The 54630-nt window shown below is 62.2% G+C and carries 64 protein-coding genes (1 of these 64 only partly in view); 25 read left to right on the top strand and 39 right to left on the bottom strand.

Translation table 11 applies throughout. The annotated features are described in order from the left end of the window. Positions 1-256 precede the first annotated feature (256 nt). The 11 genes from OVA12_RS14995 to OVA12_RS15045 all read right to left on the bottom strand — a co-directional run bounded on the left by OVA12_RS14995 (position 257) and on the right by OVA12_RS15045 (position 6990). Positions 257-547, bottom strand: a complete 291-nt coding sequence (locus tag OVA12_RS14995; RefSeq protein ID WP_268138744.1) for a hypothetical protein — start codon at positions 545-547, stop codon at positions 257-259. Positions 548-823: 276 nt separating this feature from the next. Then, positions 824-1342 (bottom strand): phage major tail tube protein, encoded by a 519-nt coding sequence (locus tag OVA12_RS15000; protein WP_268138746.1) that lies wholly within the window; start codon positions 1340-1342, stop codon positions 824-826. A gap of 97 nt (positions 1343-1439) precedes the next feature. After that, the gene (locus OVA12_RS15005) at positions 1440-2762 is read right to left on the bottom strand and encodes a phage tail protein (protein WP_268136913.1); all 1323 of its coding nucleotides are present in this window, start codon (positions 2760-2762) and stop codon (positions 1440-1442) included. A 1-nt stretch (position 2763) separates the two neighbouring features. Continuing rightward, entirely contained in the window at positions 2764-2991 is a 228-nt protein-coding gene (locus OVA12_RS15010; RefSeq protein ID WP_268136914.1) for a hypothetical protein, read from the bottom strand. Between the two features lie 3 nt (positions 2992-2994). Next, the gene (locus OVA12_RS15015; RefSeq protein ID WP_268138748.1) at positions 2995-3462 is read right to left on the bottom strand and encodes a Gp37 family protein; all 468 of its coding nucleotides are present in this window, start codon (positions 3460-3462) and stop codon (positions 2995-2997) included. Further along, a complete protein-coding gene (locus OVA12_RS15020) occupies positions 3459-3947 on the bottom strand; it encodes a DUF1320 domain-containing protein (protein WP_268133715.1) in 489 nt (162 codons plus the stop codon). The genes OVA12_RS15015 and OVA12_RS15020 overlap by 4 nt, the downstream gene beginning before the upstream one ends. A gap of 48 nt (positions 3948-3995) precedes the next feature. After that, entirely contained in the window at positions 3996-4349 is a 354-nt protein-coding gene (locus tag OVA12_RS15025) for a hypothetical protein (RefSeq protein ID WP_268133630.1), read from the bottom strand. 24 nt (positions 4350-4373) lie between these two features. Further along, positions 4374-5309 (bottom strand): capsid protein, encoded by a 936-nt coding sequence (locus tag OVA12_RS15030; RefSeq protein WP_268133629.1) that lies wholly within the window; start codon positions 5307-5309, stop codon positions 4374-4376. A gap of 82 nt (positions 5310-5391) precedes the next feature. Then, positions 5392-5763 (bottom strand): hypothetical protein, encoded by a 372-nt coding sequence (locus OVA12_RS15035; protein WP_268138750.1) that lies wholly within the window; start codon positions 5761-5763, stop codon positions 5392-5394. A 64-nt stretch (positions 5764-5827) separates the two neighbouring features. After that, complete coding sequence (locus OVA12_RS15040) at positions 5828-6598, bottom strand: hypothetical protein (protein WP_268138752.1); 771 nt, start codon at positions 6596-6598, stop codon at positions 5828-5830. A 17-nt stretch (positions 6599-6615) separates the two neighbouring features. After that, entirely contained in the window at positions 6616-6990 is a 375-nt protein-coding gene (locus OVA12_RS15045; RefSeq protein WP_268138754.1) for a hypothetical protein, read from the bottom strand. 387 nt (positions 6991-7377) lie between these two features. On the opposite strand from OVA12_RS15045, the gene OVA12_RS15050 reads away from it, so the two are divergent. Next, positions 7378-8268: a hypothetical protein gene (locus OVA12_RS15050; protein WP_268138756.1), complete on the top strand. Its 891-nt coding sequence runs from the start codon at positions 7378-7380 to the stop codon at positions 8266-8268. Positions 8269-8335: 67 nt separating this feature from the next. Here OVA12_RS15050 and OVA12_RS15055 read toward each other — a convergent pair whose 3' ends face one another. Beyond that, positions 8336-8833, bottom strand: coding sequence for a phage virion morphogenesis protein (locus OVA12_RS15055; RefSeq protein WP_268136925.1), 498 nt, complete (start codon positions 8831-8833; stop codon positions 8336-8338). Further along, the gene (locus OVA12_RS15060; RefSeq protein WP_268139428.1) at positions 8787-9977 is read right to left on the bottom strand and encodes a PBECR2 nuclease fold domain-containing protein; all 1191 of its coding nucleotides are present in this window, start codon (positions 9975-9977) and stop codon (positions 8787-8789) included. Before OVA12_RS15060 ends, OVA12_RS15055 begins: the two co-directional genes overlap by 47 nt. Positions 9978-10016: 39 nt before the next feature. Between OVA12_RS15060 and OVA12_RS15065 the strand changes: the two genes are divergently transcribed. Then, positions 10017-10337, top strand: coding sequence for a hypothetical protein (locus OVA12_RS15065; RefSeq protein WP_268139457.1), 321 nt, complete (start codon positions 10017-10019; stop codon positions 10335-10337). On the opposite strand, the gene OVA12_RS15070 is transcribed toward OVA12_RS15065, so the two are convergent. The 20 genes from OVA12_RS15070 to OVA12_RS15165 all read right to left on the bottom strand — a co-directional run bounded on the left by OVA12_RS15070 (position 10291) and on the right by OVA12_RS15165 (position 23421). Beyond that, positions 10291-11940 (bottom strand): DUF935 domain-containing protein, encoded by a 1650-nt coding sequence (locus tag OVA12_RS15070; protein WP_268138758.1) that lies wholly within the window; start codon positions 11938-11940, stop codon positions 10291-10293. The two genes, OVA12_RS15065 and OVA12_RS15070, sit on opposite strands and share 47 nt — an antisense overlap. Positions 11941-12011: 71 nt before the next feature. After that, positions 12012-12668, bottom strand: coding sequence for a phage terminase large subunit (gene terL, locus OVA12_RS15075; protein WP_268138760.1), 657 nt, complete (start codon positions 12666-12668; stop codon positions 12012-12014). Then, complete coding sequence (locus OVA12_RS15080; RefSeq protein ID WP_268138762.1) at positions 12638-13708, bottom strand: hypothetical protein; 1071 nt, start codon at positions 13706-13708, stop codon at positions 12638-12640. Before OVA12_RS15080 ends, terL begins: the two co-directional genes overlap by 31 nt. Further along, on the bottom strand, positions 13705-14007 hold the full coding sequence (locus OVA12_RS15085) for a DUF1804 family protein (RefSeq protein ID WP_268138764.1): 303 nt from the start codon (positions 14005-14007) through the stop codon (positions 13705-13707). Before OVA12_RS15085 ends, OVA12_RS15080 begins: the two co-directional genes overlap by 4 nt. 4 nt (positions 14008-14011) lie before the next feature. Next, positions 14012-14206 carry a DUF1804 family protein gene (locus OVA12_RS15090; protein ID WP_268138766.1) on the bottom strand — a complete coding sequence of 65 codons (195 nt, stop codon included), beginning with the start codon at positions 14204-14206 and terminating at the stop codon, positions 14012-14014. A 29-nt stretch (positions 14207-14235) separates the two neighbouring features. Continuing rightward, a complete protein-coding gene (locus tag OVA12_RS15095) occupies positions 14236-14442 on the bottom strand; it encodes a hypothetical protein (RefSeq protein ID WP_268133621.1) in 207 nt (68 codons plus the stop codon). Between the two features lie 76 nt (positions 14443-14518). Then, entirely contained in the window at positions 14519-14935 is a 417-nt protein-coding gene (locus OVA12_RS15100; protein WP_268133620.1) for a hypothetical protein, read from the bottom strand. Further along, complete coding sequence (locus tag OVA12_RS15105; RefSeq protein ID WP_268138768.1) at positions 14853-16148, bottom strand: N-acetylmuramidase domain-containing protein; 1296 nt, start codon at positions 16146-16148, stop codon at positions 14853-14855. Before OVA12_RS15105 ends, OVA12_RS15100 begins: the two co-directional genes overlap by 83 nt. A 136-nt stretch (positions 16149-16284) precedes the next feature. Further along, positions 16285-16722 (bottom strand): hypothetical protein, encoded by a 438-nt coding sequence (locus OVA12_RS15110; RefSeq protein WP_268133618.1) that lies wholly within the window; start codon positions 16720-16722, stop codon positions 16285-16287. Then, positions 16715-16978 carry a hypothetical protein gene (locus OVA12_RS15115; RefSeq protein WP_268133617.1) on the bottom strand — a complete coding sequence of 88 codons (264 nt, stop codon included), beginning with the start codon at positions 16976-16978 and terminating at the stop codon, positions 16715-16717. The genes OVA12_RS15110 and OVA12_RS15115 overlap by 8 nt, the downstream gene beginning before the upstream one ends. A 44-nt stretch (positions 16979-17022) precedes the next feature. Continuing rightward, a complete protein-coding gene (locus tag OVA12_RS15120; RefSeq protein ID WP_268133616.1) occupies positions 17023-17421 on the bottom strand; it encodes a gp16 family protein in 399 nt (132 codons plus the stop codon). Further along, on the bottom strand, positions 17418-17711 hold the full coding sequence (locus tag OVA12_RS15125) for a hypothetical protein (protein ID WP_268133615.1): 294 nt from the start codon (positions 17709-17711) through the stop codon (positions 17418-17420). Before OVA12_RS15125 ends, OVA12_RS15120 begins: the two co-directional genes overlap by 4 nt. Positions 17712-17914: 203 nt before the next feature. Continuing rightward, on the bottom strand, positions 17915-18148 hold the full coding sequence (locus OVA12_RS15130) for a hypothetical protein (RefSeq protein WP_268133614.1): 234 nt from the start codon (positions 18146-18148) through the stop codon (positions 17915-17917). 9 nt (positions 18149-18157) lie between these two features. Beyond that, entirely contained in the window at positions 18158-18778 is a 621-nt protein-coding gene (locus OVA12_RS15135) for a DUF3164 family protein (protein ID WP_268133613.1), read from the bottom strand. After that, positions 18768-19196, bottom strand: coding sequence for a hypothetical protein (locus OVA12_RS15140; RefSeq protein ID WP_268137110.1), 429 nt, complete (start codon positions 19194-19196; stop codon positions 18768-18770). The genes OVA12_RS15135 and OVA12_RS15140 overlap by 11 nt, the downstream gene beginning before the upstream one ends. Next, positions 19193-19465: a hypothetical protein gene (locus tag OVA12_RS15145; protein ID WP_268133611.1), complete on the bottom strand. Its 273-nt coding sequence runs from the start codon at positions 19463-19465 to the stop codon at positions 19193-19195. Before OVA12_RS15145 ends, OVA12_RS15140 begins: the two co-directional genes overlap by 4 nt. After that, positions 19459-19806, bottom strand: a complete 348-nt coding sequence (locus OVA12_RS15150; protein WP_268133610.1) for a hypothetical protein — start codon at positions 19804-19806, stop codon at positions 19459-19461. The genes OVA12_RS15145 and OVA12_RS15150 overlap by 7 nt, the downstream gene beginning before the upstream one ends. Next, entirely contained in the window at positions 19803-20393 is a 591-nt protein-coding gene (locus OVA12_RS15155) for a hypothetical protein (protein WP_268137112.1), read from the bottom strand. Before OVA12_RS15155 ends, OVA12_RS15150 begins: the two co-directional genes overlap by 4 nt. Beyond that, a complete protein-coding gene (locus tag OVA12_RS15160) occupies positions 20393-21160 on the bottom strand; it encodes an AAA family ATPase (protein WP_268133608.1) in 768 nt (255 codons plus the stop codon). The genes OVA12_RS15155 and OVA12_RS15160 overlap by 1 nt, the downstream gene beginning before the upstream one ends. Before the next feature lie 38 nt (positions 21161-21198). Further along, the gene (locus OVA12_RS15165) at positions 21199-23421 is read right to left on the bottom strand and encodes a Mu transposase C-terminal domain-containing protein (protein WP_268137116.1); all 2223 of its coding nucleotides are present in this window, start codon (positions 23419-23421) and stop codon (positions 21199-21201) included. A 103-nt stretch (positions 23422-23524) separates the two neighbouring features. Here OVA12_RS15165 and OVA12_RS15170 point away from each other — a divergent pair, with 103 nt between their 5' ends. Beyond that, a complete protein-coding gene (locus OVA12_RS15170; protein ID WP_268133604.1) occupies positions 23525-23965 on the top strand; it encodes a hypothetical protein in 441 nt (146 codons plus the stop codon). A gap of 3 nt (positions 23966-23968) precedes the next feature. Here the strand turns inward: OVA12_RS15170 and OVA12_RS15175 are convergent, their stop codons facing one another. Further along, the gene (locus tag OVA12_RS15175) at positions 23969-24427 is read right to left on the bottom strand and encodes a hypothetical protein (RefSeq protein ID WP_268133603.1); all 459 of its coding nucleotides are present in this window, start codon (positions 24425-24427) and stop codon (positions 23969-23971) included. Positions 24428-24587: 160 nt separating this feature from the next. On the opposite strand from OVA12_RS15175, the gene OVA12_RS15180 reads away from it, so the two are divergent. Beyond that, positions 24588-24905 (top strand): hypothetical protein, encoded by a 318-nt coding sequence (locus OVA12_RS15180; protein WP_268133602.1) that lies wholly within the window; start codon positions 24588-24590, stop codon positions 24903-24905. Between the two features lie 299 nt (positions 24906-25204). Here OVA12_RS15180 and OVA12_RS15185 read toward each other — a convergent pair whose 3' ends face one another. Both OVA12_RS15185 and OVA12_RS15190 read right to left on the bottom strand, forming a co-directional pair. Further along, positions 25205-25537: a hypothetical protein gene (locus tag OVA12_RS15185; protein WP_268133601.1), complete on the bottom strand. Its 333-nt coding sequence runs from the start codon at positions 25535-25537 to the stop codon at positions 25205-25207. Further along, on the bottom strand, positions 25534-25848 hold the full coding sequence (locus tag OVA12_RS15190) for a helix-turn-helix domain-containing protein (protein WP_268137118.1): 315 nt from the start codon (positions 25846-25848) through the stop codon (positions 25534-25536). Before OVA12_RS15190 ends, OVA12_RS15185 begins: the two co-directional genes overlap by 4 nt. A 147-nt stretch (positions 25849-25995) precedes the next feature. Here OVA12_RS15190 and OVA12_RS15195 point away from each other — a divergent pair, with 147 nt between their 5' ends. From OVA12_RS15195 to OVA12_RS15215, 5 genes are all read left to right on the top strand, one after another. Then, positions 25996-26520, top strand: coding sequence for a helix-turn-helix domain-containing protein (locus OVA12_RS15195; protein ID WP_268138770.1), 525 nt, complete (start codon positions 25996-25998; stop codon positions 26518-26520). Positions 26521-27290: 770 nt separating this feature from the next. Beyond that, positions 27291-32018 carry a S8 family serine peptidase gene (locus OVA12_RS15200; protein ID WP_268138772.1) on the top strand — a complete coding sequence of 1576 codons (4728 nt, stop codon included), beginning with the start codon at positions 27291-27293 and terminating at the stop codon, positions 32016-32018. 12 nt (positions 32019-32030) lie between these two features. Then, positions 32031-32417 carry an META domain-containing protein gene (locus tag OVA12_RS15205; RefSeq protein ID WP_268138774.1) on the top strand — a complete coding sequence of 129 codons (387 nt, stop codon included), beginning with the start codon at positions 32031-32033 and terminating at the stop codon, positions 32415-32417. 245 nt (positions 32418-32662) lie between these two features. After that, positions 32663-32962 carry a hypothetical protein gene (locus tag OVA12_RS15210; RefSeq protein ID WP_268138776.1) on the top strand — a complete coding sequence of 100 codons (300 nt, stop codon included), beginning with the start codon at positions 32663-32665 and terminating at the stop codon, positions 32960-32962. 135 nt (positions 32963-33097) lie between these two features. Next, positions 33098-33835: a cytochrome c biogenesis CcdA family protein gene (locus OVA12_RS15215; protein ID WP_268138778.1), complete on the top strand. Its 738-nt coding sequence runs from the start codon at positions 33098-33100 to the stop codon at positions 33833-33835. Between the two features lie 2 nt (positions 33836-33837). Here OVA12_RS15215 and OVA12_RS15220 read toward each other — a convergent pair whose 3' ends face one another. Next, positions 33838-34947 carry an SPOR domain-containing protein gene (locus OVA12_RS15220; protein WP_268138780.1) on the bottom strand — a complete coding sequence of 370 codons (1110 nt, stop codon included), beginning with the start codon at positions 34945-34947 and terminating at the stop codon, positions 33838-33840. Between the two features lie 271 nt (positions 34948-35218). Between OVA12_RS15220 and glmU the strand changes: the two genes are divergently transcribed. From glmU to OVA12_RS15235, 3 genes are all read left to right on the top strand, one after another. Continuing rightward, a complete protein-coding gene (gene glmU / locus OVA12_RS15225; RefSeq protein ID WP_268138782.1) occupies positions 35219-36574 on the top strand; it encodes a bifunctional UDP-N-acetylglucosamine diphosphorylase/glucosamine-1-phosphate N-acetyltransferase GlmU in 1356 nt (451 codons plus the stop codon). A gap of 104 nt (positions 36575-36678) precedes the next feature. After that, positions 36679-38505: a glutamine--fructose-6-phosphate transaminase (isomerizing) gene (glmS, locus tag OVA12_RS15230; RefSeq protein ID WP_268138784.1), complete on the top strand. Its 1827-nt coding sequence runs from the start codon at positions 36679-36681 to the stop codon at positions 38503-38505. Next, positions 38502-38939, top strand: coding sequence for a GNAT family acetyltransferase (locus tag OVA12_RS15235; RefSeq protein ID WP_268138786.1), 438 nt, complete (start codon positions 38502-38504; stop codon positions 38937-38939). Before glmS ends, OVA12_RS15235 begins: the two co-directional genes overlap by 4 nt. A 27-nt stretch (positions 38940-38966) precedes the next feature. On the opposite strand, the gene OVA12_RS15240 is transcribed toward OVA12_RS15235, so the two are convergent. Both OVA12_RS15240 and recG read right to left on the bottom strand, forming a co-directional pair. Continuing rightward, the gene (locus OVA12_RS15240) at positions 38967-39335 is read right to left on the bottom strand and encodes a YbaN family protein (protein WP_268138788.1); all 369 of its coding nucleotides are present in this window, start codon (positions 39333-39335) and stop codon (positions 38967-38969) included. Positions 39336-39566: 231 nt separating this feature from the next. Then, the gene (recG, locus tag OVA12_RS15245) at positions 39567-41669 is read right to left on the bottom strand and encodes an ATP-dependent DNA helicase RecG (protein WP_268138790.1); all 2103 of its coding nucleotides are present in this window, start codon (positions 41667-41669) and stop codon (positions 39567-39569) included. Positions 41670-41905: 236 nt separating this feature from the next. Here recG and OVA12_RS15250 point away from each other — a divergent pair, with 236 nt between their 5' ends. The 13 genes from OVA12_RS15250 to OVA12_RS15310 form a co-directional block, all read left to right on the top strand. Beyond that, on the top strand, positions 41906-42211 hold the full coding sequence (locus tag OVA12_RS15250) for an FAD assembly factor SdhE (protein ID WP_106754133.1): 306 nt from the start codon (positions 41906-41908) through the stop codon (positions 42209-42211). Positions 42212-42241: 30 nt separating this feature from the next. Further along, complete coding sequence (gene mfd / locus OVA12_RS15255; RefSeq protein WP_268138792.1) at positions 42242-45742, top strand: transcription-repair coupling factor; 3501 nt, start codon at positions 42242-42244, stop codon at positions 45740-45742. Positions 45743-45882: 140 nt separating this feature from the next. Then, entirely contained in the window at positions 45883-46218 is a 336-nt protein-coding gene (locus tag OVA12_RS15260; RefSeq protein WP_268138794.1) for an FtsB family cell division protein, read from the top strand. Positions 46219-46394: 176 nt separating this feature from the next. Next, positions 46395-47447 (top strand): pyruvate dehydrogenase (acetyl-transferring) E1 component subunit alpha, encoded by a 1053-nt coding sequence (pdhA, locus tag OVA12_RS15265; RefSeq protein ID WP_268138796.1) that lies wholly within the window; start codon positions 46395-46397, stop codon positions 47445-47447. 14 nt (positions 47448-47461) lie between these two features. Next, the gene (locus tag OVA12_RS15270) at positions 47462-48844 is read left to right on the top strand and encodes a pyruvate dehydrogenase complex E1 component subunit beta (protein ID WP_268138798.1); all 1383 of its coding nucleotides are present in this window, start codon (positions 47462-47464) and stop codon (positions 48842-48844) included. 16 nt (positions 48845-48860) lie between these two features. Next, on the top strand, positions 48861-50204 hold the full coding sequence (locus OVA12_RS15275) for a pyruvate dehydrogenase complex dihydrolipoamide acetyltransferase (RefSeq protein ID WP_268138800.1): 1344 nt from the start codon (positions 48861-48863) through the stop codon (positions 50202-50204). 5 nt (positions 50205-50209) lie between these two features. Continuing rightward, positions 50210-50842, top strand: coding sequence for a pYEATS domain-containing protein (locus OVA12_RS15280; protein ID WP_268138802.1), 633 nt, complete (start codon positions 50210-50212; stop codon positions 50840-50842). A gap of 41 nt (positions 50843-50883) precedes the next feature. Next, positions 50884-52332, top strand: coding sequence for a dihydrolipoyl dehydrogenase (gene lpdA, locus OVA12_RS15285; protein ID WP_268138804.1), 1449 nt, complete (start codon positions 50884-50886; stop codon positions 52330-52332). Positions 52333-52403: 71 nt separating this feature from the next. After that, entirely contained in the window at positions 52404-52652 is a 249-nt protein-coding gene (locus OVA12_RS15290) for a GlsB/YeaQ/YmgE family stress response membrane protein (RefSeq protein WP_268138806.1), read from the top strand. 48 nt (positions 52653-52700) lie between these two features. Next, the gene (locus OVA12_RS15295) at positions 52701-52943 is read left to right on the top strand and encodes a GlsB/YeaQ/YmgE family stress response membrane protein (protein WP_268138808.1); all 243 of its coding nucleotides are present in this window, start codon (positions 52701-52703) and stop codon (positions 52941-52943) included. A 30-nt stretch (positions 52944-52973) separates the two neighbouring features. Beyond that, positions 52974-53423 (top strand): acyl-CoA thioesterase, encoded by a 450-nt coding sequence (locus OVA12_RS15300; protein ID WP_268138810.1) that lies wholly within the window; start codon positions 52974-52976, stop codon positions 53421-53423. 55 nt (positions 53424-53478) lie between these two features. Then, positions 53479-54456 carry a lipoyl synthase gene (gene lipA, locus OVA12_RS15305; protein WP_106754141.1) on the top strand — a complete coding sequence of 326 codons (978 nt, stop codon included), beginning with the start codon at positions 53479-53481 and terminating at the stop codon, positions 54454-54456. 39 nt (positions 54457-54495) lie between these two features. Continuing rightward, positions 54496-54630, top strand: the beginning of a protein-coding gene (locus OVA12_RS15310; RefSeq protein ID WP_268138812.1) for a type II toxin-antitoxin system RatA family toxin. Its footprint extends 330 nt past the window's final position; the window shows 135 of its 465 coding nt (coding positions 1-135); the start codon lies at positions 54496-54498; the stop codon falls past the right edge of the window.

The following is a 54630-nucleotide window of genomic DNA, read 5'->3' on the forward strand; positions in this document are numbered from 1 at the left end:
AGCCGCTGCGACGCCCGGTCGGTGAATTCGGCAACAATGCCAAGGCGCATGTCCGCCATTCAACGCGCTCCCTTGAGCCCCCTGGATCCGGCTGCGGACCGCTTCTGCCGCGCGGCGCTCAGCCTCCGCGCGCGCCTCGTCAAGGCGATCTGGTCTTCGTAAATTGCGAGGAACTCGTCCTCGGACAGATCGTCGAGGTAGCCCGGCGGCCACCCCCGGTTGACGAGGTAGGTCTGGCATTCCAGCGAAGACAGCCTCAGGCCGTCTTCGCCGTCCGCTTTCCCTCGCCCTGGGGCTCACCCGCCTCATCGTCATCTTCGGCAGAGGCACCGCCAAAGACTTCCGCCAGCAGTTCGTTGGCATCCTGCATCGGGATGTAGGCACTGAAGTCAGCCTCGGTGATGGTCTCGCCATCGAAGCGCGACACACGGCAGATGTAGAGGATCTGCGCTTTGGCCAGATTGTTGCGGGCGAGCCGAAGGCAGCTGACCCAGGTGCCATGCTTGCGAAACTTCGGGAAAGACACCGTGACGCCGGTTTCGGGCAAAACGAAACGCTCATCGCCCTCATGAGCTGCCCGATAGGCTTTGAGGCGGTCAATGACGCCCGGGGCGGCCGGACCACCTTCGCCGGAGAAATGGTGCGGGCTGGCAGGAACGGCAGAATGGGTATGCGAGGGGAAAAATCGTGATCGGACATGCTGGCCTCCGTGGCGCGGATTGCGGGTCCGGAGGGTCAGCCAGTCCGGACAGGTCAGGCAGATCGGTTCTGCCGAGCCTGTCCGGGTAAAGAGAGGGCGGGGCCAGACCGCCCCAGAGTCACATCATGCGGTCCAGATATCGCAGGAGCTGTTCCGGGCGGTGTTCGCGAAAACATCGATCTCGAGCAACGTCCGGTCACTGTCGTGGACACGCTGCGCCAGGCGAGAGCACGTGAACTCATAATCGATCTCGTCAAGGTCGCCGAGCTTGGCACCGCTTGCATCGGTCTTGAAGAAGCGTGCACTGACGATTGTAATGAGGGTGCAGGAGCGTTCCCGGTCGTGACCATCCGGACCGTTGACATCAAGACGCTGGTGCAGTTGCAGCTTGTGCGAGATCGTCGGATTGTAGAATTCCTCGGCAAGTTCCGGCTCCAGGGCCTGGAACTTCATCGATCCGGTCAGGGCTTCCAGGACCCGGGTGGGTGTCTTGTAGACCGCGACCTGTCCAAGGGTTTCGATGTCGACCGTCTTCCATTCGATGGACGGGATCTTGAACTCGCGCGCGATGCCGAGAAGGGAATTGTCTTCCTTGTAGACCTCGGCGTTGACGATTGAGGCGAACCGGCGGTAATCGGCCATTTTCTGTGTTCCTCGTTCCTGGAACCGGCCTGACAGACCGGCATCAGTTGGGCATTTTCATCCCCTGCCTGCGGGCCGCAGACGCACATGCGCGCCGTCAGGCCACCTGCGGGTCTGTCGTCGTGGCAAGGCCAAGCGCGTTGCGGATCAGGTCGATGTTGATCGACCGCTCGACCGTCAGCCGCTCCATCAGGCCAACCGGCGCATAGTCCTGGCGCCAGTACAGCCAGCCATCTGCGATGCTGGCGGGCGTGGTCTTCTTGCGGTCAAAGGAAAACCGGAAATCATAAAGCGCAGGATCCTTGCCGACCGTCTTGGACAGGCCGTAGGCGTTGATCCGGTCCTCGACCTTTTCCAGCGAAGCCGGGTTTGCGTTGCGGTCCTTCCACTCGTCGAGGAAATGAAGGATCGCCTCGTCCATCACGTCCTCAATGAACTGCACATGGATGAAGTTGCGCATGTCCGTGACGGTCGGATAGGCAGCGGACCTGTTGCCGGAAACATGGGGCCCTTTGCCCCAGCGCTCCTCGACCGTGACGATGCCCGCACCGCGCAGTTCCTGGACGTCCGACGTCTTGTCTCCGGGAATGTACAGCACCTGCTGCGCGGCCTCCTCAATGCCGGCAATCGGCCTGTTCGAAGGGGAATGGTGGTAGCCATACTCCATGACACTCGACAGCATGACGCCGGCCAGATGTGCGGAATAGGCGTCAGCAATCGGCTTGCCGGCGGTTGACGAAGCCGGATCAAGGTTCACGACCTTCATATGCGGCCAGCACAGGATCGCGCGGCGATCGCTGGTCTGCCAGTCAAAGCTCCCCGACGGCCCGCGGGCTTCGATGACCTGCTGCACGGTGACGCCGAGCGGCGCGTCCAGAAGATAGCGCGCCCGGATCCGTCCGGCGATCACACCAAGTTCTGCCCGCACACCGCTCAATCCGTCGAAGCCTGTTGCCAGCAGGATTTTGGGGAACCAGCCATAGGCCTGATAGCACGAATAGGCGAGCTTCAGGCCGGACGGATTGCCGGCCGCGTCGAAGGTCCCGATGATGTCGAGGGCAGTTACTCGCGAGGGATCGGGCGTGTTGGCTCCGTCCTTGTGCACCGCAGGATCAAAGACGTTGACCACACAGATCGTGCCGATGCCGGCGGTTCTCGCCTTGGAGAACATGGCGTTCAGCTTCTGCGGGATCGTGTAGCCGTCCCGCACCGGGCCGAAATGCCGGGTGATGTCGGACTGGCGCCGGATCAGGATCGGCTTGTTGATATAGGCCGCGCGCGCCGCCGGGGTTGCGTGGACTTCATGGATCGGTGCTGTACCGATCAGAAACGCGGTCGCCGCTTTCAGTTCGCGGACGAGAAGGCCGCCTTCGTCGACATCGACGACTTCAGGTCCGAAGTAGCGTTCCGAGCTTGCCATGTTACGCGTCTCCGTTGCTTGCCTGGTGGGCCGGCATGATGAGGTTCAGGGCTTTCCAGCCGGCGACAGCCGCATGCCCCTCCGGCAGCAGGTAGTCCTGTCCGGGGCACAGCGTTTCTTCAAAGAATGTGACGGTGTTTCCGTCCGTATCCTTGCCCCGCAGGGAGACGGACTGGACCGGACCAAGATACGTGTAGGTGGCAAAGCTGTGGGTCGGTTTGGCAGGCATGGCCTAACCCTCCTCCTGAAAGCGGGTGAGCGGGATACGGGGGCGCGCCGGCGATTGCTCGGCGGCAACGGATGCGACAACGCAGGAGACGTCCACCTGCCATTCCCATTGGCCGGCGGCCTGGTCGGTAAGCCGTTCGCTCATCATCTTGAGCGGCGTTGCCCCTTCCAGGGCCGTGTTCTGCAACCACTGGCGCATCGTATCGAGAATGGGATAGGCGGCAGCGCCGCCATTCAGGTCGCCGAGGTAAAGGACGATGGTGAACCTGAGTTCGCGCGATTGACGGGCAAGGTCCATGCCATTGCCCTCGCCATAACGTGCGCCGGAATAATGGACCAACGCAGCCGCGCGCATCTTCGCCGGGTCGAAGGCTTCCGGGTTACCCGGAAAGCCGGCCACGTAGAACTCCGATGGCAGGCACCGTTTCAGCCGGGCGATCAGCTGCGTTTCGATGGACTGGATCACGCTCACCGCCAGCCCTCCAGCATGGACGGGGCGCGGGCAGCGGGGAAACTGCCGGCGATCCGGTCTGTCTGTCCCGCGCCGCCGCCAGGCAAGCCGCCAAGCCCGTCGCGCCCGGGCCCGAGGTCCGTCTTGCCGTCGCGGATGCCTTTCAGGAAGTCCATCACGTCCAGGTAGCGGGCACGCGTCACGTCATCCACTGCGCCTCGATCGGCAACACGGTCGCGCAGCCAGTAGACGACGAGATCCGCCGCCGCACCTTTCAGGCTCGCGGGCATATCCGCGCAAGGCACCGCGCCAAGCGCTGGGAAGCGGTTCAGCACATGTCCGTCTATCAGGCTCTGGGCACGCCGGATCTGCGCGGACAGGCGGTCCCGGTCGAGGGTCCGGCCACCTGCGGAGTTGAACCCGCCAATGCCGGCCAGGGCGATGAGATCTTCCTCGCTGTTGAGCGCGATCAGCTCGTCCACCGTTAGATAGCTGCCTGTCGTCATCGCTTTTAACGCTCCCAGGTCCCTGGACCGGACGCCTGATTGTCCGGATCAATCCGGCTTCTGTGCTTTTGCCGTACGCTTGCCGGATTTCGTCAGCGCGTCAGCTGCGCGCGCCGGTCCATCGTGATCCGGTCCGGCTTCATCATCGCCAGCTTCATCAGGGCCAGCTTCATCAGGGCCAGCATCAACAGGGCCAGTTGCATCGCCAGCCGGGACATCATCGGCAGGGACATCATTGACCTGGACAGGTGTGACGGGCTCCCCGATCACCTTGAGCATCAGCAGCGGTCTGGCCTCTCCAGGTGCCAGGTCGATGGTGTTGTGATCGGGATCATCCGGCGCATAGCGGACCCGGTTGTGCCGGACGGCAGCCAGGACGGGATAGGTCAGCGTATCGGTCATGGTCTCAGCTCCTGGTTTGAGGGATCAGGCCGCATTGCGGATCAGGAAACCGGCCCGGTTGGCCACGATCAGCTCGCGCACTTCCTCGCCGGAACGGACGAGCTTGCCGCCCCGCAAGCCCATGTTGGCCGGAAGCGTGCCGGCGATCTTGGTACCCAGCTGAGCGGTGTAGCCGAAGGTCAGTCCACCGGTGGTGTCAGCCGTCCGGTTGATGAACTGGCCTGCAACGATATTGTCCCAGACCCGGGCCAGAACCGGCGCCTCGCCCGGACGCTTGATGTTGACGCGGCTTTCGCCCACCAGAACACGCTGGACCTCCAGGAGTTCGGCAATCTGCTGCCGCGTTGCCCGGCCCTGGTCGCCGGAGTTTCCGTGCACGGCCTTGACGACCTTCGGGTGCTTGCGCAGGGCACGCCAGGCGCTGAAGCCCAGTGTCAGCTGGTTCGGCCGCTGCCAGCAGGTCGCCATCAGATCTTCGATCACCGTGATCGGATCGCTCGCAGGGTCCGTGAAGATGTCGGCACCGGCCAGGGTCTCGACGTGGTCGGGGTGATAGTTGGCCGGATCCTTGACCAGACTTGCCGTACGCACTTCGCGGTCGAGCAGGACAATGTCCGCCGCCCGTTCGGTCGCCCGCCTGTCCGGGTCCCACTTGTTGCGCTGAGCCTCGGCGATGGTCTTGTTGTCGAGCGGGATGTCGATGCCATACTCCTCGGTACTGGCCTCCCGCTCGCTGCCGGAAATCTCCACCTGGTTCGGCGCCGAGCGGCGTCCGACGCGGGTGTCGGGCAGCGTGAAGGCTTCCGCCTCGTCGTAGACCTGATACTTGAAGGTTGCGGCCGGCGCGGGCACCCGGGGCAAGACCTGGTCGGCGATCAGGTTGTAGTCCGGGTTGGAATAGGCGATGGCAATCGCGGTCAGGACCGCGCTTTCGGTAAACTGGTCAGTGGCGCTGGACATGGCTGCTTTCTTTCAAAGAAGGTTTGGGACTGCAGGGAGCGCTGCGGCCAGCGCGGTCAGGACCGCGCTTTCGGTAAACTGGTCAACCGCGCAGCGTTGCGGGCTGGATCAGGACATGACCGATGACGCCGAGACCACCGGCGCTCATCGCGCGGCCAATGATTGGCAATGAAGCGCCAGCCCCTGGGGCAGCCTTGATCGCGCGGCCGTTCGCATCACTGGTGAGCGGGTCGCCATAAGCCACCGTGCCTCCGAACTCGACTTCACGGATGTGATCGAGACAGACGTCAATCCGCTCGCCGGTGCCAGCCGCGCCCCTGATTGCGGTCGTGCCGAGCAGCACCGCCCCGATGTAAGCGAGGGCAACGCGGCCTTCCGCGCTGCCGAAAGTCACAAGACGCCGCTTGCCGATCGGGCCGTCTGCGGTGAAATTCTTGATCAGACCAACATGCATGCTGGTGGCTCCTCATTGACAACAGAGCGGCTGGACATCAGCCGGATATCAGACAGGGTGGGCCTCAGGTCCTGAGGCCTCGCGTCTTCTCGACATGGGTGACGGCATCGGCTGCCGAGACGGTGATGCAGGCGGCCCGCTGCGTTGCCTGGAAGGCAATTGCTTCGCGGGCGAGGTTTTCTGCGTCATTCGCAGACGCTTCCGGGGCATCCCCCATGTCCGTCTCGCCGAACTCGACGATCTTCGGAGCGGTCTCGAAAAGCGACTTCGCCAGATCAACGAGACCCGTGGTGACTTCGGATCCGTTTTCGGAAAAGGAGATTGCAGCGGACGACGCACCGGCGAGGCCATCCAGAAGCGCCACCAGCTTGGCCTTGTGGCCAGTGGCAAGCTGCCCTGAGGCGATCAGGCCCTCGGCAAAGCTGACATTTGCGCCGTGACGCTGTTCGGTTTCGCGGGCATTGAGCGCATCTTCCCTAGCCCGGAGGGCGGCTTCGCGGGCAGCCAGATCCGCATCGGGGGCGGGAGCGGATGAATGAGCGGGCGGTGTGGTGGTGGACATGATCGGTTCCTGTGAGATCGAAACGGTTTCAGGACTTGCGGCAAAGGCGGCTGGCTGCGGCGCCGGCAGCGTGCCGGCCTCGTCGATCCAGCGGATCGTGTAGTCCGGCATGACCTTGTCGGCGGTCTCTGCATCGCGTGTCTCGATCAGCCATTCCCTGAAGCGGCGAAAGAGGCTCGCCACATCGCGGAAGGCTGGATCAGCAAAGGAGACCACCTCGACCGTGATGATGTCAGCGGCATCTGTGAAGGACACCGGCTTAAGGCCCGGCACGGCGGGGGCGGCCCCCCCTAGAAACCCGACATGTTTGGGGTAAAGCGCATCGCGGCCGGGTTGGACGGGGCGCCTGGCACATGGAACGACATCGAGATTTTCTTGTAGCGGCCGTCGGACACTGCCGAGGCAAATCCGGGTTCCAGTTCGCCGACTTCTGCGATCAGCCGCTCAGCGTCCGCGTCATAGGTGAAACTCTTTACCCAGCCATAGGCAGGCGCATCCGTCCTGGGATGGCCAACGACCACCGGGACTGGATTGTTCTCGGCATCATACCGGTCTGCCAGCGCCGCCAGGTCGCTGGCACTGGCGGTAAAGGACGCACCGGACATGGCCGTGAACGTTCCTGGACGGAACACTTCGATCTTGCGGGTTGAGGTCGCCTGCGGCACGGGCCGTCGCTCCGGTTTTGGTCAACTGGAGCGACATTGTCAGTGGCGGGAGGGATATGCGCCGGAACTGTTCCAGAGGGCATCAGGGACACGTCTGATGCTGAACATACGGTCAGGTAAGCGGCACCCTATCCGGGAGCCAATTGATGCGCAACCGGCCGGAGCCTGGCGGGTGCCATCTGAGGACCGCCATCTGCAAAGGCAGGACAGAAAGCCAAAGGCCTTTTCCCGGGCTTCTAACGCGGCCTTAACGGCGGGTGCGCCGATGGGGCGGAAGGCAGCCTTCGCGAGCGGCCTTTACGAATGCTGTGCCGCCGGATCCAAAGCGGTTGACACTACACCAGCAGGTTGGTTTCTATCGCCAGAATTCAACCAAAGGGGAAACTCATGAATCTTTTTGACGTTCTTGCATTCCTGGGCGTTCTGATCTTTCTCGTCGGGCTGTTCTACGTCTTTTTCATGACAGGGAAGCGCCTACGCGGCGTCGGCATCATCGTGATTTCACTTGCAGCCCTTGCTGCGGGTGCATCCATGTCGGAGAACAAAAGGGCACAAGATGCCGGCTTTGCCGATGCAAACGACCTGCGCCTGGCGACCCAGGCTGGCATAACGGATCCCAAGGTGTTCGCCGACAGGAAGGCGCAACTTCTTGCCGATGAGGCAGCTAGACTTGCCGCAGAGAAGGCGGACAAGGAACGGCAAAAACAGGCCGAAGCTGAAGCCAGGCAGAAGGCTGAGGCGGAAGCCTCGGCAGAAGCTGCGGCAAAGGCCGCAAGAATGGCGGCAGAGAATGAGTTCTTTGCTCCCCCAGCCGAGCAGGTGGCAATGATTGCCGCCATTGAAACTGCAAAGGCTCAGTTCCAACAGGCGACAAACGACCTTGCCAAGGGTGGGGTGCGTCGAGAACGGGCCAAGGCAATTTGTGCTGCGCAAACATCGCGCAAGATCAAGAACTGGTCTGGTACCGTAGATCAGCTAACGACCAACGGTGATGGTTTGGGTGTTATTTCGGTGAAGCTGTCTGAAACTGCGGCGGTGAAGACCTGGAACAACTCACTCAGCGATATTGGGAGTAACACGCTGATCGATCCCGATACAGCGTTGTTTCAAAAGCTCTCTAATCTAAAGGAAGGTACCCGCATTCGCTTTTCCGGTGAGTTTGTGAAGCCAGAAGAGAAGACGGACTGTTTCTGGGAAAGCAGCATGACGATGTATGGTGCGATGAGTGAGCCGGAGTTCATCTTCCGCTTTACAGACATACAGACCATGCCGGAGTGAGTTTGCGATCCGCTGCATTTCTGCGCGGGGCGCTAGGGCTAAGGCGCGCGACTTGAACTGCGGTCTTTCACGCCTCGAGCCAGGCCAGCAATGCATCTCTGACAGCTTCCTCATCGCCCCGGCCGATCCCGATATAGGGCCGGGGCGGAATGACGGCCTTGCGAATGAATGCGGGCCTGTTTCCGCCGCGTCCCATGGGAACGGCAAGCACGGACGCCCGGCGCGGCCGGATCGTGGCACCAGACTGCATCACCATCACCTTCGGATGATTGAGGCGGGTACCGACTTCGGCCCGCGTCGCATTGTGGACCTGATGGATCGAGCCGAACAGCTCGCCTCGGTCCCGAAGGATGCCGCGCTTGTTGCGGCGGCTGGAGAGCGTCAAAGGGGAGAGCGGGGCCCAGGGCGTGCCATCCGGCGCTATTTCCCTCTGAAACCGGTCGACAGTCTGATCATAGAGCGTCAGTCCGATGATCCGATGCGCCGCGGCGCGGTCACCAGTCTTGCCGATCAGGGCCTCAATCTCTGGCCCGATCCGGCTTGTCTCGAAACGGAAGGTCAGCACTTGAGTTTTCCTCCGCAGTACCTGGCTGATTGCGGCTGAAGCAAAGAGCCTGTAAACTTGGTTTTGCGACAGGAACGTGGGCCGGCGCAGGCCTCCTTTCCGTTCCTGCGCCGGGCGGTCTGCGTCGACCGCCCTTTCTCATTCCCCGGTGTTGCTCTTGTCTGTTTCCCTTCGGTACAGAAGCACGCCATGCCGCCAGGTTTCGATCTGGTTGAAGTTCGGTAGAGCGTTTGCCTGACTTGCCAGACTCCGCGTTGTAGGCTGTGGTGCCCCGCCATCCGAAGCGGCTCCATTCGAAAATGATCAGACCGGCAAGATCTGGCGCGGCCCGAAGGTAGCGGCGTTTCAGGATCCAGGCGTTGCGGGCGGCATGCCATTCCCAATCAATCCAGATCTCGTCCGGATCTTTTAGGGCTTCCGCCAGTTGAACGAGGGCTGTGGCCCGGCTCGAACTTGGCAAGCCACGCGGATTGACGAGCTTGCTTGTCCCATCTGGCCGGCGGAACAGATCGTCAGAGATCACAACCGCATGCCCCGCCTTGTCCCGGAACAGTTCCGGTGTGTCGGGGCCGGTGTCAAACGCGCCAAGGAAGGCCTCCACATAAGCCTCTTCGCGCAGTCCGGAAGCAAGCTTGCTCGTCTTTAGAGGCCGGGCGATCGAAGCCATCTCTGGCAGCTGGACAATCCCTGGCAGCTGCATCTGTGTGCCGAGGGGCTGTTGCAGTTCACGCGGCACCAGGCCGCTCGCCCAGGATCGTCCAGGCGCATAGGCCCAGCCCATGTCGACGCCCTTTGGATAGTCCAGGATCTGCCCGGTTGCCGGATCCGGTCGGCGTTCGGTCTCGATTGGCGTCGAGGGATCGGGCCCGTCCTTGCCGAGCGTCTTCAGCTTTGCCCGCGAGACAGGCCGCACTCCGCAGCCGCATTTCCAGCCATTGGGCGGATAGTAGGTCTGCCACCATGGATCATCTGCCGGCAGGACAAGTCCGCTCCAGGCTTCGTGATCTTCGCGCGGCGTATCAGGGACCCGGGCCAGGCCATGGACATACTCCCAGTAAGGATAAACCTTCAGCACATCCGGATCGGTCATCTGACGATAGCGGCCGGCGGCATGGGCAGATTTCAGGTTCGTCTCATAGATCACCCGTGCCCGCCATTCACGTCCGCCCTTGTGATCCCATCCGTGCCGGCGGACGATCTCGTCGAACCGGTCAATGAAGCCTGGCTGGTGAACGCCCGTCTTGTCGAGCCAGCCATTGAACGGCAGGCCTTTGGCAAGGGCGTCATCGATCGCGGCCTGAAAGTCCTCGATCAGGGCGTCCCGCGTCGCACCGGCAACAACGAAGGCACGGTCATGGGCATGGTGCAAAAGATCGTGCCAGTGGTTGGTCGGCAACCTGATCTTCTGCCGATGGAAGGCGATGGCATCAGCCAGCGGGCCATGATCGCTGTTGCCGTCATCGGCAAAGCTGGTGCTTCGTGCCTCCGCAGCACCCGCAGGTGAGGGCGTCAGGAGTTTTTTTGAGCTTTGCGGCGGCGGGAAACGACGGGAGAACACCGGTCTCGTCCTGCACATCGGCCCGGCCGTTTAGCTCCGCCAAGGCAAGTGCATCGCCGAGGACGTTGCCCAGTGGATCCGGCAGAAGCCGGCCATATGCCTCCAGCAGGGCTTGCGATGCTTGACTGTAGTCCTTTACCCCCGAAAGGGTCTCGCGCAATGTGCCGATCCACCCGGTCAGGGCCGGCCCGGCGAGATCGGCGACCTGGTCGACAAGATGGGATGTAGGGTCACCCTCACGTGCGGCCGCAGCGTCGGCAAAGGCAGCCGTCAACGCATTCGCGGCAGGGCTGGCCGCAAGGTCCGGGGCGGAAAAGCCGGTCACCGGCGTTTCCATCACATCTGCCAGCCAGGCTTCGACATCATCGGGCTCAAAGCCCTGACGGCGCAACTCGTTGAGCAGACCGACCGCACCCCGCTGGCGCTCGTGCCGCGACTTTTTGAGGGCTTCCTCGTCCTTTTCATTGCTCGGACGTGGCCGCCAGACAGACGGGGGCGTGGCGCCTGGCCAGTTCAGTTCGGTGATCCAACGGATCAGGGTGTCATTGAAGGTTTCCGACAAGGCATCGGCGTCATCGTCAATGATGGCTTCGGTTTCGTCCGCATGGGTTTCCGACGCAGCCCGGGCGCCTTCACCCTTGACGCTTGTGGAGAGCGTGCTGCCAAGCACGACTTCCGAGGTCTGTTCGTCCCAGTAGCGCACCCAGGCTTCATAGCCGGCGTCACCGCTTCGTTTTGCTTCCAGAAACTCGACTTCAGTGCCGATCGGTGCTGCCAGCGCGCCATTGGAAACGAGATCGCGCAGCAGCAGAAGCAGACGATCCTGCTCACTTGCGGCCGTTCCGGCCGGAAAACGTCCGAAAGGCGTGGGGGCAGCGAACTTCTCAAGCAGAACCATCCAGGAGGCGACACCCTCACGCTTGAACAGCACATGCCAGAACAATGTGGAGCCAAGCCCGAGGCCGTAGGGATTGTTTCCCTCGGCATCATACCGGTGAACGATGAACTTGCGTTCCGGCAGCTCGATCCCTTCAAGTCCGCTTTCCCGGGTCAGGAGCCTCGGACGCCAGTCCGGGGCAAAGCGGAAACGAGCCTGGTCATGCGCCTTGATGGCCTTCGGCGCGATCAGTCCGTCCTGGTCCAGGTGCCAGATCACTTCCGCCACCGCATAGCCCTTCAGGATGGCCTTGAGCAGATGCTTGCTGATCCCGTCGAAACCGATCCGCTTGAGCATCCTGGTGATCGCCTCGGCAATCTCCAAGTCGAGAGGTTTATCTGGATCCGCCGGCGTGACGGTCCAGCTCCGGCGCGTCACTTTGGTAAAGCGCTTACCCAGGACCGTGCGGACGCGGCCATCCCGCAAGACCTCATCATAGAGCTTCAAACCCTTGGCTGCGCCCTTTTCCCGGATAGTTGGGTCCTGAGGCTCCAGCACATTGGAAAAGAACGGAATGGTGACATCATTTGCGGGCGTTGCGATGAACTGTCCGCCCTGCGGCGGCACAGCACGCGCGCCAGCCGGGATCCCGGCAGACTTACCTCGAGCCATGTCTTTTTACTCCTGTTGCAGGAACAGTGCGGGCGAAATTGGCTCCTTGCGGCCGGTCACTTTGCGGCACTTCACAGCCGGTACCCCCCGAAGCGTCCGGACGCCGGTCCTGATATCGAGCCCGCCCCTCCAAAGGCCGATGCCGACCTGGAGCTTCCTGGAGCCGTTCTAAATGTGTTGGCAGTCAATGCGCTGGCGGCTTTTGCGACCGCATTGCTCCAGAGCATTTCCAGACAGTCCGGACCGTCGTCGTGATCGGCGTCCGGCCACTGTTGCAGCTGATCGACCAGAACCTTGTGCGCTGCATTGAAACGGATGAGACCCGCATGGACCGGCGGTTGCAGCCGTTCGATCCGCAGCGCCTTGTCCGCAAGCGGAACAATGGGAACGCAAGGCATGGCAAGCCCGGCACGCGCTGCAGCCTTCATCAGGTCGGTGCGCAACAGTTCCTGGAACTGGACACTTTCGACAAACCACAACTGACAGGCATAATCCCGCTGCAACGCAATGGCATCGGCAATGATGACGTCCGGCAAGCGGCGGCGGATCGAAGCCTCGACCACATCCAGCACCTGTGTTTCACGGTCATAGCCGCCGATCAGGATTGCCGAGGGATCACGATGCCGGTTGTTTTTGCCAAGCGAAGGGTCGATTGCACCGAAGAACAGCCAGTCCCGCTTCTTTTGCACCCACCATGTCAGATCCTGGAACGGATTGTCCCGGGACACGGGTTTGTTCTGATATTCGCTTTCGAACGCGGAATGTTCGCGGCCCGCTCGCGCATCAGGTAGAGCAGCGTGTGATTGTCGGGCCAGTTCAGTTCGGCGCCACGCTCCATGTCCTTGGCGTTCGCCTGGTACCATTCGTCTGCAGTTGGCTCATCGGTGAGATACAACTCTTCCCAACGGTCCCAGAGGTCCATGCGATCCGGCCATGTAAGGATGGCTCGAAACTCTGTGGCCTGCCATTGTGGCTTTCGGGAAAACCGGACGATGACGGCATCATGGTGCAGGACGGTTCCGGCATAGAGCACGTCCATGGAACCGTCAGGGGGCCCAAGTTTCAGAACAGCCTTGGAGATCCATCCTTCCAGCTTGTCGCGCTGCTTGGGATTGGCGACATTCTCGTCGTTCTCGACATCGTCCAGGATCGCAAGATCCGGGCGAAACGGGCCATGACGACGGCCACGGATCTTTTTGCCTGTCCCGAACCCTTCGATCTTGACGTTGTTGCGCGTGACGATGTCGCCCTCGCGCCAGACACGACCCTGGCCGAAGACGTCGGGAAAATCGTATTTCAGCCTGGGATTGACCTCCAGTTCGGCCTTCAGCGCTTCGAGCATGACGGCAGCCTGTTCGAAGGCATCCATGATCAGGACAATGTAATGCTTCAGGCCGCGCACGACGCACCAGAGCGGGAAGATCAGGGAAATATGGGTCGACTTGGCTGAGCCGCGCGGTGCGATGACCAGCTTGCGTTGACCATGAGCGGTTTCGACCATTGACGGCAGGTCGGCATAAAGATGATCGTGCAAGCGGCTGGCAGGTTTCGACAGATAGTGCGGGAAATAGGTTTCGGCAAAAAACCTGTAGCCGGTTCCGTCCGCCTGAACTTTGGCCAGCCGTTCACGCCGTCGTTCCGGATCTGCGGGAAAAGCTTCGACCTCAAGTTCGATCTTTTGCCGGAACAGATCCGCAATCTCGGCGATGCTTTTCCGGAACTCGTTTGCCTTGAGCGGCGCGCCGGGGCCATGCCGTGGCGAGATCATCCGTAAACCTCCGCAAGCCGGTCTCCAAAGGGTTCGAGGATTTCGACGAACGCCGACGAATGCTGCGGAAACTCGATCCGGACAAACTCCGCCAGACGGGAAAGCACGTCATTGGCAACGCCCAGCTCGGACAGCTTCGGCGCAACGCGGCCGGCTGACGAGACCATCTTGTTGAAGGCGTCAGATAGCGATGCCATCAGCTTGACGCGGTCTGCGGCCTGGAGCGTTTCGGAAGACTTGACGTCTTCGACGGTCGCTTGGAACAGGATGACGAAATCCTCGACAACGGATGCGACCACTGTCTCAAGGCCCTCGTAAAGCGAGCATGGTTGCGGAACGGGCAACGTCCCAGTCATCCCCATGCTGTCGGGCATCCTTCTTCCAGCGCCGCAATGTGCTGTCAGAAATGCCAAGCGCCAGGCAGATGGTCGGCACAGACTGGCGCTCGAAGATGAAGCGTTTGCGAGCCTGCCGTTTCTTGTCTTCATCCCGTGCCATCAAATGCCAATCCCGTGGTATCAGGCCTGTCACACACCGATCTTGTCCTTGACGAAGGCAATGCCGATCGAGATCACACCGGAGGCGACAACCGAATTGGCAAATGTGCGCCGTTCAACGGTGCGCAAGCGTTCGTCCTGGCGCGTAATCTGCCCCTCAAGACCGTCGACCTTCTTGTCGATCCCGATCAGGAGGCCTTCGATCTTGCCGAGGCGCTGGCTGATATCATCGCTCATCATCAGGGCTCCTGGATCAGCGGGCGTTAAGCCGGAGCCGGTCTAACGGCCCAAAGCTGATCGTTGTTAAGAGGCGCTAGCGCCGGCTGTGAAAGAAGCCGCGCGCAACCTTTTCCATGGGACGGGTGAGGAAATACGCAGCGACAATCCAGCCTGCCCATTCGTCGAGGGGGGCGGGCAGAGCTGCGACGTTCCAGGTGAAGTGAAACAGGCTATCTGCGACAACAGCGCCCGACCAGATAGCAATGGGCCAGGCGAAGGCTGGCCGGATCAGGGCGGTGACCCACCAGCCCTGTTCGGCCAGGACTATGTCGCGTGCTGCCTGCCGGACCGCCAGTTCCGACCGGACGGTTTCTACGGTCACTTCGGCGCGCAGCTTGTCGCGGCCGTTCTCGATATCGGCTTTGCGTTCAAGATGGCTGAGGATGCGATCGGCAACGCCACCACCAAGGCTGCCAACGAGCCAGATGCCAAAACGGAACAGGAGCGTCATCCGACATGCCTCCAGGTCTTTGCGTCCTCAAGCCGCGGCGCTTGATTTGCCAGGCGATAACAATGACGGCGAGGCCGGTCAGCGCAAACACGGTCCATGTGTTGCCGGTCACCAAGTCGAGAAGCGGTTGCACGTCTGCGCGAATTGAACGGATGAGATCGATGCCGCCGGAGACCTGACCCGCCAGGTCAGAAAGAAAGCCGCGCTCGCCACTCTCAAGTCCGCCGGCTGCCGCTCCCGTGCCGGTCAGTGCCATGCCGATGCGCGACAGCCAGTCCGCCTTGCGAACCGTCTGTGATCCCTGGCGGCGAAGGTCCTGGACAGTAAGCCCCTGGCGTTCAGCATTCGGTTCGACAAGGCCGGATGCCTTGGCGAGCATTTCTTCCGTCTTTGGACCGACAATGCCATCAGCCTTGAGGCCATGCTCGACCTGGAACGAGACCACCGCACGACGTGTCGCTGGCCCGAAGTCGCCATCGGCCCTGACCACGAACCCCAGTTCTGAAAGGCGGGATTGCAGGGCCTTCACGCGGTAACCGTCTGCGCCAAGGCTGAGCGACGAGGGGGCCTCACTTGCGGGTTCGCTCGCGCCGGCTGCAGCGCACAGCTCATTGTAGGCTGCCACCATTCGCCCGGCATAGTAATCCACCTGTCCTGGACCGTTGTAGCGCCGTGCGACCGCACGAAAGTCTTTGGTTCGCAGCGCCTCGGCAAGCCCGCTGCGAAGCAGGAAAGTCAGAAAGGCATCGATCTGGGAAGCTTCGCTCGCAGCCATTGCCTGGACGAAGGCAATCACTGAATCAAAGCCACAGATCTTGTGATTGAAGCCCATGATCTGGGCTGATCCGAAGCTGACCGACATCAGCGCGGCTCGCTCATCGAGCGCGGCCATCTGCTCCAGGCGGTCCCAGCGCTGGTCAGAACCAGCGCCTCCAAGTCCTGCATAGTTCGCCTTCGACCATTTCGGTGAGGCGAGCCCCATGGTCATCGCCCTGGCGCGTTTGGATTTCGGCAGTTCGCGCCAGAAGACGTGACGTTCTGGCAGAATGATCAGCCGCCCCTGGGCATCGAATGGCTCTCCGCCGCTTTCGACGTCGAGGATTGCGTGAAGGACATTGACCTCACAGCCAATCCGGGCCGCCGCCGACTTGATCTGGGTCGCGCGATCTGTCCGCTTGCCCTGGGCTTGGCGCAGGTGCTGCACAATCGACATAGTGGCTCCTCACGGAATGCGTGTCGGAAACCACTTTGGATGTCGGAATAGGGGAATGCGCCGGAACAGTTCCTGCGGATCGGGACTTAGGTTGCCGGGAACCCTGCGCGGATTTTCGGCAACGAGCCTTCCACGATCACAACTGGTGCTGGGCCCCTGTCTTGGGGTCAGCATTTGACAACCAATCTTCCAGATCGATCTGGCGTTCGTCAACCTTCACACGCTTGGCAGGCCGTTTCCGATCGGCAAGAAGGATCCGGACATAGCGTTCGGAGACATGCAGGGCCAGGGCAATTTCGAGGCTGCTCTGGCCTTCGCGGTTGAGCCGCCGGGCCGCCGCTTTCGTATCGATCCGCTCCCGGCGCGTCGGCACATAGAACTTGTTCCCGGCAAGTTCTTTGATGAGAAGATCCGCCGTTTCCCGCTTGAGCCTGGACAGCGGATTGTCAGGGCTGAATGTCAGGGGCACCTTGATCTCGACACCTGGCAGGACGGACAGCAACTCAAGCGCAACTGCCTGACCGCAGATGTCGGCAATGTCCGCCATGTCCTCGGAAAAGAACGATCTAGCCATGGCAGTCGCCCCTCATGAACGGTGTCTGAGGTGGCAGCAAAGCGATGTCCTGACCAGAACTCGTCCTTTCTTTCAGCGCCATTCTTTTGCTGGACAGAAGGACAGTGACGACGGTGCGGTTCAGGATCACATAACGAACACCATCTCGAACGACGGCGCTTGCTCCGGCCGCGATCGCGCGTTTCGTTTCGCTGAGGATCAGTCCGCGCACGGCCTCAACATCCAGATCAAGGACGCGCTCCAGATAGCGCAGCACCGCGTGATCCGAAACTGCGGCTTCAGGCACACTGGGGCGAGACGTCATCCGCATTTCAGCCTCCGCTCGATCTGTTTCAGAGCCTCGATCAAAGGCGCGGCTTGTTCGGATGTCAGCCATTCGGGGTTTTCGACGCCAGTTTTCTCGGCAACGAACAACTGCAGCGCCTTTTTGTAGGGGTGCCGCCAGTAGCCCAGCTCGTCGATCGATTTGGCGAGGGCAAACAGACGGCGCACGAAAGGCTTCTGGGATCCGGCGCGCCAGGACTTGCCCGCTTGGTCCTTGAACCCAAGCCGGCGCATTTCTGCAAGGATCGCTAGCAGCTCGCGGCCGTTCATGTCTTTGGACGACGCTTTGCCAGTGATCCGAACAAGCAGCGCACGATACGTCTCGTCATCAAGACCCAATTGCGCTTTGGCAACATGAATGGCAGCGATGCTCATGCCATCAACCTCCGGAGTGCGGCGCGGAAGTCGCGCAGTAGCAACTGGCAGGCTGCGTCGGCGACCTGCTCACGCCCGGCGTCATCAAGCCGGGCGGCTGCATTGGCCATTCGCATTCCAAGAACAACGGTCAGCAGCCCGAGCCCGTCGACAGGGCTTTCGAGCGCGCTGATGGCCATGGCGACTGTGTTGCCCTCAGTCAGCGTCCTCGCGCCACCAGTAGCGCGATCCACTGTATGATCCATCGCTTGGACAATCGGTGTGCTGGCCTGAACCGTGATTGCATCCATGGGTGTTATCCTTTGCTACCTGGCGAGCCTCAAGCTCAAGCCGCATCAGACGTGTGGTGATCGCAGTCAGTTGTTGCTGCAGGTCCGGCATCCGGTGCGCCCGCCAGCGACGGCGGTAAACGATTGCCAGCAGGTCACATCGCTCTTGCCTCAGGCGGTCCGCCTCGTCGCTCAGCTCGCGCGGATCGTCGAGGCGGGCCATGTCAGTTCCGACCACGCAAATCTTCGATCATCAAGGGCTTCGCACGTTTGCCTTTTTCGGACTTGTCGGTCACGGTGGCCTGCCTGACCGCCATGTCATCAAGCTCGCGGAGCAAGCTGTAGAGATCGAGAGCGTCCAAGCATTCGATCTCTACACGGACAATCGACTTGCTACCTTTGACCACTGCGCTGTGACTTTTGAGCCGGCTCTTTTCGCCGACGTAGATCATGGGCATGACGTCACCTCACACGCTTGCGATGTCGAGGGAGACGGGCAGGCGGTCTTCACGAACCGGATCGCGCTCATAGACACGCACATATGCCTTGGTGCCGGTCACCCGTACCGCATCCGCGATCGCATCCATGGCCCGATGCCAGTCAGCATCCTCGATCGCAAGCCGCCGCAATCCGAGAACCCGTCCTGTCGAAATCTCACCGGCCTTGTCGACCTGGAAGGCTTGGTCAACAAGCGCACGCAGATTGGCATTTGCACCTTCGGACCAGCGGTGAATACAGCGGTCAATCAGTTCCTTCGCGGCTTCAAGCTCGCTGCCGAACGAAACATGATCAGCGACAGCAACCACGACCTGCATCGACCCGTCGAATGTGCTGAGGGTGACATTGCCCTTTTTGCCTCCGCGCGAGACGCCATATTTTTCCGCGATCAGGTCCCGGAATGCCTGCACATCGCCAAATGCGCGGGATTTGAATGCGGCAAGCCGCCGGTTCAGCTCCTTGGCCTCTGTCACCAGCGATTTGACCAGAGCGTCTTCTTCCTGATGCTCCGGTTTGATGTTGCCGATCGGGATCAGCGCGCCTTTGGCGTCCTGCCAGTAGCCATCGGGCAGGTTGGATTCAGTGCTCATTTGAAATGTCCTTTTGTGCTGAGATTTTCGGGAGTGAGATGGTCCTCAGGCAGCGCTCGGCATCGATCAGCTGACGTCGCTCCGGCGGCGGATCGCCCATCAACAGGGCGGTCGTGTCGCGGCAGGCCGGTGCGGCCAGATCGTCGAGGTCGATGTCCCGGCGGATTGTGTAGCGCCGCAGCACCCGTGCCTTCGGGACACGCTTTTCGACTGCCTTGGCCGGTTGTGGGGGCGCCAGCAGCGGCCCCACCCAGTATTCGTTGCGGCACAGATTGCGCGCACGGCGTAGCGTCGCCGCCACATCGTCATGCCGGCGATCGAGCGCGACGGCGATGTCCATGATGCTCTCGCCGATGACACGCAAACCGATGGCACGGGCAAGATCGTCGAGTACCCAAGCGCGGTTGAAATGGTTCATGCCATACCTCCCGGTCCGTCGACCTCTCCCGCAAGGCTCGCTCGAGCGCGCGGGGTGAACAGCACCACGTTCGATCCTGCGAGCTGCTCAGCGGTAAGTTGCGCAAGCCTTGCTGCCTGTTCCGCCTCCAGGTCCTGAGCTGCGATGATGCAGCTCGCCAGCGCCCGATCGAGCAGATCTGCGAGGGTTGCGTGCATAGACAAGGAGCCGTCGCTGGAGCGGACGAAAGCCACGCTATTGCGTACGATCAGCAGGTGATGGCTCAGCATGCCTCATCCTCCTTTGCGTGATTGGGATTGAGTGGGCAGCCCTTGCAGGCGATCCAGTGCTTCAGGGCTTTGGCGTCTGACATCGGCATGGCCAGCTCTGCATGCGACCTGCAGATGTTGCGGCTGATATCCAGCTTCAGATGCGGACAGCGGACGCGGTCTGAGAACACCGAAAGGGCGCGGTCCTCGAACCTGTCGACACGGCCTCCGACCGCCGCATAGCGGCCCGAAAGATAGAGGCTCACCATCGTTCGGCTGACGCCAAGAAGCTCCGCAACGGCCTTTTTCGACCCAAGCCGTTCGACCTGTTCAGCAACAAGGTCTCTGACAGTCAGGCTCATCGGCATGGCACAACCTCGCCGGCATCTCCAAGATTATGGTCAAAGAGATCGTGCTTCGAAGGTCGCCAGACAGGAGCAACCGGACCGGTATCCCGCAAGAGCCGGTATCGCTTGAACCCGTTGGATGTCTGCTTCGTGCCGCGTGCGCGGACAGGCAGTTCCGCGACATAGCCCGCCCGGACCAGCGACTTCAGATATCTTTGCAGGTTGCTAGCGGCGTTTTTCTCCGAGCCGTCGCAACCGGCCATTACGAGGTCGCCGATTGTGAAGGCTCCGCCCATTCGCATGGCATTCCAGGCGCGTTGCCGCAGCGTGCCCGTTTGTGGGGCCCGGCATCTCCCTCGATCCGGCCGGATCGGACCGGAACTGATGACGCGGCCGCTGGCAGCAGCCGCGCGCCCATCGGCCGTCAGCTGATAACAACCGACTTCGATACGCTCCATCAGGCCGCGCATGATCAGCATGCCAGCCCCATCCGAGATCTGGCGCCGGGAGAGGGGCAGCCGCGCATCAAGGTCGTCGATCGTCCGGCAGGCACCATCGCCAAGAGCGTGCAGCAAGGTCGTTGGAACTGTTCCTGGGACCATCACAGACCTCCCGGAACACGGATCGGCCGGTTGGAGGCACGGTCATTCAGGATCACTTGCCCGGCCATGTCTGCGATCCCCAGCCCCCCGGGACCTGGATCATTGCGCAGGCCGAACCGCTCGATGTTGGCGATGGCTTCAAGTATTTCCCGGTTGAACCCCGAGGACGCCTTGAGCACGAAGTCCAGCAAGTCATCAGCGACCGCCACTTCACAGCGCAACTGGATCAGCGCGCGGACATCATCGCGGCTGGCCTTCTCGAAACGGACTTTCTGAGACACGCGGCTGGCGACCTGGGGGAAGCGGGCCAGATTGTCATTGACCTTGCCCATGCCAACAAGGATTGTCGGCAGCTCGATCATGTCCGAGATGTCGCGGATGGTCTCCAGGATGGCGGACTTCGACGACACATGATCCGCCTCGTCGATGACGAGGCCGAAGCTCATGTTCTCAAGCGCAGCCGACGCTTGCCGTCCGGCGAGTTCTTCCAGCGCCTTGGCGTATTTCTTCTGAAACGCATGGGGAGGGTTGACCCGCAGCGTATCCAGAAGCTCGTTCATGAACCAGCTTGGCGTCCATTCCTTCTTGGCCCTCAGATACACGCTGCCCGTTCGCGCAACCCAGTGTTTCAGGGTTGTTGTCTTGCCCAGCCCTGGCAGACCATCGACGACCACCAGACAGGCCTCATCAGCGCCGCGCTGGTTGAGTGCTGTCAGGGCAGACAGAAACCGCTTCACGTTGTCGGTCTCGACAAAGACATTCCGCATCTGCTAACTTCCTTGTTGTAAGTGTTCAGGTTTACCTGTCAGGCAGCGGCGCGCAGCACATCCCTCAATGCGTCCACGTCGACACCTGACAGGCGGAACAGGTCCAGATCAGTCCTGCGGGAGAGGCATCCCCGCAGGACTTTTTTCTGGTTTTCGGTAAGGCACTCGGGGCTCTCGACGGCAAACGCAGCCAGGTCGACGTCGCTTGCAAAGACCCGTCGTTTTGCCGGCCCGGCAGGTTGCTCAACCTCCGGCGCGCCTTCGATCAACACCAGACCGCGATCATCTTCCCGCTTGTTGGCCTGACCATCGACTAGCGGTTCGCGCCATTCACTGCCTGCTGCTGTGCAGGGCAGTGTCCGGGAGGACTGATCATCGGAGGCTTCAAGAAGGAGCGTCGACCGGAGCTGTTGTTCGATGCGGTCTGCTTTCTGGCCAACCAGGCGCAGCTGGGCGTTGGCACGCCGCTCGATGGCCGCATCCTCAAAGGACTTGGGCACATAGCGCGCTTCATTGCCGGCAAACGCCGCGACGCAGATCAAGCGGCCCGGCAATTCAGTGCCGTCGACCTTGTCGATTTCCCGGACCCAGACCTTGGAACCGTCCTTGATGTCGATGCCGACAGCGACCTTCATCCCGTGATAAGGGGTGAGATCCAGGTGGAAATACGTGTTTGTGTTCCACTCGATCAGGCAGCGGCGGACCGTCCGCACGACATGGGGCCGGAACAGTTCATCAGCCTCACCATGCGCCACATGGACCGGTTCAAACCCTTGCTCGATATGGCGCTGCCAGCATTCGTTCGGCGACATGTGCCGTTCACGGCCTGTCTCCGCGTCGCGGATCTTGGGCAATCCGGTATGGGGCTGCTCGTTGTAGGCATCAATGACCGCTTGGCAGACCTCCAGGAAACGCTCCCATCCCATCAGGTCAGGACTTGAACCGGACGTGGCCACGTCGCGGCGTGTCGACGTGAAGACGCGTTTGCGCGCCTCCCGGTCCATGTCCCGGCCCACATAAGTAGGCAGCTTACGGGCCAGCGGGTTCCACACGGACCCGTTGAACCGTTCGATGATGCCGCGCGCCTGGCTATTGTAGGCGCGTGAGTGCATCTTGGTGATCCCGAGCTGCCCCAGCATCCCGGTCACATCGCCGTCCAATGTCTTGTTCTTGTAGCCCGGCCCATTGTCGACGTAGAAGATCGCCGGAATGCCGTGCGCGCAGGACGCCATGCGCAGTGCATCGGCAACGGCAATGCAGTTCTCCTTCAAGGACACGGAAAACCCGACGCATTTGCGCGTGGCCACATCCAGCACCGAAGTCAGCTCCGGGCGGAAAGGCTGTCCTGTCAGAAGATGCGCGATCTCGGCATCAAAGGTCTTTCCATCCGCCGTGTAGACGGACGTCGGCATCAGATCATCGGTGCTGCGGCTGACATAGGCGAGCCGGGCTTTAAGCGCCTGCGCACCCTCTCGCCCGCGATGACGATCAACGGCACCAAGTTTCGCAAGTGCTGTCCTTACCTGCTTTGCGCTCGGCGCCAGTGACGGATCGGCAAGGGTCCGGGTATAGTCAGCAAGAGCCTCTGCAACTGTTGGCTTCGCCGGACGCGCATAGAACTTCAAGAACCCTGGAAACCAGGGCAGGTCCTGGATCGGCACCGCCGCCTTCTTCTGCTTGGGCGCAAGCGCGCGAATGCCGTCCTGCCTCGCCGAGAACCACAGATACAGCGTTCTGAGCGACAGGCCGCTCTTGCGGTCAAGCGCAAGGCCGCAAGCGGTGATCAGGGCAGGATAATCAGCCTCATGCCGGTCGCCGGCGTCACTCGTCGCCATACCCTTGCGGGCAAGGTCCAGGTCCGACAGCAACTGCAGTGACGCCTGCCGTTGTGTCAGGTCATGCGCAATCATACGGCGCTCGATTTCCATGAGCAGGCTGGCCCGCGCCTGCATCATCAGGATCTGCCGTGCGTTAGGTGCGACCAGGGCGCCCGCCGGCTCCCCGGTCAGTGCCCCTTGATTTTGCACAGCCAGTGCCTCCAGCGCCCGGCTTGCCTGGCGCCGCTCCAGCTCTGCCCTTGCGGGCTCGGGCAACACGGCGACGCTGTACTCGAAACCGCCACCCCGGCCTTCGCGCTGTCTTGCGCAGCCGTCCAGCGCCGCCCAATTCTCCCGTGCGGCGAGGTCGTTGATTTTTTGTTTCGTACTTGGCAATCCCGGCAACGCCAGCTCCGCCAGTTCCCGCGCGGTGTACCAGCTCATGACCGGCCTCCACGGCGCAGACGGTAGACCCACAGCACGAAAGGATGATACGGAATGGCACTCGGCGGCAGGTCGCCCTTCAACGCCGCTTCGAGGTCATCCCATGTATGTATCAGCGTCCGCAAATGCCGCCGCAGGCGTTGCACATGAACTGCAAGACCTGCTTGCCAGAGAAGAGTTTCAACCCTTCCTGGCCCCTCTAGGGGCAGCAGGTTCAGCCGCCGCCGCGCAAGGTAGTCTTTACGCCACCTTTCGATCACAAGCCCCTCTTCTGAAAGAGGTTCTGGGTGCTCCGCCGCCCGGTCGAACGAAGCGTCTTGCCCGGCTGCCCCTTGAACAGCGGTTCTGGGTGATTGCGGCCGCGGCTGAAATGGCGTTTCAGGCTGCAGATGTCCTGGAGACACTGCACCGGACAGAGATCTGTCATCCGCTGAAACCGCGCGCGGACCTGATTGCAGCGGCATATGATGTGATGACAGCGCCGTTGCGCCGCAGGCATTACATGTGGCCGTTCCCGTGCCCCTTGCCGGGGGAAGATGAGTGAAGGTCATTTCCGTGATCTCCATTCCGCATCGCTTGCCGATATGAACCGGTCCAGCCGCTCGCGTGTCTCGATCGCCAGCTCCCGTTCGATCAGCGACCGGTACTTGCGGTCGACAACGAGGAACGGCGTATCGCTGAGCAGCTCGTTGAGCATTTCCGGACTGTTCAGGAGCTTCACCAGCGCAATCAGGCGGTAGGCGCCGATGTTGCTCTTGTCCCGGGCCTCCGAGGCCCAGGCATCCAGACTGTCCCGGCTGATGTCTTCGCCGAGATAGGCCGAAAGCTCTGCCGCGATCTCGTCGCGGCTCCGCCCGTCTTCCTTCATCGCCTCGGCAAGCACCCGGCAGACCTTGCCTGCCAGTGTCGCAGCCCGCACACGCTGTGCGTCAAACCGGGCCTCGACCTGCGGCGGCTCCCAGGACAGAAGATCCACTGTCAGCGTGTCTCTCCGTGCTTTGGCCATGGCTCAGCCGCGCCTCCGCTTGTTGCTAAACTGCGGAACATTTCCGTTAGCCATGTCTCGCGAATCGCAGTCAGCTAATCGGGCTCGGTCGCGGGGCCAGTGACAGCCGGCCCCGTGACCTGTCACATCCACGCAACCGACATACGCGGAGTGAATTCCGATGAAGACGTTCGAAAGCCACATGAAACTGTTTGGTGTGTCCGTCGACTTTCCCGGTCGGCCATATCCTGATGAACGGCAGTTCAGAAACGTCCGTGTCCGCGTCCAGCTGATCGACGATGCCGATCCGCAGAAGAACGATGGGACGCTGACAATCGAGTTCCGGATGCATATCGACGACGCAATGCCAGTAGTCGATGCGGAAAGGAACGCAATGGAAGTCGCGGCGCAGCACATGATCAAGGCGGGCGAAACGATCATTAAAAGTCCAGCCTCCGGGCTTCTGCGGCCGAAGACAGCCTCGCAGAGATTTGGGTGACCTGGAGCTGAAGGCGCGATAGCATCCTCATGATCTCATCGGTGTTGCACCCTCGACCGGCTTCGGACTGGCATGACCCTGCGCCCTGATCAGATCCCCACCCTAACCCAAACCATGTCTGAAGCTCTGAATGAGTTCCTTCAGGAGCACGGTCAGGCGCGGCATTGATCGAACCGGCTTCGAGGCGCTCCAGCTTCATCAAGAGGACCTCGACCCGCCGCCAGTCGGCGCTCGTCCGGATACCCAGTCCGTCAGAGATCTCGATATGCCTCCTCACGAAGGCAAGGGCTTTGGTGATGTCAGACATCTGCGCGCTCCACGGTCCATTGGGCACCGCCGATACCCCAGAGATTGAGGCCTCGCCCGGTATCGCGGGCGTCTTCCAGGCTGTCGAAAATCTGCGCATCGCCTGGCAGCAGCCCGCCGCGCGAAACCACGCGTTGGCAGGTCTGCCCCGTCTGGACATCCACAGCTTCGATTTGGTCCACGGCACCGGAAAAGTAGTAGCGCCGCCCCTGTTGGCTCACCTTGACAAGGCGGAAGCAGGCCCGGACCTCTGTCTGGCAAAGGGGCATCATCACGGCGCAATGCTTGTCAGCGATGGAAGGAGTGACTGACAGCTGGCCCATCATGCCGCCTCCGCCCTGTCAGCCGGAGCAACACGCTTCTGACTGGCGCCGGGTCCGTGTTTACGGATATCGTAGATTCGATGCGAGGTGATCGGATACCGGTCCGGCCAGAGTTCGGCTGGATCGGTTTCCAGGAAATCGGCAATGACGGCTTCGGCTTTGCGGACAGTCCGCGTCCAGACATGCCCGAACGAGTTGGGGCGCATGTCAGCGCGGCTGGCAAGCTCTGTCAGGGTCATGTTCTGACGCCTGATTTCGCCGAGAATAGAATGGCGGTCCCAGCCCTCCGGCGGGGGATTGTGCGGCTTGGCCATTGATGCCTCTCGATTTGAAAACGGCGCGCTGCAACGCGCCGTTTTCTGGGTACTGTGTGTGACTTTTCGGCGCGCTCTTGCGCCCCGATGAATAGGAGATAAACAGAATTTCTCTGCTTTGCAAGCAGGGAAATTCTGTTTTTGGCTATGGCAAGAAAGACGGTCTCAAAAACGCCTTTTGGGCAAAGGCTGACCCAAGTCAGAGAGGCGCTTGGCTTCAAGGAGCGTGCGACCTTCGCCCTGATGCTGCTGATGAACCCCGAAACGCTTGGTGGCTACGAGCGCGGAGACTCAGCCCCCGATTTGCAGTTCCTGGAGATGTATAAACAGAGATTTTCTGTTAATCTGAACTGGCTCTTTAGTGGGGACGGCGAAATGTTCAACGGAGCATCCTCGACGCTCGCTAGAAGTCCCGCCTACCAGATCGACAAGGAAGTCTTCAAACAGGTTGGACGCCTTGTCCTGCAGCTTCATAAAGAGGAGGGGATCAAGCTGCCTCCGGACGCTGTCCTGGAAGCACAATCGAATGCTTACAACGACCTGCTTGCCCGCGCCGAGGACCCAGCGGATAATGCCGAACTCATGAGCTTGTTGCCTTGGCTCGAAACACGGCTGCGCAAGGCCCTCAAGGCCGCTGTTTCAGAACCCGGCACCGGCAAACGTTTGGCCTGATTGTAGTTAGCCTCTCCACGCTACTTTTTGATGCACAATTACTGGTTAAGGCCGTCTTTCCATGCCCTTTTGAATTTAGTTTGGCGGTGCGGCTGTTACGATTGCGTGCAGCCTCGGATTGTCACAAAGGGGGCAATTGGCGTTCCAGTTTCGAATAATTGAATCTATCAAAAATGAGATTTATCCCACTGACTTCAAATATGTATTTTTAGTTTCCCCCCGGACCGGGAACTGGAACGGTGCCGTTCCAGTTCAATTGGCGGGCCGCAACCGTTTCCATTTAATGAACAATGCACTGGTGACCAGATGACGCACCGCTTCGAGCGGGAAAGACGGCGGAATTCAGCGCTTCTCGCGCCTCCGAGTGCGACCCAAGAGATGTTTGATGTGCACGTCTACTGCGCGAAAATGCGCAAAAACTGGCGCCCAATTGCGCGGTTTTCGCCGCTCCGTGTGCAAAAACCCCTAAAAGCCGCAAGTCAAGAAATCAATTGTGAAATCAGTGTTTTAGGTCGGATTTGAGGGTGCCTTGATTTGTGCAATATGACAGGTCCCCCCACACATGCCTGCCGGCGCAGTGCTGTCGTAAATGCCAAGGGTCGGGGACCTGTTTCTAGTTTCGGCAAAACGCAAATTTAACGATCCCACGCATCTCGCGCGGACGATTAAAACTGTCTCGATCTGTTTAGGAATCGATAAGAAACAGCTCACGTAGGGTCACGCCTCTCGTCCCAAGACGGACGTATTGTGTCAACAGACCGGGTGTGACCATGGCGGATCCGAATTCTTCCAAGGAATGGTACAAGACGAAGATTTCTCTGGATCTGCTGAAAGGCGAGTACAAGGGACTTGGCATTTCCGTCGGCGTTTTTGACGATGGGATCGAGAAGACGCATGCGGACCTTGCGGGCAACTACAATGCGGCCAAGGAATTCAAATATGGCGGCGTGACGTTCAACCCGCAAAGTGGTCCAGGCTATCAGGCCCATGGCACGGCCGTGTCGGGGATCATCGCTGCGGTTGAAGACAACGGGATCGGCGGATCGGGCATCGCCAGCAAGGCTCAGATCACCGGAGTCGATATCCTCGGCAATGCCCAGACCTACTTCATCGAAGCCATCCGCTACATGTCCGCGTTCGATGTCACGTCGAACAGCTGGAACTGGTCGGCAAAATACGCCGATTCCGTTGGCTCAAGCTTGGGCGTCCAGTTTCAGGGCGCTCTGAAGTTCTCGGCCGACACCGGCCGGGGAGGCCTTGGCACGGTGATGGCGGTTGCTGCCGGCAATGATTGGGCAACGGACCGGCGCGACGCCAACTATTCCGAATTCAGCGCGGCCCGCTACACGATCACCGTCGGCGCCTACTCGGATCAGGGCAGCCGTTCCTTCTACAGCAACACCGGCTCAAACCTCCTGGTGTCGGCGCCTTCCAATGGCGGCCTTGCCGGGATCACCACGACGGACGAGACTGGCTATGCCGGCTATTCCGCTGGCAACACGACCGACAGCTTCGGTGGCACCTCTGCGGCCACGCCCATCGTCAGCGGTGTCGTCACCTTGATGCTGGGCGCAAACAAGGCACTCGGCTGGCGCGATGTGCAGGAAATCCTCGCCATTACCGCCGATGTCCAGTCCGGCGGCTTTGAGGAAAATCGCGGCGGGCTGACGACGAACCAGACCGACCTTTGGGCGGTCAATGGCGCGCGTAATGTCAATGGCGGCGGCATGGCCTTCTCCAATGACGCGGGCTTCGGCATGGTCGATGCCTATGAAGCCGTGCGCCTTGCGGAAATCTGGAGCCTGTTTGGACCGGCCAAGACAAGCGCCAACGAGGTGACCCAGCGCGTTGCTGATACGACAGTGAAGGCCATCCCGAACGGCACTGGCGCTGCAGCCGAATACAAGCTGTCGGTGACGCAGGCGATCGACATCGACTATGTCTCGCTGACCCTGACGCTGACCCATGGCAATGTCGAGGACATCAAGGTCGAACTGGTCTCGCCGGACGGCACGCAAAGCTTGCTCCTCACAGTTGGTTCGTCCTCGGCGGTCAACGGATTTTCCGGCAAGGCCTGGATGTTCGGTTCGAACGAATTCAAGGGCGAGCTGTCGGCCGGTGTCTGGACCGTCCGCATCACCGACACGCGGGCCAACGGCTATTCCGGCAGTGTCAGCAATGCGACGCTGGACGTCTATGGCGACGCGTCGAGCATCAATAATGTCTATCACTTCACCGATGACTTCCAGCGCATGCTGGCCCTGGAGCCGAGCCGCTCGGTCATCCGCGACAGCAATGGCGGCACGGACTGGCTGAACTTTGCCGCCATCCGCGGCGGCGTCGACATCGATCTTGCCGCGCTGAAGGCGTCGATGACCGGCGTGGCAGCGCTGACGATTGCTGCTGGCACCGTGATCGAGAATGTCGTCGCCGGCGATGGCAATGACACGCTGCGCGGTAACGAGATCGCGAACCATCTGCTCGGCATGCGTGGCAATGACAGCCTGTTCGGCAATGCTGGCCAGGATCGCCTGGTCGGTGGGGCAGGTGATGACTTCATCGACGGCGGCGCTGATGCCGACACGGTTGTCTTCAGCGGCAAGCGTTCGGACTACACCATCCTCAAGAATGCCGATGGCAGCCTCACGGTGACCGACAAGCGCGCCAATGCCGACGGCATCGACAAGGTCCTCAACGTCGAGACCTTCGCCTTTGCCGATGCCTCGATTGCCGCGTCGGCGCTGGTTCTGGACGGCAGTTCCAAGGGAATCCAGGGCACGGAAGGCAATGACACCCTGAACGGCACCATCGCTGACGACGTGATTGCGGCTCTCGGCGGCAACGACACGATCAACGGGTCAGCCGGAAAGGACACGATCGATGGCGGAGCGGGCATCGACACGGTCACCTATTCCGCTTCAACGGCTGGTGTCACCGTCGATCTGGCAACGGGCAAAGGGCTTGTCGGCTTCGCTGAAGGGGATCTTCTGACCAACGTTGAGTCGCTCACCGGAGCCTTGTCCTACGCCAACACGCTTAAGGGCAACTCCGGAGCAAACACGCTGACGGGCGGCAACGGGGACGACCTGCTTGCAGGCCGCGAGGGCGCTGACACGCTCAATGGAAGCGGCGGCGTCGATACGGCGGACTACAGCGAGTCCAATGCCGGCATCACCGTGAACCTGAACCTCACCACCGGCCAAAGCGGGGGACACGCGCAAGGCGACGTGCTTCTCGGCATCGAGAACATCACCGGGTCGGCGCATGCGGATACGCTGACGGGCAACTCGGCTGCCAACGTGCTGATTGGCGGCGGCGGCAATGATACGCTGATCGGCGCAGCCGGTGCCGACACGCTCGACGGCGGGCTGGGGGTTGATACCGCGAGCTACACGGCGTCGACAGCTGCCATCAATATTGACCTGGCCCGAGCGACGCAGACTGGCGGCGATGCTCAGGGCGACAGGCTGATTTCGATTGAAAACTTGGCAGGTTCTGTTCACGCAGACACGCTTGCCGGAGACGGCGCTGCGAACACACTGGACGGCGGCGCGGGCAACGACATCCTGCGCGGCAATGCCGGCCAGGACCGGCTTGTCGGCGGGGCAGGCAACGACACGATCGACGGCGGTGCCGACAGTGACAGCGTCGTCTACAGCGGCAAGCGCGCTGACTATGCCATCGTCAAGAACAGCGATGGCAGCATCACCGTTACGGACAAGCGGGCCAATGCGGACGGTGTCGACAAGGTCACCAACGTTGAAACCTTCGTCTTCGCCGACAAGAGTTTTGCCACCGTTTCGCTCACTTTCGACGTGCTGGACAAGACCATCCGTGGCACCGAGGGCAACGACACTCTGAGCGGCACCACCGGTGACGATGTCATCGCCGCCGCCGGCGGCAATGACACGATCAACGGATCGGCCGGCAAGGATACGATTGACGGCGGGGCAGGGACCGATACCGTCAGCTACGCGGCCTCTACCGCTGGTGTTTCGGTCGATCTCGTTACTGGCAAGGGCATCGGTGGCTTTGCTGATGGCGATGTCCTGACCAATGTGGAATCGGTCACCGGTGCGTCAGCCTACAACAGCACATTGCGGGGTAATTCCGGCGTCAACGTCCTGATCGGCGGTAATGCCAATGATCTGCTTGCCGGCCGCGAAGGGGCCGACACGCTGAATGGGGCAGGCGGCATCGACATGGCCGATTACAGCGAATCCAATGGCGCCGTGGTCGTGAACCTGGCCCTGACAACGGGTCAGACTGGCGGCCATGCGCAGGGAGACGTGCTTGTCGCGATCGAAAACGTCGCTGGCTCGGCCTTCGCAGACACACTCACCGGTGATGCCAATGCGAACACGCTATTAGGCGGGGCTGGCAATGACATTCTGGTTGGTGGGCGGGGCAACGACCGGCTCGACGGCGGCGCCGGGTCCGACACGGCCGTCTACAGCGGACGATATGCGGATTACCGGATCACCCTCAACTCGGATGGCAGCCGGACGATCACGGACCTGCGCTCGGGTGGGCCTGACGGCTCGGACACGGTGCTTGGCATTGAGACGCTGCGGTTTGCCGACGGGCTGCTGTTGATCGGCGCTGTGGCTACGGCAACGGGAACGACAGCCACCGCAGCCAGTTCCTCAACAGTGTTCGAGGTTTCCGGAGGTTCGGGGCATGACAGTTTCCTTGGCACTGCCGGCAATGATCTCATCAATGGCGGCGCTGGCAATGACATGTTCTACGGCAGTGCTGGCACGGATGTTTTCGTTGGCGGCGATGGCTGGGATATCGTCAACTATTCTGCCTCCTCAGTGGCTGTAGACATCAACCTGACGCGTGCGTCCCAGCTCGGCGGAGATGCCGCTGGCGACATGCTCGTCAGCATCGAAGCGGTCTATGGCTCGAACCACAACGACGTCATCCGGGGCGGCTCGGGCAACACCGTGTTCGGCGGCAACGGAAATGACACGCTCTACGATGGAACGGGAAGCGACAGCTTCTACGGCGACGGTGGCGATGATCATTTCGTCTGGGGCGGTGGAAAGACCAACTTCTTCGACGGTGGTTCTGGCACCGATACGCTCAATCTTGGTCTGATGGCGCGTGGCGTGACGGTCAACCTGACCACCCGGCAGGCCAGCAACGGCGTCGATACGGCCACGCTCTACAACTTCGAGCGCGTCATCGGCAGCAACCTCGCCGATACGATCACTGGTTCTGCCGGCGCGGACCGTTTGACCGGTGCCAAAGGCAATGACACGTTGACCGGTGGGGCGGGCGCTGACGTGTTCGTGTTCAATGCCGGCGACGGAACGGACAAGATCACGGACTTTGTCCGCGGGCAGGACAAGCTCGAGTTTACCGGCGACATTGCCGCTTCCAACATCACCATGGTTAAGTCTGGCAGCGACATGCTTGTACGCTACAGTGGTGGAGAGATCCGTCTGGTTGGCATATCAGCGCTAGCGTCGAACGACTTCGTTTACAGCTGAGGAGGACCGCGAATGCGGCGGCTGTGTCTTGCGAGTGTGGCTGCGCTGATGTTGACCACCGGAGCCGTCGCAAACCCGCTCGACGGCACTTACCGGATCCAGCAACTGGCGGGCCAGCCTGTCGATTGGGCTGGCTTCCTGCAGGTCGAGGGCTCCCGTGTCACCCTCCAGTCGCCTTGCAATTCCTATGCAGCTACGTGGCGGGCGGACGGCACGGGCCGCCTCACGCCGGACATGCCGATGATCGGCACCCAGGCGGTCTGCGCCAGCCCGGAATTATCCTCCGCAGACGCCACCCTGCGCCAGGTTGCCTCTCGAGCAGAGTGGCTTGCGCACCGGGACGGATGGGTGAGATTGCAGCTAAGTGATGGCACGATCTTGATCGAGGCGATCCGCTAGCTCTACAGGTGCCGCCAAAATCGGCTGGAACACCGCAGTTTTTGCACCCTTGGCAAAAACTGCGCATCAATTCGATTTCAAATATTTTCGAAATGTGTAGTGTTTGCTTTAGTCGGGAAGACGGCGGCGGCTCGCAGGGACTCCAAACCGCTTTGTGCCGGAAACCGGACGTAAAGGAAGATGTGACAGGATCTTGCATCACGCATTCCTGACACGCCGGGTGCCCCGGCAGACTGGTTGAGGACATGTCGGACGTTTCAGCTGATCACGCCACGTTAGGTGCCGAGTTCGACTTCCTGAAAGGTCATATCGCCGCGACCATGACCCTCATTCATGCGTTGATTGACCAGGGGGCTGTTGATCGCGTGGCGCTTGACCGGTTTTTTGCCGGCTTCATCGATCAACTTCCGCATACACGCCAGACGGTTGCCTTGCGTGCGGTGATCGAACAATGGCGGCAGGGTCTGGTCGATGGCCATGACGTGCCACAGCTCAACCGCCGTGTCTTCGAACTGGTCAAGGGCGGTCTCAAGGGCGACGCCTGACCGCCGTCCCTGCGTGCCGCTCCCTTATCTGTGACAGGTCGACACCTTTTGCTTTCCCTGTTGGCTCGCTAAAAGGGACCGATGGACCGTTGGCGTTGCGCCGCCGGTCAGGCCTGCATGAGGGACCACCAATCGATGATCCAGGAAGTCACACTCCTTGGTGCCGTTTTCGCCGGCCTCCTGTCGTTCGTCTCCCCTTGCGTGCTGCCACTGGTTCCCCCCTATCTTGGCTTTCTGGCCGGAACGAGCCTGGAGGATGTCGCCGAGGGGCGTGCCGCCTCTGACGCCAGCCGGCGGGTGTTCTACACCTCCATCGCCTTCGTTGCGGGGTTCTCGACGGTTTTCGTTGCCCTTGGCGCAAGCGCGTCGCTGATCGGTCAGGCCATTTCGCAGTACATCAATGTCCTGGGCACGCTGGCCGGCATCATCATCATCGTCATGGGCCTTCATTTTCTAGGCCTGTTCCGCATCGGGCTGCTCTATCGCGAGGCCCGTGTCCAGGTTGAGCGCAAGCCGGCCGGACTGCCTGGCGCCTATGTGCTCGGCCTTGCCTTTGCCTTCGGCTGGACGCCCTGCGTCGGGCCGATCCTGGCAGCGATCCTGTTTGTTGCCGGCGCAGAAAGCACGGCAGGGCAGGGCGCGATCCTGCTGACAGCCTATGCGCTGGGGCTTGGAGTGCCATTCCTGGGGGCAGCCCTGTTTGCCGGGCCGTTCCTGCGCTTCATGTCCCGCTTCCGCCGCCACCTCGGCCGTGTCGAGCAGGCCATGGGTGTGGTCATGATCGTGACCGGGATCCTGTTCCTTGGGGGCTGGATGCAGCAGGCATCGTTCTGGCTCCTGGAAACATTCCCGATCTTCAGCCAGATCGGCTGAACTTACTGATCGTCCAGCGGTTCGCCGACGAAGAAGGTCGGGCGGCAGGCGGACGTTCCGTCTTCGCTGAGCCGAAGACAGGCGACGGCCGCAAGCGCGGCATTGGCGAAGGGGCCGGCCAGAAGCCTGATGCCATCCGCACCTTCGACTGGAGCGGTCAGGGCCCTCAGGTCTGCCATGCGATCCTTGTGGGCATCGCGAAACCCGATCCAGGCCGCATCGGCCTCTGCGCGGCTGGCATAGCGTCCGATCTCGATGGCAAAATCACTGCGGCCGATCGTGGCGCTGGACCCGAGCGTCCGGCCGGACGGGTCTACCGGGCGGATCACCATGGCTTCAGCGAGGTCTCGGGTGATGGCTGGCGGGGTCACTTCCGTAGTCGGGATCGATCCGGTCGCCACGGGCTCGGCCGGTGTCGCCTTTGGCAGTTCCACGACCCGGACCGGGGCAGCCGGAGCACGGACCTGCGGCACAACCTCTGCCGTCATGGCTTCCGGGTTGCTGCGAGGCTGCTCCGGTGCGCGTGAGGCCATCGGCTGGGCTTGGGCGGATGTTTCCGGAGCCGGCATGGTTTCCACCGGCGCCGGCCGCGGCTGGGGCACAGTCGCGGTCCTGGCAGTTGCTGCCGGGTTGGATTGGGTAGAGGCCTGCGGCTCGGCGGGTTTTGGAGATCCGGGTTTCGGCACACGCGTTTCATCGCCCTGAACCGGCATTGCGGCCTTTTCGAGCGCAGCCAACCGTTCCGACTGGACGCGGTTCTGTTCTGACAGCATTTCGGCCCGGCGGCGCAGGGCGACCAGCTCCCGGCGCAACGTGTCGACCTGCGCTTCCATGAGGCGCATGGCTTCCGCGTTTGCCATTCCGCCAGCCGACGGCATCAGGCCCATGCTGACGGTCTCGTCATCCGCAACGATGCTGCCGGTGGGGCCAACGCCTTCTGCACCCGTCGCGGGAAGGGGAAGGCCAGCATAGGCGCGGGCGTTGCGCTCGATATCGGGACTTGGGGAAAAACGGACCGCCGAGACACCGACGATGCCGAACAGCACAGCGGCAAAGGACCAGCCGGCCAATAGATAACGGGACCGGAGCAGGGCTGCTCCGGACTCCGACATCCCGGCGTCCTTCTGACGGCTGCGCACGGCGGTTCTGTCCTGCCCCTGAAACGAATCTGGTTCTCGTTGCTGCCATCACACAGCAATTATGGTTAACGAACAAGAAACCCGAACTGACGCATGGATGTGTAGGCTATTGACCTGTGGATCGCCGCATGAAACCCCTCTTGCGTGCCGGCGCACAGATCGAAACAGTGCCGGCCTGAACAGACGCCGTGCGGGCGATGTCCCGGACAAGGCGCAAGCGCCGACCGAGTGAAGAGGTAAGCTGATGTCCGATCGTACCCTGCAGGCAATCGTTCTGGCCGCCGGGCTTGGCACACGGATGCGGTCCGCCGCCCCGAAGGTCATGCATGAGATCGGCAATCTGCCAATGGTCGGGCATGTGCTGAAGCGCGTGCAGCGCTACGACGGGGCAGGGATCGCCGTTGTCGTCGGGCCGCAGATGCCGGAGCTGGTCAAGCTGGTCGGCAAGCTGGCTCCGGGAGCGAGCTGCCATGAACAGGTCGACCGCCTTGGCACCGCCCATGCCGTGCTGGCTGCACGCGATGTTCTCAAGGAACCGAAGGACGACGTGCTGGTCCTCTTCGGCGATACGCCGCTTGTCAGCGACGCCGCCGTTGACCGGGTCCGGGGCGGACTGGCTTCTGGGGCTGATGTGGTCGTGCTGGGCTTTGAGGCCGTCAATCCGTTCGGCTACGGCCGTCTGGTGATGAAGGGCGACGCGCTCCTCGCCATTCGCGAGGAGAAGGACGCAACCGAGGCCGAGCGGGCGATCACCTTCTGCAATTCCGGCATCATGGGCTTTCGCGGCGCCATCGCGCTTGAGCTGATCTCGGCTATCGGCAACACCAATGCCAAGGGCGAATTTTACCTGACGGACGCGGCCGAGCTCGCCAATGCGCGCGGCCTCAAGGTCATCGCCGTTTCGGCCAGCGAGGACGATGTGCGCGGTATCAACAACCGCGCGCAACTGGCTGAATGTGAAGCAATTTTCCAGAACCGGATGCGGCAGGACGTCATGCTGTCCGGAGTGACGCTGCAGGCACCGGAGACCGTGTTCTTCTCGCATGACACGGTGCTGGGCGTTGATGTCACGGTTGAGCCGAATGTGGTGTTCGGGCCGGGTGTCACGGTCGAGGCAGGGGCGCGGATCCGGGCCTTCAGCCATCTGGAGGGGGCCCATGTGGGGGCCGGATCGCTCATCGGTCCCTATGCGCGCCTGCGGCCCGGCGCAGACCTTGCCGCCGACACGCATGTGGGCAATTTCGTCGAGATCAAGAACGCCAAGGTCGGGGCAGGGGCCAAGGTCAATCACCTCAGCTACATCGGCGATGCCAGCATTGGCGCGCGCTCCAACATCGGCGCGGGCACCATCACCTGCAACTATGACGGCTATGGCAAGTACAAGACCGAGATCGGCGAGGGCTGCTTCATCGGCTCCAACAGTACGCTGGTGGCGCCGATCCAGATTGGCGATGGCGCCTATATCGCGGCTGGCAGCACGGTCACTGAAGCCGTGCCGGTGGATGCGCTGGCCATCGGCCGGGCACATCAGTCGGTGAAGCCCGAGCGCGCGAAAGAGTTGAGGGCAAGGTTCGCAGCGCGCAAGGCGGAAAAGTCGTGACTGGGCATTTCCCTGTCACGGTCTGAAATAAGGTTTTATTTCAATCCGCCGGCCTGCGTCGTCTAAGGGAGGCAGGCGAGTTTCATTACAAGGGATGGATGGACATGTGCGGCATCATCGGGATTGTCGGGAAGTCGGGCGTTGCGCCGCAGCTTGTGGACGCGCTGAAGCGCCTTGAGTACCGCGGCTATGATTCCGCCGGTGTCGCCACGCTGGAGGCAGGCGTCCTCACCCGGCGCCGGGCCAGCGGAAAGCTGCGCAACCTCGAAGCGGTACTGGACGGCAGCCCGCTCGGTGGGGCCATTGGCATCGGACACACCCGCTGGGCCACCCACGGTGCGCCGACCGTCACAAACGCCCATCCGCACCAGAGTGGCCGCGTCTGCGTTGTCCACAACGGCATCATTGAGAACTATCTCGCGCTGCGCGCCGAGGCCGTTGCTGCCGGCCTGTCGCCGGTGACCGATACGGACACGGAAGTGGTCGCGCTTCTGACCGACCTTGAACTGCGCTCCGGCAAGAGCCCGGCGGACGCGGTTGCCGCCGTTCTGCCGCGCCTCAAGGGCGCGTTCTCGCTGGTGTTCCTGTTCGAGGGCGAGGACGATCTCCTGATCGGTGCCCGCAAGGGCTCGCCGCTTGCCGTCGGCCACGGCGAGGGCGAGATGTTCCTCGGCTCCGATGCCATTGCCCTGTCCCCCTTCACCGACCGGATTACCTATCTCGAGGAAGGCGATTGGGCCGTCATCAGCCGCAAGGGCTGCAGCATCCGCGACAGCGCAAACCGCGAAGTCGTTCGGCCGGAAAGCCGCTCCAGCGTCGGCGCGGCCATGATGGACAAGGGCAATTACCGCCACTACATGGCCAAGGAGATCCACGAGCAGCCGGAGGTCATCGGCCACACGCTGTCGCGCTATCTGGATCTGGCCAACCACCGCGCCAAGCTGCCGGAAGGCGCGAGCGCAGATTTCTCCAAGCTGACGCGTCTTGTCATGTCGGCCTGCGGCACGGCCTATTACGCCGGTCTCGTTGGCAAATACTGGTTCGAGAAATACGCGCGCCTGCCGGTCGAGATCGATGTCGCGTCCGAATTTCGCTACCGCGAACTGCCCGTCAATGCGGGCGAGATGGCGCTGTTCATCTCGCAGTCCGGCGAGACGGCAGACACGCTGGCCTCGCTGCGCTACTGCAAGGCGCAAGGCCTGACGATTGGTGCCGTGGTCAACGTGCCGGAATCGACCATCGCCCGGGAATCCGACGTGGTGTTCCAGACCATCGCTGGTCCGGAAATTGGCGTTGCCTCCACCAAGGCCTTCACCTGCCAGCTGGCGGTGCTGGCCTCTCTCGCCATTCTGGCCGGTCGCCAGCGCGGCGTGCTTTCCGAAGCCCAGGAAGCCGAACTGGTCAAGGCGCTGGCCGAGGCGCCGGGTCTGGCCCTGACCGCGCTGGCGCTGGAGCCGCGCATCGAGAAGCTCGCCCCCAGCCTGTCGCGGGCCTCGGATGTGCTCTATCTCGGCCGCAGCACCAATTACCCGCTCGCCCTGGAAGGCGCGCTGAAGCTCAAGGAACTGTCCTACATCCACGCCGAAGGCTATGCGGCCGGAGAGCTGAAGCATGGACCGATCGCGCTGATCGACGAGAACCTGCCGGTGATCGTGATCGCGCCGCATGACAGCGTCTACGAGAAAACCGTGTCGAACATGCAGGAAGTGGCCGCACGCGGCGGGCGCATCCTGTTGATCACCGACGCGCAGGGCGCCGAGGCCTCGGGTCTCACCGACAAGGACCGTGTGATCATGCCGGCCGTCGCCGATATCGTCGCACCGATCGTCTATTCGATCCCGATCCAGTTGATTGCCTATCACACGGCCGTCTTCATGGGCACGGATGTGGACCAGCCGCGCAATCTCGCCAAGTCGGTGACGGTGGAATGAGCCTGATCTTCGAGACTGTCATCGACACGTTCACCGAAGGCGACCGGCACCGGGTCGTGCGCCTTTGGACCGACTGCGGTCTGACGCGGCCCTGGAACGATCCGGACAAGGACATCGACCGCAAGATGGCCGACAGCCCCTGGGGCTTTCTTGTGCTGCGCCAGGGCAATGGTATCATCGGGTCCGCCATGCTGGGCTATGACGGCCATCGCGGCTCGCTGTACTATCTCTGCGTTCACCCGGACCATCAGGGGCAGGGCCACGCCCGCCGCCTGATGGATCATTGTGAAGCGCTGCTCAAGGCCCGTGGCTGCCCCAAGCTCAACCTGCTGGTTCGCAGTTCCAACCTTCCGGTGAAGGCGTTCTACGACCGTATTGGCTATGCGCAGGACGACGTGATCTCGCTTGGCAAGCGACTGATATCGGACGATTGATTCCGGTGCGATCCGGCACGCGCAAGATCAGGCCTGTGGCCGCGATGGCCGCGTCAGGACATAGGCAGCGCATCCGATCATGATGCCTGCCACGATCAGCGCCAGCACGAGCCCGGCTCCGCTTGTGGCCAGAAACACCCCATACCCGATTGCCATGCCACCGAGGGCGAAAGCCTTGGCGCGCGGCGGGATCACGCCGTGATCGCGCCAGGCGATCACCTGCGGCCCGACGACAGGATGGGCAAGGATCCGGGCTTCGAGCTCCGGTGAGGAGCGGGCGAACATGGCGGCGGCGAGGATGAAGAAAATCGTCGAGGGGAGCAGCGGCAGCACTGCACCGACAAGGCCGGTGGCGACAAAGGCCAGGCCCGCGAGCTTGTAGGCGGTCCGTCGCACGTGCTGGGCTCCACTGGGCGGCAGGTCTGGGAGGGACGCCGCCGGTTCAGACCGCTGCGATGCAGCGGTTTCCTGTTGGCATAGCCGATTTGCTCCGCGCTGTCCAAAGCGCCGCAGCCCCGGCGACAAATTGCATCATGGTGCGGAAATCTGTAAGCTAATAAAATACTTTAACTACGTCAGAATATCATTACAAAACAATTATTTGTGTAAAAATTCTAATGTAAAAAATTATCCTGCGCGAAGCAGGCGGATGGCCTCGTCGCGGCTGAACAGGTAGAGCAGCGTCCGCAAGGCCGGACCACGCGGGCCCTTCAGTTCGGGGTCCATTTCCAGGATGAGCCTTGCGTCGTCGCGGGCGATTTCCATCAGGTCGGTGCGGGCATCGCCGCGTGCCAGACGGAACCCGGGGGCACCGGACTGGCGCGTGCCGAGGATTTCTCCCTCGCCGCGCAGGCGCAGGTCTTCCTCGGCGATGACGAAGCCGTCGTTGGTCTCGCGCATCACGGCAAGGCGCGCCGCCGAGGTCTCGCCCAGCGGTCCCTTGTAGAGCAGCACGCAGGAGGACGGCTTGTCGCCGCGCCCGACCCGGCCGCGCAGCTGGTGCAGCTGGGCAAGGCCAAACCGCTCGGCGTGCTCGATGACGATGATCGTGGCATCGGGCACATCAACGCCAACTTCGATGACAGTGGTGGCCACCAGCACCCGGGCATGGCCCTCCTTGAAGGCCATCATTGCCGTGTCCTTGTCCTCGCCGCTCATCCGGCCGTGAACGAGGGCGACCGGAACTTTCAGCTCCTGGGAGAGGTGACGATGCCGGTCCTCGACGGCGGCAAGGTCGATTTTTTCGCTCTCCTCGACAAGCGGGCAGACCCAGTAGACCTTCTGGCCTTCGGCGACAGCCGCCTTGATGCGGGAGACCATCTCGCCCATCCGGTCGAGCGAGACCGAGACCGTGGTGATCGGCTTGCGCCCCTTCGGCTTGTCGGTCAGGCGGGAGACGTCCATGTCGCCGAAATAGGTCAGAACCAGCGTGCGCGGGATCGGTGTTGCGGTCATCACCAGCACGTCGACGCCCTTGCCCTTGGAGGAGAGCGCCAAGCGCTGATGCACACCGAAGCGGTGCTGCTCGTCGACCACGGCAATGCCGAGGTTTGAAAACTCGACCGCGCCCTGGAACAGAGCGTGGGTGCCGACGGCAAGATCGATTTCGCCATTCGACAGCGCTGCCTGGGTCTCGCGCCGTTGCTTCGGCGTGTCCCGTCCGGTCAGGAGCGCAATCCGGATGCCGGCAGCCTCGCACAGTGGCGCCATCGAGGCAAAATGCTGGCGCGCGAGAATTTCGGTCGGTGCCATCATCGCCGCCTGCGCGCCCGACTCGATCACGGCGGCCATGGCGAGCAGGCCGACGATGGTCTTGCCGGCGCCGACGTCTCCCTGCAGCAGGCGGAGCATGCGCTGCGGGCTGCGCAGATCGGCCTCGATCTCGGCCACCGCCTGGGCCTGGCCGCCGGTCAGCTGATAGGGCAGGGCCGCGAGGATGCGGGCCTTCAGCTCACCGGTCGTCATGCGCGGTTCGCCATCCAGCTTGCGCATGGTCGCGCGGACGAGCGCGAGCGCCAGCTGGTTGGCGAGATACTCGTCATAGGCAAGGCGCGACAGGGCCGGGGAGGCGGGGTCAAGATCGCGCGCGCCTTCCGGCCGGTGCACACGCTTCAGAGCTTCATCGAAATCAGGCCAGGACTGGCGGGCGCGGAACTCCGGATCGAGCCAGTCCGGAAACACCGGCAGACGATCCAGCGCGCCGGCGATGCCTTTCAGCAAGGTGCGCTGTGCAAGCCCTGCGGTCATCGGATAGACCGGCTCGATGGCCGGCATGGTCTCGGCTTCTTCCGGCGTCAGCACGTAGTCCGGATGGACCATCTGCGGCCGCTCGGAGAACCACTCGACCTTGCCGGAAATGATCCTCCGGCCGCCCACTGGCAACACCTTTTCCAGCCAGTCCTGCCGCGGATGGAAGAACACCAGCGCAATGCTTCCGGTCGCATCCGCGGCAATCACCTTGTAAGGCGCCCGGCTGCCGCGCGGGGTGGGCATATGGCGTTCGACGCGCACGTCCAGGGTCACCGTGTCGCCGTTCTCGGAATAGGCAATCCCTGGACGACGGCTCCGGTCGATGACGGCATGGGGCAGGTGAAAGGCAAGGTCCAGCACGGTGGCCGCCCGTCCCGGTGCTGTCCCCAGCAGCGTTTCCAGCAGCTTGGCGATCTTCGGCCCGATGCCGGGCAGCACCGAGACAGGAGCAAACAGGGGATCGAGCAGGGACGGGCGCATGGGCGAGGATCTGTCTTCAGTCGGTCGCGATGGGTCAGACCAGCGTTCTGCACCCTTTGCCGCAGCCTTGCAACGCGGGAAGGCCAGTCCGGTCCACCCGTCCAAGCCGTACCTCCGGCAATCAGTCAAGTGTTCGGGACTGACTTCTCGCTGGCGCGGCGCTATAAGCCCTCAGACATTCTCCGCTCCGGCATGCAACCCGCATCCGGCGCCAGCTCGATTCGTCAGGATCCGCCATGACCGACAGCTCCAACGCTCCCGCCGACCCCTCCGGCGACGGTGAACTCGACACCCGCCGCAAGCGCATCCTGTTCCGCACCTTGCATCGGGGCATGAAGGAAATGGACATGCTGCTCGGCGGCTTCACCAAGGCCGAGATCGCGCGGCTGAGCGAGGCGGAGCTGGACGAGCTGGAAGAGATCATTCCGATCAACGATCAGGACCTCTACGCCTGGATCACGGGCCGCAAGCCTCTGCCGGAGGAATGGAACCGGCCGCTGTTCCGCAAGATGCTGGCCTTCCACAACATCACTCTGCGCTGATCCAGACAAAACCGCCCGGGAACCCAAGCCGTGTTCGAGACGCTCTTCCGCGACCGCGCCAACATCACCCTTGCCAGCGTTCCGGACGGAGCCGAGGCACTGGCGCTCGCGCGCATCCTGGGGCAGGCGCCGAAGGACGGGCTGGCTGCCGTCTTTGTCGCGCGGGACGCCGGCCGGGCGCAGGGCGTCATCGAGGCACTGAGCTATTTTGCGCCGCATGTCGAGGCGCTGTCCCTGCCGGCCTGGGACTGCCTTCCCTATGACCGCGTCTCGCCGAACCCGGCGATCAGCGCCCGCCGGCTGCTTGTGCTGGGGCAACTGGCGCGGGGCATTCCAACTGGGTCTGGCCAGAAGGTGCTGGTGACAACGGTCAACGCCGCGCTGCAGCGCCTGCCCGAGCGGGCCTGGGTCGCTGCCCAGACCTTTTCCATGGCACCAGGCAACCGCATCGACCTGACGAAGATTGCCGCCTGGCTGGAACTCAACGGCTTCTCGCGCACGCCAACCGTCCGGGAGACTGGCGAATACGCGGTGCGCGGCGGCATCATCGATCTCTATGCGCCAGGTGCAGAAGATCCGGTCCGGCTGGATTTCTTTGGCGACACGCTGGAATCGATCCGCGCCTTTGATACCGAGAGCCAGCGCACGACCAAGCAGCTGAAGCGGCTGGAGCTGGTGCCGATGAGCGAGGTGGTGCTGAGCGAGGAGGCGATCTCGCGCTTCCGCCGCAACTATCTCGCCCGCTTCGGCGCGGCCCGGCGCGAGGATGTCCTGTATCAGTCTGTCAGCGACGGCCGCCGCTATGCCGGCATGGAGCACTGGCTGCCGCTGTTCCACGAACACCTCGAAACGCTGTTCGACTATATCGGCGACGCACCGGTCGTGCTTGATGGCATGTCGGGCGATGCCATCCGCGAGCGCCTCGACCAGATCACCGAGCATCACGCTGCGCGCAAGGATGCGCTTGAAAACGGTCACTTGGCCGGCGCGGTGCCCTACATGCCCGTGGAGCCGCAGGCGCTTTACCCGGTCGGGACGGAATGGACCGTCCGGCTTGCCGACAGTGCCAGCTGCCAGATCGATCCCTTCACGCCGCCGCCGGGGTCTGGCCGGACGGTGATCGACTTCGGCGGCCGTCAGGGCCGCAGCTTTGCCGCCGAGCGCGCGGCGGGCGACGTCAACATCTTCGACGCGCTGGTGAAACACGTCCGGGCGCTGCACAAGGACCAGCGCCGGGTGGTCATCGCCTGCTGGAGCGAGGGCTCGCGCGACCGTCTCGGCCAGATCCTCGGCGATCACGGGCTGGACCTGCCGATGCCGGCCGAACGGGTGGCCGATCTGGACGCCTTGCCGCCGCGCGCCACGGCGCTCAGCATTCTCGGCCTCGAGCAGGGCTTCGAGGTCGACCGGCTGGTTTTCATCTCCGAGCAGGACATCCTGGGCGACCGTCTGGTGCGCAAGGGCCGGCGCAAGGCCAAGGGTGCCAATGTCCTGACCGAGGCAACCAGCCTCTCGGAAGGCGACCTCGTCGTCCACGTCGACCACGGCATCGGCCGCTTCATCGGCCTCAAGACCATCGAGGCGCTCGGCGCGCCGCATGACTGTCTGGAGCTGCAGTATCAGGGCGGCGACAAGCTTTACCTGCCGGTCGAGAACATCGAGCTGCTGACGCGCTTCGGCTCGGAAGACACCGACGTCATGCTCGACAAGCTGGGCGGTGGGGCCTGGCAGGCGCGCAAGGCGCGGATGAAGAAGCGGATCCTCGAGATCGCCGACGGCTTGATCAAGACCGCCGCTGCCCGTGCGCTGAAGACCGCGCCGGTGGTTGAGGTGCCGGAAGGGGTCTACGATGAATTCTCGACCCGTTTCCCCTACGAGGAGACGGAAGACCAGCTGACCGCCATCGATGCGGTGTTCCAGGATCTGGCGGCTGGCCGGCCGATGGACCGGCTGGTCTGTGGCGACGTCGGTTTCGGCAAAACGGAAGTGGCGCTGCGCGCCGCTTTTGTTGCCGCCATGTCGGGGCGCCAGGTTGCCGTGGTGGTCCCGACAACGCTGCTGGCGCGCCAGCACTATCGCACCTTTGCCACCCGCTTCCATGGCCTGCCGATCAATGTCGCCCATGCCTCACGCCTCGTCAGCCCGAAAGAGCTGTCGGCGGCCAAGAAGGGCGTCGAGGACGGTTCCGTCGATATCGTCGTCGGCACCCATGCCCTGCTGGGCGCCGGCGTCAAGTTCCGCGACCTTGGCCTGCTCATCATCGACGAGGAGCAGCATTTCGGCGTCAAGCACAAGGAACGGCTGAAGGAACTGAAGTCGGACGTGCATGTGCTGACCCTGTCGGCAACGCCGATCCCGCGCACGTTGCAGCAGGCATTGACGGGCCTGCGCGAACTGTCGCTCATCGCCACGCCGCCGGTGGACCGGCTTGCCGTGCGCACCTTCGTCTCGCCCTTTGATCCGCTGGTCGTGCGCGAGGCCTTGCTGCGTGAGCATTATCGCGGCGGCCAGAGCTTCTATGTCTGCCCGCGCGTTTCGGATCTCGCCGAACAGGCAGAGTTCCTGGCCGCCAGCGTGCCGGAAGTGAAGGTCGCCACAGCCCATGGCCAGATGGCGCCCGGTCAGCTCGAGGACGTGATGAACGCCTTCTATGAGGGCAAGTATGACGTGCTGCTGTCGACGACAATCGTCGAATCAGGTCTCGACATCCCGACCGCCAACACGCTGATCGTGCACCGGGCCGACATGTTCGGCCTTGCCCAGATGTACCAGCTGCGCGGCCGCGTTGGCCGGTCGAAGACCCGGGCCTATGCGCTCTTCACCGTTCCGGCCAACAAGCCGATGACGGCAACCGCCGAACGGCGGCTCAAGGTGTTGCAGTCTCTGGAGAATCTGGGCGCCGGCTTCCAGCTCGCCAGCCACGACCTCGACATTCGCGGGGCCGGCAATCTGCTGGGCGAGGAACAGTCCGGCCACATCAAGGAAGTCGGCTACGAACTCTATCAGCAGATGCTGGAAGAGGCGGTTGCCCAGCTCAAGGATGGCGGCGACGAGATCGGCGAGGACCAGTGGTCGCCGCAGATCAATGTCGGCACGCCCGTGCTGATTCCCGAAAGCTATGTTCCGGACCTGCAGCTGCGCCTGTCGCTGTACCGCCGCCTGGCGGATCTGACGGAAGCCCAGGAGATCGATGCCTTCGGCGCGGAGATGATCGACCGGTTCGGCCCGCTGCCGGAAGAGGTCGGGCATCTGCTGAAGATCGTCTACATCAAGGGCCTCTGCCGCAAGGCGAATGTGGAGAAGGTTGATTCGGGGCCGAAGGGCATCGTCATCACGTTCCGTGGCCAGCAATTCGCCAATCCGGCGGGGCTTGTCGCCTATATTGCGGAGCAGGGCTCGCTCGCAAAGATCAGGCCGGACCAGAAGGTCGTGCTGTCGCGCGACTGGGACAAGGCGGACGACCGGCTGAAGGGCACGGCAACCATCATGTCAAAGCTTGCAAGGCTGGCAGCTCCGGCCAAGGCAGCGTGAGAAAGGGCGGCGCATCCGCCTTGCTCCAGTCTGATTTCAAAGGCTTTTCCCGCGGCATTCATATCGCGTGAAAGGAACTGTTAAGGCCAATCCGGCACATTGGACTCACAAGGCCCAATGTCCCGTGTAGGTCGTACCGCGTGTCTGCCACCACCCGCCAACGCAAGAAGTCAATTCACCGCCGCTTCGTGATCCCGGTCGCTGCGAGCGCTGTGCTGGCCTATTTCGCCTTTCACGCCGTGAACGGGGAATTCGGTACGGCCGGCCGTGAACGGATCGAGCAGCAGGTTGCTGCGCTCGAGGCGGAACTGCGCGTGCTGACGGCCGAACGAGAACACATCGCCACCCGTGTCAGCTTGCTGCGGCCGGAGAGCCTCGACCCGGATATGGTCGACGAGCGCGCCCGCGCTAATCTCAATGTTGTTCATGTCAACGAACTCGCCATCCTGCGCCCCGCAGGCGCCGGACAGAGATAACCGAAAAGCGGTTCATTTTAACTAATGAACCGAATTTTGGTTTATTCAAAATTTCCATTCAGAAACACATCGTTGTCATGTTTTTTCGCCAAGAGTTGCACCTCTTGGATTGACAAGGATCGCGGGTTACCTTCCGCTTGCTTTCCTAGGGGAAACGTCACGTAGAGACGAGGGTCATGGCCGTAACGAACAAGTCTTCCGCCGGTGCGCGCGCGAAAGGCGCCACCCGGTCCAGCGGCGCCGCCAACCCGGCCGCGCCCGCCATTGCAGAGTTCTCCAAAGAAGACGAACTCCACGCTTACCGCGAAATGCTTCTGATCCGCCGCTTCGAGGAGAAGGCGGGACAGCTCTATGGCATGGGCCTCATCGGCGGCTTCTGCCACCTCTACATTGGTCAGGAAGCTGTCGTCGTCGGCATGCAGATGGCCAAGAAGGACGGTGACCAGATGATCACCGGCTACCGCGACCACGGCCACATGCTGGCCATGGACCTTGACCCGAAGGGCGTCATGGCGGAGCTCACCGGGCGTCGGGGCGGCCTGTCGAAGGGCAAGGGCGGCTCGATGCACATGTTCTCCAAGGAGAAGCACTTCTACGGCGGCCACGGCATCGTCGGCGCGCAGGTCGCGCTCGGCACCGGCATCGGCTTTGCCAACAAGTATTCCGGCAACGGCAACGTCTCGATGGCCTTCTTCGGCGACGGCGCGTCCAACCAGGGCCAGGTCTACGAGAGCTTCAACATGGCCGAGCTGTGGAAGCTGCCGGTCATTTATGTGATTGAAAACAACAAGTACGGCATGGGCACCAGCGTCGAGCGCGCCTCCGCTATGACCGACCTGTCCCAGCGCGGCCTGTCCTTCGGCATCCCGGGCGAGCAGGTTGACGGCATGGACGTGCGCGCCGTGAAGGCTGCCTCCGACCGGGCACTGGCCTGGTGCCGCGAAGGCAAGGGCCCGTACATCCTGGAAATGATCACTTATCGTTATCGTGGTCACTCCATGTCCGACCCGGCGAAGTATCGCTCCAAGGACGAAGTGCAGAAGATGCGCACCGAGCACGACCCGATCGAGCAGGTCCGCGTGCGTCTGATGGAAAGCGGCTGGGCCACGGATGACGACCTCAAGGCGATCGACCGCGATGTGCGCGCGATCGTCGCCGAGGCGGCCGAATTCGCCCAGAACGATCCGGAGCCGGATGTGTCCGAGCTCTACACCGACATTCTGCTCTAAGGCCGGGGGATACCATGCCGATCAACATTCTGATGCCGGCTCTCTCTCCGACCATGGAAGAGGGCAAGCTCGCCAAGTGGCTGAAGGCCGAGGGCGACACTATCAAGGCCGGTGATGTCATCGCCGAAATCGAGACTGACAAGGCAACCATGGAAGTGGAAGCCGTCGACGAGGGCGTGCTGGGCAAGATCCTGATCGCCGAAGGCTCCGAGAACGTGAAGGTGAACACCGCCATCGCCGTTCTGCTGGCCGAAGGCGAAGATGCCTCCGCAGCAACTGCTGCACCCGCACCGGCGCCCGCCGCTGCCCCGGCTCCGGCTGCCGCGCCTGCGCCGGTCGCTGCTGCTGCTCCTGTTCCGGCTGCTCCCGTTACCTCCGGGTCTGCCGACAGCGACGCACCGGCTGGCACCGAGATGGTCACCATGACCGTCCGCGAGGCCCTGCGCGACGCGATGGCCGAGGAAATGCGTGCCGATGACCGCGTCTTCGTCATGGGCGAGGAAGTGGCCGAATACCAGGGTGCCTACAAGATCACGCAGGGCCTGCTGGATGAATTCGGCGCCCGCCGCGTCATCGACACCCCGATCACCGAGCACGGCTTTGCCGGTCTCGGCGTCGGCGCTGCGATGGCTGGCCTGAAGCCGATCGTCGAGTTCATGACGTTCAACTTCGCCATGCAGGCGATCGACCACATCATCAACTCCGCTGCCAAGACGCTTTACATGTCAGGCGGCCAGATGGGTGCTCCGATTGTCTTCCGCGGTCCGAACGGCGCTGCTGCCCGCGTCGGCGCCCAGCACAGCCAGGACTATGCCTCCTGGTATGCCCATATCCCGGGCCTGAAGGTGATCCAGCCGTGGTCGGCCGCCGATGCGAAGGGCCTGCTGAAGGCTGCCATCCGCGACCCGAACCCGGTCGTCTTCCTGGAAAACGAGATCCTCTACGGCCAGTCCTTCGAAGTGCCGAAGGTCGACGATTTTGTCCTGCCGATCGGCAAGGCCAAGATCGAGCGTGCCGGTACGGACGTGACCATCGTTTCCTGGGGCATCGGCATGACCTATGTCATGAAGGCCGTGGACGAACTGGCAGCCCAGGGCATCTCGGCGGAAGTCGTGAACCTGCGCACCATCCGCCCGCTCGACATCGACACGGTACTGGCCTCGGTCCGCAAGACCGGCCGCTGCGTCACCGTCGAGGAAGCCTTCCCGGTCTGCTCCGTTTCGTCGGAAATCGGCTACCAGGTCCAGGAAAAGGCCTTCGATTACCTCGATGCGCCGATCCTGCGCGTCACCGGCAAGGACGTTCCGATGCCTTACGCCGCCAACCTTGAAAAGCTGGCGCTGCCGACGGTCAAGGAAGTCATCGATGCGGTGAAAGCCGTCACCTACAAGGCCTGAGGCGAGGGAGGCACAGATGCCGATCAACATCACCATGCCGGCCCTCTCTCCCACCATGGAAGAGGGCAATCTGGCCAAGTGGCTGGTCAAGGAAGGCGACAAGGTTTCCTCCGGCGACGTGATCGCCGAGATCGAGACCGACAAGGCGACCATGGAAGTGGAAGCCGTCGATGAGGGCACCATCGCCAAGATCCTGGTTCCGGCCGGATCCCAGGGCGTCAAGGTCAACACGGTGATCGCCGTGCTGGCCGCTGACGGCGAGGATGCGTCCAAGGCCTCGGCCGCCCCGGCCGCAGCTCCGGCTGCTGCTCCAGCTCCTGCAGCCCCAGCTGCAGCACCGGTCGCCGCAGCAGCTCCGGCCGCAGCGGCACCTGTAGCAGCGCCTCAGTCCGGTGGGGCACGGGTCTTCGCCTCGCCGCTCGCCCGGCGTCTTGCGGCCCAGAACGGGCTCGACCTCAAGGCCATCGCCGGCTCCGGCCCGCATGGCCGTGTCGTCCAGCGCGACATCGAAGCGGCCCTGAAGTCTGGCACGGGCAAGGCGGCTCCGGCCGCTGCCGCTTCCCCGGCTGCTGCGCCAGCACCGGCTGCTGCCGCCCCGGCGCCAGCCTTGGCCACCGGTCCGTCGAAGGACCAGGTGCTCAAGCTCTTCGCCGAAGGCTCCTACGAGCTCGTGCCGCATGACGGCATGCGCAAGACCATTGCCAAGCGTCTCACCGAGTCCAAGCAGACGATCCCGCACTTCTACGTGTCGGTCGACTGCGAGCTCGACGCGCTCTTGGCCCTGCGCACCCAGCTCAACGATGCAGCGCCGAAGTCCAAGGACGGCAAGCCGGCCTACAAGCTCTCGGTCAACGACATGGTCATCAAGGCTCTGGCGCTGGCCCTGCGCGATGTGCCGGACGCCAATGTCTCCTGGACCGATGACGCCATGGTCAAGCACAAGCACGCCGATGTCGGCGTTGCCGTGTCGATCCCGGGCGGCCTGATCACCCCGATCATCCGCAGCGCCGAGCAGAAGGCCCTGTCCACCATCTCCAACGAGATGAAGGACCTCGGCCAGCGCGCCAAGGACCGCAAGCTGAAGCCGGAAGAGTACCAGGGCGGCACCACCGCCGTGTCCAACATGGGCATGATGGGCGTGAAGAGCTTCTCGGCCGTCGTCAACCCGCCGCATGCGACCATTCTGGCCGTCGGCGCGGGTGAACAGCGTCCCGTCGTCAAGCACGGCGCCCTGGCGGTTGCCACCGTCATGACCGTCACGCTCTCGACCGACCACCGCTGCGTCGACGGCGCCCTCGGCGCAGAACTTCTCGGGGCCTTCCGGGGCTATATCGAGAACCCGATGAGCATGCTGGTCTGATTGCTATGAAGGGTTTGGCTTCACTAATCGAAGCTTTGGCCGGGTTCGCCTGGCCAGCCCTCATTGCGTTTGGTTTTTACTATTTCAGAAATAGTATCCTCCAAATCTCAAAAGCAATATCCGACCAGGTTAGATTGGGTGCCTCTGTAAAATATGGCCAGTTAGAACTTGTCGGAAAGAAAATAGACGATTTTCCACTGATGGATGGCAACTCCATCTATGATTTGGAAGCTGCAGATAAAGAAATATATGATCGACGCGATGCGATTTACAAGCAAAGTAAAAATTTGCTCCTTGTACATCGCTTTAAGAAGACAGAAAAAATTTCTGCAAGTGGTGATGCATATTTTGATATATCTGTCTTTATCGTTCCGCATAAGCGTCACGGTAAGTTGAATGATGTCAAGCACGTAGAATATTACTTCGGCAAGAACTTTGGAAGTGCAGAGTTTCCAATTTATGGAGCCAAGTATGTCGTGAAAAATTCGACGGATGGATTTGCCATAAGAACGCAAGCATATGGACCATCATTGTGCGAGGCCCGTGTCGTGTTTCACGATGGAACAAGCGCAATTCTCTATAGGTACCTCGACTTTGAAGGTTCTGGATACCGATACCAAGAATCGTCAGACAAATAGATAGCTCGCGTATCTTAACGGGCAAACATAGGGAAAACGCCATGGCTGACACCAATTACGATGTCCTCATCATCGGCTCCGGACCCGGCGGTTATGTGACCGCGATCCGTGCGGCCCAGCTGGGCTTCAAGACTGCCATCGTCGAGCGCGAGCATCTCGGCGGCATCTGCCTCAACTGGGGCTGCATCCCGACCAAGGCGCTGCTGCGCTCGGCTGAAATCCTCGATCACGCCAACCACGCCAAGTCCTACGGCCTGACGCTGGAAGGCAAGATGACGGCGGACGTCAAGGACGTGGTCGCCCGCTCGCGCGGCGTCTCGGCCCGTCTCAATGCTGGCGTCGGCTTCCTGATGAAGAAGAACAAGATCGACGTCATCTGGGGTGAGGCCAAGCTCACCAAGCCGGGTGAGGTTGTGGTGGCGAAATCCTCCAAACCTGCGGTCGAGCCGCAGCACCCCGCGCCCAAGGGCGTGAAGGGGGAGGGCACCTACACCGCCAAGCACATCATCGTCGCCACCGGCGCCCGTCCGCGTGCGCTGCCGGGCATCGAGCCGGATGGCAAGCTGATCTGGACCTATTTCGAGGCGATGAAGCCGGACTTCATGCCGAAGTCGCTGGTCGTCATGGGCTCTGGCGCCATCGGCATCGAGTTCGCGTCCTTCTACCGCTCTATGGGCGTGGACGTGACCGTCGTCGAGGTCATGCCGCAGGTGATGCCGGTGGAAGATGCCGAGATTTCGGCGATCGCCCGCAAGGCGCTGGAAAAGCGCGGCCTGAAGATCATGACCGAGGCCAAGGTGGCCAAGGTGGTGAAGGGTGCCAATTCCATCACCGCCCATGTGGAAACCAAGGACGGCAAGGTGACCGAGATCACCGCTGACCGCCTGATCTCGGCTGTCGGCGTGCAGGGCAACATCGAGAACCTCGGCCTTGAGGCCCTCGGCGTGAAGACAGATCGCGGCTGCGTCGTGATCGACGGCTATGGTCGCACCAATGTGCCCGGTCTCTACGCCATCGGCGATGTGGCTGGTCCTCCGATGCTCGCCCACAAGGCCGAGCATGAAGGCGTCATCTGCATCGAGAAGATCGCCGGCCTGCCGAATGTCCATCCGATGGACAAGGGCAAGATCCCGGGCTGCACCTATTGCAACCCGCAGGTCGCCTCCGTTGGTCTGACGGAGGCCAAGGCCAAGGAACTCGGCCGCGACATTCGCGTCGGCCGCTTCTCCTTCGGCGCCAATGGCAAGGCGATTGCGCTGGGTGAGGACAACGGCCTCATCAAGACGATCTTCGACAAGAAGACCGGCGAGCTGATCGGCGCGCACATGGTCGGCACGGAAGTGACCGAGCTGATCCAGGGCTTCGTCGTCGCCATGAACCTGGAGACGACCGAGGAAGACCTGATGCACACGATCTTCCCGCACCCGACGCTTTCTGAGATGATGAAGGAAAGCGTGCTGGACGCCTACGGCCGCGCCCTGAACGCCTGATCCTGATCGCGGGCCGGCCGCAGCCTCGAAAGCTGCGGCCTGTGCCTCACAGCACGCGGAGAGCACGGACGATGGATACCAAGGCAATTGTCATCTGGTGCGTGATCGGTCTCCTGGCCGGCTGGCTGGCCAGTTTCGTCGTCGGTGGCGGCGGCCTGATCCGCTATCTGCTGACCGGCCTGATCGGCGCTTTCGTCGGCGGTTTCCTGGTCAAGACAACGGGCCTGTCGATCAACGTCGGCCATCCGCTCGTCAATGAGGTGCTGGTCGCGGCAATCGGTGCCATTGTCGTCGTCCTGATTGCCCGTATTCTCGCCTGAGTATTGGCCTGAGTGTTGGCCTCAGTATTGGCCTGACCGGAGAAGCAGATGAGTTTCCTTTACTGGATCATTGTCGGCCTGATTGCCGGCGCGGTGGCGCACCGGGTTCTGGACAGCCGCGGTGGCTTCCTTGGCTCGCTCATCGTTGGCCTGATCGGCGCCCTGGTCGGCGGCAAGCTCTCCGAGATCTTCAAGCTCAACATCACCGGCGGGTTCCTGGACCAGCTGGTTGTGGCGACAGTCGGCGCGATCCTGTTCCTGTTTCTCTGGCGCAAGATCCGCGGGCGCTAGGCTGCGATCTGATTGGCAGGGGAGAGGGGCGTGGACGCCAAGGCCGTCAGACTGGAAGACTACCCGAGTGTCGCGCGTGACAAGCTGCGCTACGGCGACACCGATCGTCAGGGCCATGTGAACAACGCGGTCTTCGCGACGTTCCTGGAAACCGGCCGGGTCGAGGCGCTGTTCGGCGCGGCCTCCGGCACGGGTATCGATCTGGCAGACGAGGGGGCCGCCTTCGTCATCGCCCGTCTTGAGCTGGACTTTCTGGCCGAGATCCGCTGGCCCGGCGAGGTTGCCATTGGCACGCGTGTGCTGAAGATCGGCACCAGCTCGATGACGCTCGAACAGGCCGTTTTCCAGAACGAAGTCTGCGCCGCGCGCGCCGTTTCCGTCATCGTGCAGATGGACGAGACGACGCGCAAGTCACGTCCCTTGTCTCCGACTGCCGTTGCGCGGCTCACGCAGCTCATCAGTTCAAACGACAACGCATAGGCCCGCGGCGAAGGCAGCTCTTGACCTTCGCGCAGAACCGCTACATCTGGTGCACATGGTCACGATCCTCGACACCCTGAACCGGCCGCAGCCGGACACCGACGCCCAGAAACCCCGCCATCCGGAAAAGGCGCATCGCCCGGACAATCCGGTCGCGCGCAAGCCGGCGTGGATCCGCGTCAAGGCGCCGACGTCGCCCGTTTACCGGGAGACGCATCAGGTGGTGCGCGAGAACAAGCTTGTCACCGTCTGCGAGGAAGCGGGCTGCCCGAACATCGGCGAATGCTGGTCGAAGAAGCACGCCAGCTTCATGATCCTCGGCGACACCTGCACCCGCGCCTGCGCCTTCTGCAACGTGCGCACCGGCATGCCGACCGCCGTCGACCCGCATGAGCCCGAGGGCATCGCCACGGCCGTCGCCACCATGGGCCTCGAGCATGTGGTCATCACTTCCGTGGACCGGGACGATCTGGACGATGGCGGCGCGAACCATTTCGCTGACGTCATTGCCGCGATCCGCGCCAAGGCGCCGAAGACCACCATCGAGGTTCTGACGCCCGACTTCCTGCGCAAGGAAGGCGCGCTCGAGATCGTCGTTCGTGCCAAGCCGGACGTGTTCAACCACAATCTGGAAACCGTCCCGTCGAAGTATCTAAAGGTGCGCCCCGGTGCGCGCTACTTCCATTCCATCCGCCTGCTGCAGCGGGTGAAGGAACTCGACCCGACCATGTTCACCAAGTCGGGCATCATGGTGGGCCTTGGCGAGGAGCGGAACGAAGTGCTGCAGCTCATGGATGACCTGCGCACCGCCGACGTCGACTTCCTCACCATCGGCCAGTATCTCCAGCCCTCGAAGAAGCACCACCCGGTGCTGTCCTTCGTTACGCCGGAGGAATTCAAGGCCTATGAGAAGATTGCCTATGCGAAGGGCTTCCTCAAGGTTTCCGCAAGCCCGTTGACGCGGTCTTCACATCATGCGGGCGAAGATTTCGCTGATCTGCGTGCGGCGCGCGCCGCAAAGCTCGGTCACTGACGCGGGCCTTGCAAGCGGACTGGAGCTGGACAGGAAACGATGCCGTCCTTTGATACGACCCGGGATGTCGGCCACTCTGCGGACGACATGTTCAATCTCGTGGCTGATGTGGAAAAGTATCCGCAGTTCGTGCCGCTGTGCCAGAATCTGGTGGTGCGCGGACGCAAGGAGCTC

The sequence above is a fragment of the Pannonibacter sp. SL95 genome (assembly GCF_026672425.1).
GTDB lineage: Bacteria > Pseudomonadota > Alphaproteobacteria > Rhizobiales > Stappiaceae > Pannonibacter.

Excerpts from the sequence above, each read along its gene's own strand:
- OVA12_RS15125 (WP_268133615.1), bottom strand. The coding sequence starts at position 17,711 with ATGGATGCAATCACGGTTCAGGCCAGCACACCGATTGTCCAAGCGATG.
- OVA12_RS15170 (WP_268133604.1), top strand. The coding sequence starts at position 23,525 with ATGTATGTATCAGCGTCCGCAAATGCCGCCGCAGGCGTTGCACATGAA.
- OVA12_RS15150 (WP_268133610.1), bottom strand. The coding sequence starts at position 19,806 with ATGAGCCTGACTGTCAGAGACCTTGTTGCTGAACAGGTCGAACGGCTT.
- OVA12_RS15050 (WP_268138756.1), top strand. The coding sequence starts at position 7,378 with ATGAATCTTTTTGACGTTCTTGCATTCCTGGGCGTTCTGATCTTTCTC.
- OVA12_RS15180 (WP_268133602.1), top strand. The coding sequence starts at position 24,588 with ATGAAGACGTTCGAAAGCCACATGAAACTGTTTGGTGTGTCCGTCGAC.
- recG (WP_268138790.1), bottom strand. The coding sequence starts at position 41,669 with ATGCGCCCGTCCCTGCTCGATCCCCTGTTTGCTCCTGTCTCGGTGCTG.
- OVA12_RS15095 (WP_268133621.1), bottom strand. The coding sequence starts at position 14,442 with ATGAGCGATGATATCAGCCAGCGCCTCGGCAAGATCGAAGGCCTCCTG.
- OVA12_RS15290 (WP_268138806.1), top strand. The coding sequence starts at position 52,404 with ATGGATACCAAGGCAATTGTCATCTGGTGCGTGATCGGTCTCCTGGCC.
- OVA12_RS15215 (WP_268138778.1), top strand. The coding sequence starts at position 33,098 with ATGATCCAGGAAGTCACACTCCTTGGTGCCGTTTTCGCCGGCCTCCTG.
- OVA12_RS15035 (WP_268138750.1), bottom strand. The coding sequence starts at position 5,763 with ATGCATGTTGGTCTGATCAAGAATTTCACCGCAGACGGCCCGATCGGC.
- OVA12_RS15165 (WP_268137116.1), bottom strand. The coding sequence starts at position 23,421 with ATGAGCTGGTACACCGCGCGGGAACTGGCGGAGCTGGCGTTGCCGGGA.
- OVA12_RS15005 (WP_268136913.1), bottom strand. The coding sequence starts at position 2,762 with ATGGCAAGCTCGGAACGCTACTTCGGACCTGAAGTCGTCGATGTCGAC.
- OVA12_RS15140 (WP_268137110.1), bottom strand. The coding sequence starts at position 19,196 with ATGAACCATTTCAACCGCGCTTGGGTACTCGACGATCTTGCCCGTGCC.
- OVA12_RS15030 (WP_268133629.1), bottom strand. The coding sequence starts at position 5,309 with ATGTCCAGCGCCACTGACCAGTTTACCGAAAGCGCGGTCCTGACCGCG.
- OVA12_RS15145 (WP_268133611.1), bottom strand. The coding sequence starts at position 19,465 with ATGCTGAGCCATCACCTGCTGATCGTACGCAATAGCGTGGCTTTCGTC.
- OVA12_RS15090 (WP_268138766.1), bottom strand. The coding sequence starts at position 14,206 with ATGGCACGGGATGAAGACAAGAAACGGCAGGCTCGCAAACGCTTCATC.
- OVA12_RS15010 (WP_268136914.1), bottom strand. The coding sequence starts at position 2,991 with ATGCCTGCCAAACCGACCCACAGCTTTGCCACCTACACGTATCTTGGT.
- OVA12_RS15120 (WP_268133616.1), bottom strand. The coding sequence starts at position 17,421 with ATGAGCATCGCTGCCATTCATGTTGCCAAAGCGCAATTGGGTCTTGAT.
- OVA12_RS15250 (WP_106754133.1), top strand. The coding sequence starts at position 41,906 with ATGACCGACAGCTCCAACGCTCCCGCCGACCCCTCCGGCGACGGTGAA.
- OVA12_RS15020 (WP_268133715.1), bottom strand. The coding sequence starts at position 3,947 with ATGACGACAGGCAGCTATCTAACGGTGGACGAGCTGATCGCGCTCAAC.
- OVA12_RS15220 (WP_268138780.1), bottom strand. The coding sequence starts at position 34,947 with ATGTCGGAGTCCGGAGCAGCCCTGCTCCGGTCCCGTTATCTATTGGCC.
- OVA12_RS15100 (WP_268133620.1), bottom strand. The coding sequence starts at position 14,935 with ATGACGCTCCTGTTCCGTTTTGGCATCTGGCTCGTTGGCAGCCTTGGT.
- OVA12_RS15000 (WP_268138746.1), bottom strand. The coding sequence starts at position 1,342 with ATGGCCGATTACCGCCGGTTCGCCTCAATCGTCAACGCCGAGGTCTAC.
- lpdA (WP_268138804.1), top strand. The coding sequence starts at position 50,884 with ATGGCTGACACCAATTACGATGTCCTCATCATCGGCTCCGGACCCGGC.
- OVA12_RS15135 (WP_268133613.1), bottom strand. The coding sequence starts at position 18,778 with ATGAGCACTGAATCCAACCTGCCCGATGGCTACTGGCAGGACGCCAAA.
- glmU (WP_268138782.1), top strand. The coding sequence starts at position 35,219 with ATGTCCGATCGTACCCTGCAGGCAATCGTTCTGGCCGCCGGGCTTGGC.
- OVA12_RS15160 (WP_268133608.1), bottom strand. The coding sequence starts at position 21,160 with ATGCGGAATGTCTTTGTCGAGACCGACAACGTGAAGCGGTTTCTGTCT.
- lipA (WP_106754141.1), top strand. The coding sequence starts at position 53,479 with ATGGTCACGATCCTCGACACCCTGAACCGGCCGCAGCCGGACACCGAC.
- OVA12_RS15280 (WP_268138802.1), top strand. The coding sequence starts at position 50,210 with ATGAAGGGTTTGGCTTCACTAATCGAAGCTTTGGCCGGGTTCGCCTGG.
- OVA12_RS15025 (WP_268133630.1), bottom strand. The coding sequence starts at position 4,349 with ATGACCGATACGCTGACCTATCCCGTCCTGGCTGCCGTCCGGCACAAC.
- OVA12_RS15235 (WP_268138786.1), top strand. The coding sequence starts at position 38,502 with ATGAGCCTGATCTTCGAGACTGTCATCGACACGTTCACCGAAGGCGAC.
- OVA12_RS15205 (WP_268138774.1), top strand. The coding sequence starts at position 32,031 with ATGCGGCGGCTGTGTCTTGCGAGTGTGGCTGCGCTGATGTTGACCACC.
- OVA12_RS15295 (WP_268138808.1), top strand. The coding sequence starts at position 52,701 with ATGAGTTTCCTTTACTGGATCATTGTCGGCCTGATTGCCGGCGCGGTG.
- OVA12_RS15210 (WP_268138776.1), top strand. The coding sequence starts at position 32,663 with ATGTCGGACGTTTCAGCTGATCACGCCACGTTAGGTGCCGAGTTCGAC.
- OVA12_RS15070 (WP_268138758.1), bottom strand. The coding sequence starts at position 11,940 with ATGGCTCGAGGTAAGTCTGCCGGGATCCCGGCTGGCGCGCGTGCTGTG.
- OVA12_RS15270 (WP_268138798.1), top strand. The coding sequence starts at position 47,462 with ATGCCGATCAACATTCTGATGCCGGCTCTCTCTCCGACCATGGAAGAG.
- OVA12_RS15130 (WP_268133614.1), bottom strand. The coding sequence starts at position 18,148 with ATGCCCATGATCTACGTCGGCGAAAAGAGCCGGCTCAAAAGTCACAGC.
- OVA12_RS15080 (WP_268138762.1), bottom strand. The coding sequence starts at position 13,708 with ATGATCTCGCCACGGCATGGCCCCGGCGCGCCGCTCAAGGCAAACGAG.
- OVA12_RS15200 (WP_268138772.1), top strand. The coding sequence starts at position 27,291 with ATGGCGGATCCGAATTCTTCCAAGGAATGGTACAAGACGAAGATTTCT.
- OVA12_RS15190 (WP_268137118.1), bottom strand. The coding sequence starts at position 25,848 with ATGGCCAAGCCGCACAATCCCCCGCCGGAGGGCTGGGACCGCCATTCT.
- OVA12_RS15275 (WP_268138800.1), top strand. The coding sequence starts at position 48,861 with ATGCCGATCAACATCACCATGCCGGCCCTCTCTCCCACCATGGAAGAG.
- pdhA (WP_268138796.1), top strand. The coding sequence starts at position 46,395 with ATGGCCGTAACGAACAAGTCTTCCGCCGGTGCGCGCGCGAAAGGCGCC.
- glmS (WP_268138784.1), top strand. The coding sequence starts at position 36,679 with ATGTGCGGCATCATCGGGATTGTCGGGAAGTCGGGCGTTGCGCCGCAG.
- OVA12_RS15175 (WP_268133603.1), bottom strand. The coding sequence starts at position 24,427 with ATGGCCAAAGCACGGAGAGACACGCTGACAGTGGATCTTCTGTCCTGG.
- OVA12_RS15185 (WP_268133601.1), bottom strand. The coding sequence starts at position 25,537 with ATGATGGGCCAGCTGTCAGTCACTCCTTCCATCGCTGACAAGCATTGC.
- OVA12_RS15155 (WP_268137112.1), bottom strand. The coding sequence starts at position 20,393 with ATGGTCCCAGGAACAGTTCCAACGACCTTGCTGCACGCTCTTGGCGAT.
- OVA12_RS15110 (WP_268133618.1), bottom strand. The coding sequence starts at position 16,722 with ATGGCTAGATCGTTCTTTTCCGAGGACATGGCGGACATTGCCGACATC.
- OVA12_RS15105 (WP_268138768.1), bottom strand. The coding sequence starts at position 16,148 with ATGTCGATTGTGCAGCACCTGCGCCAAGCCCAGGGCAAGCGGACAGAT.
- OVA12_RS15195 (WP_268138770.1), top strand. The coding sequence starts at position 25,996 with ATGGCAAGAAAGACGGTCTCAAAAACGCCTTTTGGGCAAAGGCTGACC.